Source organism: Bacillus sp. RE35 (genome assembly GCF_052146655.1).
GTDB classification, from domain to species: Bacteria; Bacillota; Bacilli; order Bacillales; family Bacillaceae_G; genus Bacillus_A; species Bacillus_A cereus.
Genome location: NZ_CP197377.1, coordinates 2,185,002 through 2,242,672, shown reverse-complemented (window position 1 = coordinate 2,242,672; position 57,671 = coordinate 2,185,002). Strand labels below are relative to the sequence as shown.

Below are 57,671 nucleotides of genomic sequence, written 5' to 3'. Positions count from 1 at the left end.
AAATACTTGCTAGACTGTACTTCTGTAAACTGTACATCCTCAACCCCTAATTGATCCGGAGAAAAATAAAATTCGATTTCTGTAAACCTTTCATTGATTTCTCCACATAATTCATCTAAAACCGGAAGTACTGGCGCAAATACTCCAAATAATTTCAACTTTTCATTTTCTACTTCATAAACGATTAGAGCATCTAGTTTCTCTGAATAATACAATTTCTCATTCCATTCCGAATCATACATATTCAAATAAAATGAAGGATGGAAGTTTAAAGTTGAAAAACTATTTGAAAGTCTTTGGCTACTATCAATAGTTTCATGTATTAACTGTCTATTCTCTATATTATAGTAATCTAACTTTTTAAGTAGTGAATCGTTATTATTAATATTTTTATCATATGGTATAGTCATCAAATATTCCTGCACAACTTTAAATCCAAATGCTGTATATAGTTCAGGGTTTTCCGTAAACAATAATGCACATTCACATTTCTTATCGATTTCTTCTATCATTTTACCCATTAATTGTGTCATTAACCCTTGTCTACGAAAATTAGGGTGTGTCATTACTGATTGAATACCCGCTGCATTTATTTTTTCACCATTAATTAATAATGGGAGTGAAAATGCCGCAACATTTGCAATCACTTTATCTTCTTGTAAAAATGATAAAGCTTTATATGTATCATCCCAATATCCTTTATCCGAAAAATCATTCAATGTTTGAATTGTAATTCCAAACACTTCTTCAAATAAAGGAAATAACTGCTCTCTTTTCGGTTCTTCTATTAGAAGACTTGCCAATTTTTCAACATTCCCCATGTTGTACCTCCAAATGTTAAATTCCATTAAATTAGATATACTTATATGACCTACTCTTAAAAATAGAGGTCTTACCAATCAATATACTATCACAAAACATAAAAAAAAAGTCTAATTAATTTTATGTTTTGACTATTTGAAAATAAGTCGAATAAAACGATATTAAGATTTCTGGATATTAATTAGTTTATTATACAAAAATAGCGCTTTCTAATTAGCTTTTACTAATAGAAATACACTATTTATAATAAAATATTTTTAGTCTTTTATTCCTTCAAGTCTTTCCTTCGTATTAATTTCTTCTCCACTTATACGCTTTTCAAAAGACTTTCTCCAACTACATGAAAGTGCATTTACTTCTAATATCCTTTTTACCCCTTCAATATTTTGTTTTTCCTTATGCATGATACGATTAGCAAACGCTACTGAAACACCTTTTGGATCAGACTGTAGTTTTTTTAAGGTATCGACTGATGATACCCATCCTTCTTTTAATACACGAAAATAAAATCCTGTATATCCTGTTTCTTGAAAATATAGTGGTAACTTTGGAATATTATATTTTTTTGCTAATTTAAAACAAGGTTGCCTTGGTTGTGTTACCTGTACGATTGCCTGTCCTAGCTCAAACGTATCACCAATACAAACATCCTCTTCGCGCATACCACTAACTGTTATATTTTCTCCGAAAGCCCCATATACAAAATCTTGATTCAATTCTTTTTCCCAATATGGATAGTGATCACCAGTATAAACACAAACTGCTTTATCTACTCCTCCATGATGAACTAAGTCAGCTTGTCCATCCCCATTAAATTTTACAAAGGATAAATATACCGGTTCCTTTACTTGTTTCTTATTTATGCCTGTATGAATTACTTTTCCGCCGTATGTAACCTCTTTTGGTAATCCTATATTTAAAGATAATAATTGATATTCATTAGCCATTCTATTTCCTCCTTTAAAGGTGTTACATGTATTTTCTCTCGATTAATTTTTACAACCCTCTCTGTTATATAAAGATGATTATAAAACCTCTAAAATCATTGTTCAATTCAATTATTTATATAATAATGATAGGTATAACCTATTATTATACTTGAGGTGATTCCAATCGAATTACGACAACTTGAATACTTTTTAGCTGTTTCAAAAGAATTACATTTCACAAAAGCAGCTGAGAAATTAAATATTTCACAGCCTTCACTAAGTCAACAAATACGTGCATTAGAGCATGAAGTAGGAATGCCACTTTTCGATCGAATTGGTAAAAAAATATCATTAACTGAAGCAGGGAAGATTTTATTATCACATAGTAAAACCATTTTTCATGAAGTCGAACAAGCTCGTTCAGCTATTCAAGACCTAAACGGATTACAGCAAGGTTCCTTAACAATAGGGGCTTTGTTAACCGTCGTAAATTATTTACTACCACCAGCTATTTTAAATTTTAACAATTTATATCCTAATATAGAGCTTTCTGTATTAGGGCTTCGTACAGGAGATATTCGTGAAAAATTATTACAAAACGAACTAGATATTGGAATTACATTTCTCCCGGTGCAAGATAAAGAGATTATCTCCATCCCTCTATACAAAAGCGATCTTACATTGGTCGTGCCCACTGGTCATCGATTAGCTGAACGTAATCATGTATCTATTGCTGAATTACAGAACTACCCTTTAATTCTTTTACCTAAAAATTTCTTTTTAACCGAACTAATTACATCTCATTGTCAAAAGTTAAACTTTAAACCAAGGCCAATTTTAGAAATTAGTACGATGGAATCTTTAATCCAAATGGTTTCCAAAGGAATGGGAATTACAGTGTTACCCAAACCATATATAGACTTTTTACAAAATAAAAACATTCAAGCTATTAAAATAGAAAACCCTACTCCAATAATTGAAATAGGGCTAATTTATAGAAAAGATAAATATATGTGTGCTGCAACTCGAGAATTTATTGAGCAACTAAAAATCACAGTACGTTCTTTCCAAAACTAAACAAAAGAGATTATCCTATGAAACCGTTTCACAACAATTTAGTAGAATAATCTCTTTTCAAAACAAAGTAAACATTATATTTAACTCTTATAAACTTTAATGTACCTTTTTAGATATTGGAATATATTTAGTAAAATATGCACCAACTAGCAATAATACAATTGAAAATAACCAAGTAAAAGCACCGCCAAAATGAAACCAATATGCAAACATATTTAAGATTGCAAGTGAAAAGAAGCAAATAGAAGTTACCGCACTTTTCAATCCTTTTATCCCAGACTTTTTTCTCTTTTGATAAGCAATATACATCGCAATAATAAGAAAAAAGATAAGAACAAATGGTAACATAACTTTTAGCATTTGTAATCCCTCCAGTATAAATGCACTCTTTACATCACCATCTTATCCCATTTATCTTTTAGGTATCAATTCATTCTTATCTTCCTTCCAAAAGTCAGTATAAGTTTTATTTTTAAAGTTCACGTTCACCTCAGAAAACGGCATACTTCCTCCAACTTTCAATGAATACCAGTCGTTTAAAAGTGGTGATCCGAAACAAATCTTCATTGTACGATCATGTAAATCGAATAATACAGAATGTAAAGTTCCAAACCATTCTTCATAGTTATGCACAGTAAGTCCAGCAGGATATTCTTCTTCTACTAACTTTTTTAAAGACTCTATGCTTACTTGTTCACATCTATTTAAATGCTCATGTAAAAGGTAATATCTCTTTGTTGATTGTTCTAATTTCCTATTATTTAATTTCTGAATTGATGAACTAACTGCATGGTTTGTTGATACAATAAAAGCTTGTTTTTCATCATCAATCATTATTGTGGATTTATGACCGTCAAATATTTCAATATATGCTGCATTTAAAGGATCAGCTATTATTAAATTAATATTACTAGCAATTGGGATTTCTTCTATTAGTAACTTAGCTTCCTGCACATTTTTACATTTCTCCAACAACAATCGAATTACCGCAAAACATTGTAAACCACTCACCATTGGCTTTCTTAAACCTGCAATATTTCCTACTGGTTGACCACATGCTGAAAATGTAACAGCTAATCCATGCTCGTTTATCCCTTCCGTTCGGCCAAAATATTGAGTAGAAAAGCCACTATGTGCATACGCACCTTCAACATGAGTTGAACAAAAACGCATATCATCTATTACTGGTGACAAATCATAATTCCTTAATACATATGTGTGCTCTAAATCGGTCTTTTTAGGTAATACTGCACAATGACTACAACCTGCTTTCAATAGTGTTTGATAGTAATACATCATATTTTTTGAAGGAATTTTTAACACTTCACAAAACCCCTCAATTTCTTCATTTATGCCTGGACAATGTTTGTTTAGTATATTTCTCGATTCTGTCCAATGGTTATTAGATATTACATTTTCTTCGTGTATAAATTGCGGGATGAGATACGGATTTTGTTTCACGAATTCCCCTTGTTGCTTTCCAATCTCATAATAACTTCCTTTTAATGATGAAAAATACCCCTTTACTTGATACATCAAACTCCCCCTCACATTGGATATATCCATATCGTACCAAATGGATTTCATTCATCCTTGATGTTTTTTACTATCTTTCTTTAACACCATCCCATTTTAATATCTCCACTAATAATTATTTACTAGACAATTAAAGTTTTGTTAATATTGCTGTAATAGCTTTATTTCAAAATAAAGTAGTTTGGATATCAAATGAGCAAAATACTTTGTTAAACCCACTTATAAGCAATCATCTAATTCATGAAATCAAAAAACTTATTTATCAAAATAAAAGGAGAATTTATGTATGATTAATTGCAAACCAATTGATGAATTAACTATTGAAGACCTAAAACAAAACCCCATATGGGAATGGGCAATAGATGAAGAGGAAAATGAAGAACATGACGAAACATGGGTAAAACCAGCAACAACTACTAATTTTACAGAAGAATTAAACGGTTCAATCGTACTAGGCGAATTATTCTTACATAATGGTGAAAAATTCCCTATGATGTGTGAAATTGATATTGAAGGTGACGAGGCCGTAATTCGTTCTGTTGTTTATTATAAGGAAGCAAAAAATGAGTATATTGCTATAGAAGATATTGTGAAAACGGTCGAAATGCCGTTATCGATTATTATTAATCTTACAATTCATGCAGAATCAAAAACCTTACGCTTCACTGCACATAAAGTAGACATTTATAAAAATTCAATAACGACTAATTTAAAGTAAAGTTGGTCGAAATATAGAAAACCATTATGAAATAAAAACTGGGAAATCATTAACGATTCCCCAGTTTTTTAAACTATATTAAAGTATCCCCTTTTCCACTAAAGTCTCTGCAATTTGAACTGAATTCCAAGCCGCACCTTTTAATAGGTTATCGGAAACAATCCAGAGGTGGAATCCGTTTGGCGTATCAGGATCTTTACGTATTCTTCCGACAAATGTATCTATTTTCCCTTCTGCATATAATGGCATTGGATACAGCTGTTCACTAGGGTTATCCTGCAAAATAACACCTGGTGCATCCATTAGTATTCCCTTGATTTCCGCAACGCTTGCTTCTTTTTCCAGTTCTATATAAACCGATTCTGAATGCCCCGATACAACTGGAACACGTACACAAGTAGCTGCCATTTTCAAGTTTTCATCTTCTAATATTTTCTTCGTTTCTTGAATCATTTTGACTTCTTCAAAAGTAAAATCATTGTCTGTAAATATATCTACTTGAGGCAGTACATTAAATGCTATTGGATAATGTTTTTTATCTTTTTTCACCGGTAATATATCACTCTTCACTTCTTCACCTGCAAGTATAGACTTAGCCTGCTCTCGTAATTCATGAATCGCATGAATGCCAGAACCCGATACAGCTTGATATGTTGAAACGATAATTCTTTCTAAACCAAATGATTTTCGAATCGGCTGAAGTGCTGTTACCATCTGTAATGCTGAACAATTTGGAACTGCAATGATACCTTTATGCTGTTTTAAAGTGTGCGCATTCACTTCCGGAACAACGAGCGGTACACCTTGTGCCATTCGGTACTCACTTGTGTTATCAATTACAATCGCACCACTAGAAACTGCATGAGTTACAAATTGTCTAGATACTTCTCCCCCAGCGCTAAAAAAGGCAATATCTACACCTTCAAAGCTAGTTGTTTTTGCCTCTTGTATAATTATCTCTCGTCCTTTGAATCTTACTTTCTTACCAGCGGATCGTTTTGACGAAAGCAATGTAACTTCAACTATATTAAACTTCATTTCATTCTCTAACAGTTCAATAATTTTTTGCCCTACCGCACCTGTAGCCCCAACAACAGCTACATGATAGCCCTTTTTGATCATCTTTTCTCCTCCAATATCACCTGAATGAATATTTCTACAATTTCATTTTATACAGAATTTAATCATTTGGAAAATTAAAATACATGATATAATCATTCACAAATTATGATAATAAAAGAGGGATCGCTTATGGAAATGAGACATGTTAAAACATTTTGCGCCATTGTGAAGTATGGTAATTTTTCTAAAGCTGCGCACGCGCTAGGTTATGCGCAATCTACTGTTACAGCACATATGAAAGCTTTAGAGAACGATTTACATATTCCTCTTTTCGATCGGTTAGGGAAAAAAGTGCTACTTACAAAAGCCGGTCATCAATTTCATCCTTATGCATTAGAATTACTTTCAATATATGAAAAAGCGCAAGAAATCCCCCAAAATACAGATTATTTAGAAGGTACATTAAGTATTACATCTAATGAATCATTAGCGGTATACCGATTACCACAATTATTACGTACTTACAAACAGAAAAATCCGAAAGTAAATATCGTACTTGAAACGAACACAAATGAACAAGCATTACAAAAATTACGTGAAGGAGAAACAGACGTTGTCTTCATAATTGGAGAAAGTATAGAACATAATGATTTTATTACGCGTACTTTTAGTAATGAAACATTTGGATGGATTTTACCAGCTTATTCCGCTGCACATACAAATCCATTCCAGTTATTACAGGAAACCCAGTTCATTTTTACAGAACAAAGCTGCGGCTATAGGACAATGGTAGATTGTTTTTTACGTCAAAGCGGAAATATTCCAGCTAAAACATTTGAAACTTCCAATGTTGAAGTCATTAAACAATCCGTCATGTGTGAGTTAGGCATTTCAATTCTTCCTTATATCGTTGTACAGGAAAGTTGTCAAAAAGAACAACTATGTTTTCAGCCTATCGAAACTCCATCCGTTATTCAAAGTCATGTAATCTATCATAAATCCAGATGGATTTCCCCGGTGTTACAGTCGTTTCTTTCCTTACTTGAACGAGATTAAGATATTAAGAAGTACATTTAAAAAGAGTAATTGCCTAATAAGCAATTACTCTCTTACATTAATTAGTATATTATTTATTAGTCTGTCCGCCACCTGCAATTAATTTACTACCTGAATATGTACCTTTGTTCATAAACACTTGATTAATTAATTCTTTTTGCTCAGCTTCCGACATTACTCCTTTTCCTTCTCCTAAATTCCCACTTTGTAATTTCCAAATCTTATTGTGATCCCCATCAACCTTTTCATATTTTCCTTGTTTCCATCGTTCTAAAATTTCTACATATGTACTTCCCTGCACAAGATCATTACTCTTTACAATATCAATTAAGCTTTCAATCCGCTCTTGTGTAATAAAAATATAGCCCCACTTTTGATCAGCTTTCGCTTTTTGATGTGCCATTTCATGTAATGCTGTCTGTATGTTCTCATCTGTCCATTTAAAATTTTTATTAAAACCACTATTTGGCAATGAATAATTGCCATTTTCTAAAAGCTTTGCATCTTCTGCTTTTACGTTACTATCAGCTAATACTTCTACTGCTGGAGCAGCTGGTGATGCCTTTTTCGCAGCTGGTTTACTATTATTTAAATAATGCAGCATACCATATGTTAAACCTACTCCGATTACCGCCATACCAGCTATAACACCTATTATTTTCAAAAATGTTTTCATCTCGCTTGTTTCCTCCCAAATATCTCTGTTCTGACTACCTAATTATTTCTTATATAAAAACTGTTACTTCATTCAAAATATCGCATCGCATCCCCTATCATATTATTTATATATACTTCCTCATATTGTATTTCTTTTTCTTTAAAATTGAAAGATTATTCTGTTAAATAATGAAAATATTCTACAAATTTTTCCTTTATATTTATAAAGAAACAAAAAAACAACGAGCGCGTTCTACAACACTCGTTGTTTTTACTTTATGCACGATTTTCTTTTAACCACTTCGTAATAGCATCTAACCTCGAAACATCAAAACGTCTTTCTTCACACACATTCAAATTTTTTGAGTTTCTCACTATTTCTAATTCATTATTTCTTACACTTTTCGCCTCAATTAATTTACAATACCCATCTGTAACAGTATTTAAATTTTCATAATAACGCTGAAACGATTTTGATATATGTAAATGTTTTTCAAAGTTTCTTCTTCTTTTCGTCTCATCAGATACTTTCCGCTTTCTAAGTTCTTCATCGTTCGTATATAAATAAAAATATTGATCCGGAAAACCAATTTCCCTATTTATCATCTTTTCTTTATAAAAATTTTCTATTAAAGATAATGGCTGATTAAATATATCAAAATGAAAGCACCAATTATAACTAAGTGGTTGATATATATCCCCATCGAGTATTACTAATTCATATTGCTCTGACTTCTGAACAGCTATATTCCAGCGCTCAACTTGTTTTTCAAAATACCATGTTCTATGTTCATTTTTTGGCCTTTCAAATAAAGAATTCACTTCAGGTATTATATAAGCACCATAATTCTTTTCTAATTCACGGCACGTGGTACTTTTACCAACAGCGCTTGCTCCCTCAAATGCTATTATCCCCATAGTTTCCCCCTCTTTCATTAACTAAAATTTCGTTGTTTCGCTTTTCTTCCCCATAACTTTCTCCATAAAACAATTGAAGCGATAGTGAGCATGATTGTTGTAATGATACTACCTTCAATTCCGAACGTGCCTCCATGCAATGTTTCTGGTCCATTTGTTATAGACTTAAAAATTGGAGTAGAATATACAGTTGTGCCACTAACTGCAAAGCCATATACATTATATTGAGCCCAGTTCCAAATTGAGTGCCATGCACATATTCCCCACAGACCATCTTCTTTCAATACGTATAAAGCTGCGAAAACACCCACTAATATTATATTCGATATAGATAATATTGTAATTCCCGGATTAAGTAGATGAAGAAATCCAAATAAAAATGAAGTTACAATTATTCCAACCCATATACGACTTCTAACAGAAAGAACCGGGAATAACCAACCTCGTACAATAATTTCTTCCGTTGCCCCTTGTATTAAAAATGCAACTAGAGATCCTACTATTCCTACTATTACTGTTGAGGTAATATGTTGTACTTGCAATTTCACACTCCCCATTAATAATAGTAGAATAACTGGCGTTGAAATAAATACAAACCCTATTAACGCACCTTTTAAATACTTTCTCATCCATTTCTCTTTCCAAAAGCCAATGGATGAAAAAGGTCTTTTTTCTACAAAACGAACCCATATAAATAAAATAAATATAGCTCCGCCAAACGTTAACACCATTCTAACATTGTCATAAATACCTTTCATGAATATCGTTTCAGCTTTTGGTAAAAATAACATAAATAACATAAAAAGTTCGCCTAAAGTCAAAAATATAATGGCTAATATTACAGCAAAGACTGGATGCACCTTTTTTCTCCCTGCTTTTGCTGCTTCAATTATTATAAATGAATTATTTTTCACTTTCTTTTCTCCTTTTATAATATTTAACTACTAACAGTTAACAACCATATTTTACCATAAAAAATGCAATATTAATATTTACTCTAAGTTTTTCTTACATGATTTTGCATAAATCCAAATTAGGAATAATATATAAATAAAAGAGGTGCCTTTGTGCCTTTACTATTATCACCCAGATTACTCAGTGGTATTACCAGCACTTGCTATTTCCAACCATTTGTTGTAAGATAGTAATTAAGGTCAATTTAACACTATATTTTCTTTGCATATTATCAAGTATCAATCAGGACATTTTGTATTCCTTATGGGTTTTTGATAATATGTGAACTTTTATTTTCATTCAAATAAGGCCGATCATATTGTAATTTTTCTACTTTTAGGAGGCATTACCATGACATTAACAGGTAAAGTAAAATGGTTTAACAGCGAAAAAGGTTTCGGTTTCATCGAAGTTGCAGACGGTAACGATGTATTCGTTCACTTCTCAGCTATCACTGGCGACGGCTTCAAGTCTCTTGACGAAGGTCAAGAAGTTAGTTTCGAAGTTGAAGAAGGTAACCGCGGACCTCAAGCTAAAAACGTTGTAAAGCTATAATTCAAACAATAAAAAGGTTGTTACCAGCAAGGTTAACAACCTTTTTAATATATAACTAAAATTTTTTACATAAAAGGAGTGGTTACATGTATCGCAATCGAAAGAACGATGTAGCAGAAGTACCACCAGAACAAACCCCTGTTTGGGAATGTGAATCAGAGGATTGTTTAGGATGGATGAGAAAGAACTTTTCATTTGAAGAAGAGCCTAAATGCCCTTTATGTAAAAGTAGCATGAAAAGCGGAGAACGTTTATTACCTAAATTAGGTTAATTTATAATAAAAAAACCTCTTTTAATTAAGAGGTTTTTTTTATTATAAATTTATGTTCTCAATATCAGTTCGTACTATAGAATACAATAATGCATCGTGTTGCTTATTTCCTTGATGAATATATCCACGCAATAGACCTTCCTTTTGGAAGCCAATTTTAGATAACATTCTACAAGAAGTATCATTTTCAGGATATGTAATAGCTCCAATTCTAAACAAACCTAAATCTTTAAATCCATAATCAATAATTTCTCGAGCTGCTTCCGAAGCGTAACCATTTCCCCAATAACGAGGATGCAGATCATATCCAATCTCAGATCGTTTACTCCATAATTGTAAATTGTTTAGTCCAATTGTTCCTATTAAAACGTTCGTTTCTTTTAACACAATTCCCCATCGTATTGCCTTTTTCTCAAAGTAATTTTTTGAAAAAGATTCGATCATACGTGAAGCTTGTCCAAACTCCGTAAAAGAATTCATACCGTAATAACACGTCACTTCATCCAATGAAAAGATTTCATATATTTTTTGACAATAAGATTGTTCTATTTCAACTAAACGTAAGCGTTCTGTTTCTAATATAGGAAATGCCATAGGATCACTCCTTTCTCTCTACTCATTCATTATATCAGAAAAAATATGTATAATTAGTAAAGTCCTTATTGTTCCATAAGTCAAACATTTCTAATGGCGCATTCCCTCTTTATTCTATATACACGAATTGGATACCTTCTGATTGCGACTCAAACATGACGCTATAATTTCCATAAATCAAATTTTAAATTATAAAGAACTGTAAAGAATTTGTTCCTTCATTTTTTCCTTCTAAACAACCACCCTAACCCATACATTTATGGTAAAATATAGTTAATCCATTTTACGCTATGGAGGTGTAAAAATCTATGTATATATTCATCGGCTTATCCCTCTTACTCATATTACTTATTTTTTTATTCGCAAAAAAATTCACACCAAACTCATTCATGATGACTAGCTTTAAAGGCAATAGCTTTAAGACATTTTCAATCGGTATTTTAATCGCTGCCATACTCTCACTTTCATATGGAACTTATCATGCAGTAACATATCAACCTAGTTATTTAGATATTAAATTAAAAAATCAAAACTATACTGTTTTCGGTAATGTAGGCGAATTCGGTTATTTCTCCGAAGAATTATTAAAAAAAGATACAGAAGTACAACTATATTTCGTCTCTTGGAAAAAAATGCAGTTAAAAAATCCGGTAATACTTATAGAATATCCTTCAGGAAAACAAGAAACATGGAAGCCAAATATCGTATCAATACCGGTAAATAAATTACAAGAAAAACTTGATATAAAAGATATTTATCAACTATCACCGTATTCATTTAAAGAGTCTGGAGAAATAATATTAACAATAAAAGAAAACAATGTAAAAAACAATACAATTTCCATTCAAATAAAATAAATAAAAACTGTTCCTCCATTTTGCTGAAGGGACAGTTTTTATTTATTCTACAGTATTATTTATTTAATGTATCCATTATTTCATTGGCTATATTCTTTCCATTTCCAATACACGCACCAATTCCAACACCATAATATGAGGCACCAGCTAAATATACATTTGGATAAAGATTCATCATTTTTTCTTGTAATGCTTGAACCGCTTCATTATGTTCTAAATGATATTTCGGCATTAAATCTTTCCAATTTGTAACTTCAACTACTTCTGGTTCACCTTTAATTCCGAGACTCTTTTCAATATCATATAAAGCGACTCGTACTAATTCTTCTTCATTGTAATCCTTGATTGTTTCATATACCGGATTGGTACTCTTATAAAACATTCTAACTAATAATTTTTGTTTACCCGATGTATGTTTCCACTTTCGACTTGTCCATGTACAAGCATCACAATGTAAATCACTGTTTTCCGTTACAATAAACCCCGTACCGTCAGCTGGTAGTTGTTCATCTAGTATGTCAAATCCTAAATAAATACTAATAAGAGATGAGTTTTTAAATGTATTAAACTGCTCATTTAACTCATTAGACTGTAATAAAGTTTGCGCTATATCATGTGGAGCTGCTAAAACAACATAATCTGCTTGTATTGTTTCATGATTTGCAAAAGAAATCTCATATCGATCTTCTTGTTTACTTACAGCCGTCGTTATAGCACCTTTTTTTACGACAGTTTCAGTCAGCACTTCTTCTAAGCGATTAATTATCGTAGATAGTCCACCCTTAAATGATACGAATTTTTTATTTCCTGCTGATTGAAATTGTTTTTTATTCTCTTCAAAACCTTTAATAATACTTCCATACTTATTTTTATAATCCAGTAAATACGGTAATGTAGATGCCATTGTAAGCTCATTCAATTTACCAGAATATACGCCTGAAAGCACAGGAGCAATTTGTCTTTCCACTAACTCTTTCCCTAAAAAGCTTTCTAAAAATAGAGCAAGTGATGTATCTTTCGTAAACTCTTTATTTTTCGTTATGAAATCTTTTAAAGCTACGATTTTCCCCTTCGTTGAGACTAGCGTACTGCTAAACAACGACTGGGCGCTCATCGGTATCCCAAATATAGTATCAGAAGGAATCGGATGTAACATGTTTTCAGAATATATGTAAGAAATACCCGTTTCATTATATACCATTTCATTTTCTAAATTTAAATCTTTTACAAGTGGCATAACGTGTTCATTACGAGCAACGATTGAATCCGCTCCTGACTCCATAATGAAATCCTTTTCTTCCACACTATGGATTTTACCACCTAAATACTCTTCTTTCTCAATAAGAATTAAATTTAAATCGATATTATAATCCTTTTTTAATTTTTCTAAATAAAACATAGTAGAAAGTCCCGTTATACCTCCACCGATAACAACAACTGTTTTCATATGTGCTGCGCTCCTAACCGATACAATTAATAATTCCTTTTTATTATAACCAAAAGTCCTTATATTCGACTAGCAAGTTGCGCATTCTGTAAGAAATTAGACAATATATTTTAATATATTTTCAAATTACCTAATAAAAAAGAACTATAACATTTACAAACCCCGTCATAGTTCTCTTTATTTTAAAAACATAAAGTAATTGATTAATTTGTCTAGTTCTTGACTCAATGCCAATACTTTTTCATGTTGAATTCCATAATCCGATACTAAATATAAAAGTTCTTCTTTTTTTATTTCAATTACTTTTTCCAATTTCGCTAGTTCCATGTCGTTTTACATCTCTCCAAAAATAAAATGTATGTATTTCAGTATAGCCTACTTACATAATTAGTAAAAGTAAAATACGCATGTAAAATCTTACATATTTGAAAAAATAATATACTACTAACAAAAAAAGAAACTAGATTAAACATCCTTTTACAGATCATTAACGTTCATTAAGAATGAATAACATAACGGAATTTTTCTAATGTGATATCTTTATAATTTGGAGCTCTCTGTATATGATTAAAATAACTATATGAGAATTTAAATACATGACCAAAATCCCAATCGAATTCACTATAGTCTTTTATCCAAAATATATTTTCAGTTGGTAAAATATTTGCACGTTTAGATTGAATTAAAGGTAATCGATCTATAGGTGAGTGTAAAGTTACTTCCGTATTCAGCTTGAGCTTTTGGCTAGCTCTTAGTACGTATACTAGTTTTAACAGCGGACGTATCCCTCGTTGAAATATATCTATATGTCCTAAATCGTACATTATATTAATTGCGTGGGAGTATGTAAGCAAATGCCCAATTAAATCATGATGTGATTCCGCTCGATAAATACTATTAAATTTCGATAACTCATTTAAAATGAACTGAGATACTTGTGTTGGATTACTCAATTCACTTTGTATCTCCTCTTCAAAACTTAATTGTTTTACTTCTTTCGTCGTATAACCAATCCACGATCTACCTGGAATTGTTTTTCGAAATGATAAAATAAGAGTAGTAATCCCTTCAATTGCTTGATTATCACCCCATTTTTGTAGCTCTTTCATAGCTAATAAACTTAATGACGCATAAATGACGTTATGCCCCACCCAATGAAGCTCATCAATCGTTTGTTCTAAAGATTTTATAATCATATTTTCCGCAATTTTAAAATCTATTTCTTTTTTATCATCAATCATCTCACCAATTTTTTTCTTGTTCAGCATCATCCTTGTTTGCGAATACATATTACGAGCTGTTTCTTCATCAATATTATTATCTTTCATAAAAAAATAACTAGCAATTGCAGCTGCTCCAAAATGTGCATGCCAAATATCATTTGTTTCTTTTTTACATTGAGAAATAATTGAAAGACCGCCTTTCAAAATACTTTTTTCCATTTTCTTTCTCCCCTATTAAAAATCACTATATTTTCATCCTAAAGATGGTGTCAGTACAAATAAAATGTGATTCGATTCATCACTTTTATTCAAAAATCGATGCTTCACATTCGGTGGAATACGTACAACATCGCCTTCTTCTAAATAATATTCTTTTCCCTCCAATTCCACATACACTTCCCCTTTCATAATAACAGCAATCTCTTCCTTATCTTCATGGGAATAATGGCTTTCTGTTGTGTTTGCTCGTTTATTTAAATCCATCATTAACATTTCAATACGTGCTTTCATAAAATCAGGTGTTAATACATCATATACAATGTGATCATTGTTTTCCCGATATACTTTTTTTCGATCTTTTTTCTTAGAAATGAGCGAATCTGTATCGATATCATTAATAAAAAGTGTAAACAGCGGTACATTTAATGCTTTTGCAATTAACTCCAAAACATTTAAAGAAGGATTAGCATGTCCTCTTTCAATTTGGCTAATTAGTGATGTACTAATTCCTGCATAATCAGCGAATTCACGAATTGTCATATTATTTTTCTTACGATAACTTAATACTGTTTGTCCAAGCCTATCATGTATCATAGTAAAACTTCCTTTCATCCATCATAATGCATATTTCATTGTCTTTGTGCTGACATACTAAACAAAGGCAAATAATCCTTTCCTATTATCTCCGGGACTTATATACTTACCTTTGTACATTATATCGTATTAAGTTTATTATAATAAACATTCTATAGGAGGGACAAACTTTGAAATCACCTATTCTTTCATATTTCATCTTATTTTTTGGTGTATTCGCCTTATCAACTTCAGCAATTTTTGTAAAATTGGCAGATGCTCCTGCGACAATCATTGCTTTTTACCGATTATTCTTTGCCACACTGATCCTGTTACCGTTATTACTATTTAATAAAAATAGTCGAAATGAGCTAAAAACTTTAACGAAAAAACAATGGACATTCGGATTCATATCTGGGCTATTTTTAGCTGCACATTATGTACTATGGTTTGAATCATTACAATATACTTCTGTAGCAAGCTCTACAGTTATCGTAACGTTACAACCTTTGTTCTCAATGATTGGTGGTTATTTTTTATTTAAGGAAAGATTTACGAAAGGAGCGGTTATTGGTTTCCTCATCGCTATTTCAGGTAGTATCATCATTGGCTGGAAAGATTTCCAAATTAGTGGAGAAGCTTTATATGGAGATATTTTAGCATTTATTGCTGCCGGTATCATTACTGCTTATTTTTTCATTAGCCAACACGTTCGTAAAGATTTGTCACTTATACCCTATTCAGTAATTAGTTATGGAAGTAGTGCTGGCTTTCTTGGCATATTTGCTTTCACGCAACAAGAATCTTTCATCCATTACTCTACACAAACTTGGTTGTGCTTTATTGGATTAGCTTTCATTGCTACAATTTTAGGACAAACCATTTTTAATTGGTTATTAAAATGGATGAGTGCTACTGTAATTTCAATGAGTATTTTAGGTGAAACAATTGGCACTTGTATACTAGCGTACTTTATATTACATGAGACCATTTCTTTACAACAAGGACTAGGAATTACCGTTATTTTTATTGGTTTAGCATTATTTTTATTGCAGCCAAGTTCTAATAAAAAAGCATGACAGTATACTGTCATGCTTTTAACTATTCATTATGTACAATTAAACCATTCGGTCTAAAACGACTCATCATAATTTCATTAATAAACTTTCCATGAGCTTTCAAATTCCCTATCTTTACTCCCTCTTCTACAAATCCAAATTTTTCATATAAAGCTTTTGCTTTTGGATTCGTTTCTAATACACCTAGTTCTACTCTCTCTAACATTAACCAATTATCAGCCAAATCAAGCATCTTCGTAAGAAGTGCTCTCCCAATTCCTTTATTATGATATTCACTGTCTACCCCAATGAATAAATCGCCTGAATGAGATCTTCGGCCCGGACTTTGTGTTAAACCTACAAACCCAACAACTTCTCCATCATATTCTGCAACAAATTCAAATTGATTTGGTGCTAAATTTCGAATTCTATTTTCCATAGCCTCTACACGCATGCTAGGTAAGAAAACCATATACGGTAAAACGTCATCCTGTATACATATACGATGAATTGCTCTAGCATCTTGTATTTCTACTGCTCTAACGTTGATTCCCATCTTTCTCTCCTCCATATAAATAACAATATATTTGTGTGTTATTCTAGAAACGTTCACGAATGACCTTCTCGCCCGGATTTCTTTATGTCATTTTTACATAATTATTTCGATATAATACTTAATTTCCAAAAAGATTAAAGACTATATGGATATGGATTTGATTAACTTTTCACCTTGTTATATAAATCAAGCAAATTTTCAATCAAAATACCATTTAGTTTCATGCCGACTATATCACAATTTTCTATTTCAATATTTTTCAGATTACTATTACTTATAGTGCTACATTCCAAATCACATTTATCGAATACAATAGGTTCCTTCTCATCTCCAAGACTTGTATTTTTAAATTGCACTCCACCTAAAGTCACCAAATTAAATTTACTACCAGAAAGATTTAAATCTGCATATGATGACCATCTAAAATTTATATTTCTAAACTTGGATTGACTTACATTACAATTACTCATATTCATATTCATTATATTGCTACCAACAAATGAACTGTTTTTTAAATTCACTTGATAATACTCTGTATTTGCTAAATTACAGTTTTCGTATTGACTATTTTTCATATCTTTATTTGTAACTACACTCGCTTTGTTTGAGCTTGTTTTTATTCTTTTCACGTAACAATACTCATCTTCCGATTCAAAAATCATTTGGTAACCCATCTTTTTATAAAAGTGATGATTGTTAATTTGTCTACTAGATGTTTCGAGATCCCAAATCTTTATGTTCGGATATTCCTTTTCTATTAATTTCATAACATGTGATCCAATTCCTTTTCCTTGATAAACAGGATCTACAAAAATACGATCAATTCGACCGTACGACTTACCAGAAATCGTAACTATTATCCCTCCGATTATTTCTTTATCCATTACAACTTTGAAAGAATCCAATTCTTCAATGGAATATTCCATCATTTCAACTGAAGAATATCCTGGCGGTTGAATGTTATAATCAATGACATCATCTTGGCCATATAGCCATTGTTTTGCTTCTGCATCAAATGTTCTTTTCATTATTTCTGTTAATTTCTCAGCATCTAAAATTGTAGCTTTTTCTATAGATATTTTCGTCATTTTCGTTTTCCCCTTCATTATTACAAACCAACCATTTTTGTGAATGGCATAATTATCAATTCACTTTATTACCCCCTATTAAAACATTTATATCCTTTTTTTTAAAAAAACAAAGAAAATTAACACTAATCACCCTCTTTACTATTAAACTACAAATCACCCTATATTTTCCACGATTACTTAATATTAATGAATAATAAAAAGAGACCATGTAATATAAACATGTTCTCTTCTTTTATTCATTTTCAATTTTATCCCGCTATTTGCCGGGCAGTAGGACCCCCACCTCAAAATTCAGCGAAAGCAAAGAAGTTAGGTGGGGGTCGGGCTAATAATCAGCGGGGGCTGACACCCCACTGATTAAAGTTTCACTTTATATAATTAAAAATTAGATATTACTTAAGCCACTCGTTGCAAGTATTACTTAACTGCTGTAAATCTTCTATAAATTGACTCGCATCATATCCATCACAAACCGAATGATGTACTTGTAATGAAACTGGTAGCATAACCTTGTTTCCATCGTTAAAATATTTCCCACAAGTTATAATTGGCAATAGAAAATTTTCATCATTATTAATATTAAGATTAAATCCAGTAAAACTAGTCCAAGGTATGCTAGAAATCGGAAATACATTAGGCGGAATATTTTCTTTCGTGAAAAGACCATGAACACTAGCATAGCATCTCATATCGTCTTCATAATTATTATAAAAAGTGCGGAAATCACTTGAATAATCCGTCCATATACTTGAAAAAGACTTATCATCTTTATGAAAGATTGTATAACTCGGTATCATTTCCTCCCAATAGCCTACAACTCCTTCATCGTTAAAACATGTTCGAAATTTTTTATGATTATTTACTACTCTAGAAATTAAATATATAAAAACGGGATAAAATTTTATTCCCTTTTGATATACTTCCCCTAATAACATCGTGATATCAACATTCACAGTCATACTAAATGTACATTTCAACTTAAAATAATGCTCAAAATACCGCTCTCTATTCCAATCTTCTCTATCAATTACATGAAACTTCATTCTAATAGCCTCCTAAAATTTTCTTTTTATTTTAGAAGGCTAATTCCCTTGCTCTTACCATACTTGTTCACTCCTAACAGTTTACAACTCACCCTAATTATTCATTTAATTATATAACATATGTAAGAATCAATTCACATATTTCTGGAAATCCATCCACATACTATAGATAAATCAAATGAAATTTGGAGGATACATACATGAATAACAAAAATATGAATAAAAAAGAAAATGTTACTGAAAACACTACATCTATTCAAAATAATAATACTGCAAATCTTACTATCGAAGAACAAGCAATGAACGGCTTATACGGGATGCCCGAAACAACAATTGAAGATGCTGATCACGCTGCAGCTGATGGTTTGACTTCAAAAAATTAATTAACTACATTGAAAAAAGCCAAGGAAAATATCCTTGGCTTTTTTAACTATGCATCCACCTTTTGTATTTCTTCACTCTTTCTTGAAAGTTTACCTGGCCAAAAAGCAAATCGGCCTAAAACTACTGTAATCGCGGGTACAAGTAACGGTCTTACGATAAACGTATCTAGTAATACGCCAATTGCAGTTACAATGCCAAATTGAACTAATACTTGAATTGGAAGTGTACCTAACACTGCAAAAGTTCCTGCTAAAATTAAACCTGCCGATGTAATAACACTACCTGTTTGTATTACACCATTTTTTACTGCATCCAAGTGATTTTGTGTCTTTCTGTTTTTCCATATTTCTGAAACCATAAAAATATTATAATCTTCACCTAAAGCAACTAAAAATACGAATGCGTACAACGGTATCGCACCTTGAATGGCCGGCGCTCCCATACCGTAATGAAGTAATACCCATCCTGCTCCTAACGCTGAGAAGAATGATAAGACAACAGTTACAATTAAATAAACCATTGCAACAACCGATCGTAAATAGACAAGTAATAGTAAAGCGATAATGCTAATCATTACTGGAATAATTACTGATTCATCACGTTCCGTAATTTGCTTTGTATCATATAATGAAGCTGTTTCTCCACCAATCCACAATTGCTCTTCAGCATTACTAATCCCAGCATCTTTTAATACTTTTTCCACACTGTTTTTCAATTTAGGAATTTGATCTAATGCTTCAATTGCGTATGGATTTTCCGCTAAAGAAACTTCATACATTTGTATTTGCTTATTTTCTTTTCCCTCTTTTGGCTCTTTCACTGTATTTACGAAAGAAAATTTCTCTAGTTCTTGTTTAATAGGAAGCTCTTTGCCTTTCGTATCAACAACAACTTTTATTGGTGCTAGTTCACCAGCTGAGAAATGATCACTAATTAACGTAAACCCTTCACGAGAAGGCATATCCTTTGGAAACGACTCTAATAAGTCATATGTGTATTGAATACGTGGTACGAATGAAGCCAATCCGCCTAATACAAATACAGTTAGCATAATTATTGTCCATGGTCTTCGTACTACAATATCTCCAAGTTTTTTACTAAAGGAGCCTTTTGATTTTTTAACTTTTACAGCCCTCTTTTTCTTTCTTGCAAACTCCTCATTCATTGAATTTGTTCTCGGTATAAACGGGAAAAATGCAATTCTACCGAAAATTAATAATAGTGCTGGTAAAATCGTTAAAGCCGCGATTCCCATTATAAATACAGCAACACTAAATGGTACTGCAAATCGATGAAAGGCACCATAATGAGCAAGTAGTAATGTTCCTAATCCAAGTACAACAGTTAACGCACTCATTATTATTGCACCGCCAGATGCTTTAATCGCAAGTTGCAATGCTTTATATTTACTTTCTTCTTCTAACAAGTACTCTCTATATCTCGAAATTAAAAATAGACAATAGTCCGTTCCAGCGCCAAACAATAATACTGTCATAATTGATATCGCTTGGGCATCTACTTTAATCCATCCGTGATCAGCTAAAAAACCGAGTGTAGGACTAATAATACCGTATGCAAAGCCAACAACAAGTATAGGTAAAATCGCTAAAATTGGTGAACGATACAGTAAAATTAACAAAACTAACACTAGTAGTACAGTAGCCACTAACAATTTCACATCTGCTTGACTAAATAAACTAACTGCATCCGTTTGAATACCTACAGGTCCTGATAATCGAACATGTAAACCAGATTCACTTATTTTTTGTTTAAATGGATCTTCATCCACCTTACTATTCACTATTTTTCTAAACTCTTCAAGATTTCCTTTTAATATATCCGTACCAGCAGATTTATTAAAAAATACCGGTGTAACAAATGATGTACCATCTTTTGACGCACTTTTTGATAATACTTGCTCTGGAATTGTATCAAATGGTGGTAACGTTGATTGTTCTTTTAAAGGACTAGATTTTAACTCTTTATAAACATCTTGTATGAGTTTATAATCCTGTGACTGTAATCCACCATCTCTATACCATACTACTAGCAAAGGATTCCCTGCATTATTCGGAAACTCTTTTTTCATAAGCGCTTCCGCTTGCTGTGACATAGCTGTTTCAGGTAAATTTTTCGGATTCGGTTCTTTCGTACTGTTTACTTGTGGTAACGTAAATGAAAGTAATAATGTAATAAGAACCCACACCGATAAAGTGATCCACTGCGTATTTCTCCCTGCTACAAGCCTCCCTAACATATGTAACGGGTGCTTTTTCATAAAAACCCACCTTCCTTTTTTCCTCCATTATTAATTATATATACTGGTCGGTTAATTAATCAAGAATGATTGAAAATTATGTTATAATTATCTCAATCATAAATGTCAGGAGCGAATGTATTTGGAACAAAAACAACGTCCTCTCGGAAGGCCGCGTCAAAATAAAAATACAAAATCTACAAAAGAAAACATTTTAGAAGTAGCAACCCGCTTATTTCTTACACAAAATTATCAAGTCGTTTCTATGGATGAGGTCGCAAAAGTTTGTGGTGTTACGAAAGCAACTGTCTACTATTACTATTCAACAAAAGCCGATTTATTTACCGCTACTATGATCGAAATGATGGTACGTATACGTGAGAATATGTCTCAAATACTCTCTACAAACAAAACTTTAGAAGAAAGATTATTAGACTTCGCTAAAGTTTACTTACACGCAACGATGGATATTGATATGAAAAATTTTATGAAAGATGCAAAACTGTCGTTATCTGAAGAACAATTGAAACAATTAAAAAATGCTGAAGATAATATGTATGAAGTACTAGAAAAAGCACTCGATAATGCTATGCACATCGGAGAAATTCCGAAAGGAAACGCTAAATTTGCGGCTCATGCTTTCGTATCTTTATTATCTATTGGGAATTTTAAAGATGAAAATCACAATCCTATTCTTGCAAATATAGATGAATTAGCACAAGAAATCGTTTCTTTTTATTGGAACGGATTAGGTCATTCATATTAAACAGATTTCCTTTAATAAAAAAGCATGTTTGAATTTTTTTCAAACATGTTTTTTTATAATTTAGCATCCATTATCTAAAAATTATTATCTTCGACTTTTATAAATTTTGAAGTTGAATCTTTATATTCCCCTTACTTAATCCCCCATGGTAACAAACTACAGATTCAATATCTAGATTTAAATACTTCTTCAAAGACTGCCGTGCTTCCATAATATTTAAAGTTGTTGGGGCATGAACTCCTCCTAACACTCCATTCACACTATACATCGAGTCTCCAGCGACAAGAATTTTACTTTGTTTCAAATATAAACTAATATGCCCCGGAGTATGCCCTGGAGTATGGAGAATTAGTATTCCACCGCAATACGGAAGTTCTTGCCCGTCAATCACAGTGTCACTCACTTTTCCTTTTGGTCGGTTCTCTATATTTCCGTCCTTCAATAAAGGTAAATCCCCCTCGATATATGGCTTATCTAGTTCGTGCGCATAAACTTTAATATTACTTCGACAGCGCTGCAACAATTCCGGAAGACTACCTATATGATCAATATCCTGATGCGTCAAAATCACGAATTTTAACTTATCAAATGATACCCTAACCTTTTCCATCTCTACTTGTATATCTTCAATTTGTCCTGGGAAACCCGTATCTATTAATACTGCCATTTCATCATCCCATAAAAGAATTGGATGAATAACAAATTCTTGAAATTCAAGTTGTAACATTTCTATCCCTTTAGCAATCTGCATACAGCCATTCTCCTTTATGTTGAAGTTTGAAAATATGTACGAGTAAACTGAAAATATAAAGTGAAACTTTAATCAGTGGGGGTTTTACTGCCCGGCAAATAGCGGGATAAAGCGCCTCTATCTTATAATATGTTTTGTCATACCAATAGAGAATGCCTCAAACCCTATAGATTCATAGTAAGATTGCAATTTTTCTACACACATAAGTTGTGGAATAACCTTGTTTTGTTCACAGTGTTGGATTAATCGTCCCACTATTTCTCTCCCAATACCAATGGACTGATATTTTGGCAATACACCAACTCCACAAATAATGCCTGTTATGACTCCATCTGATATGACACGCCCCATCCCTACCAACCTCTTATCATCAAAAACATAAATTGCATACCAACTTTGCTTACACATTCGTTCTAACTCGTTAACCGTTAATTTAAGAGAATTCCATCCTAAAGATTCGTATAAGGATAATAATCCATTAAAATCTGTAGGATGTTCACTTGTGTAGCGTATACTATTTTCCATGTAAATACTCCCTATTCTCTGGCTTGTTTATATTTCATAAAATTCCCTTTACACAAATCTGATCGATGTAAAAATAACTAGAACAAACTTCAATAAGAAAGATAGAATTCCTTCTCAATATAAAATAAAAAGAAGTTACCTCACTTAAGATAACTTCTTTTATATAAGACTCTCATTATATTATTAACCAAAAAATATACAACTGCATACGATTAGCACAAACAAAACTAATAAACCATTTGAGAAATAACCCATAGAATACTACCCCTTTATTTCATTATGTAAAAGATTTTATCATAAAATTATTTACAACATAATAACCGAAAAAGACATTGTATTCATTAGTTATATACGTTTAGTAATATTTTATTTTCGGTTATATTCTCGTTCCCTGAAAGTGCTTATCATACTCTTCTACTTCAGTTCATATAAGTTCAAAATATTAAATAATAAGTAAAAAAGACCTCCACCTTACGAGATCTTTTTTACTTATTTTCCAAATACACTAATTGATTCTTCCTCAATTACAAGTAAACAATTAGCATATTACATAATTTAATATCCCAATAGCCAATTCAACTCTATTAATTCGGTTCGACCTTAATATCCCCCTTTTATTCCAAAAACTCAATAATCGTTTCACATACTTTATCCATCTCCTCGATATCTGGGAAATGTCCACTATTTTCAAATATAACAAGTTTACCATTTTTCAATTGTCTCGTTATTCTATAACTCATTCCTACACCCGTGTTATAGTCATGCGCTCCAACTATGACACACGTATCAATTTCTAAACCTTTAATACGCTCAATAAGCGGTAAAGATGCTTTTGTTCCAAAAATAACTTTGCTCATCTTCCCTGTATTACTTAACTGACTTTCCTCCCAAAGACTCCGATTTAGCTTTGCAAATTCTTCATTTTTAAACAATAGTCGATCTACAGCTTTTGTATCAACTATACTCCAAACTTGATTATACCTTTCTTTTAAAGGAATTTCTGACTTACTTATTATCAATATTTGTTCTTTCATTTCCCCTTTCGTTACTTGTAGAAAACCTTCTATCTGCACAGTATACATATCATTAAAATCATCTAACGATGGTGCTTGTAATACCATTTGTTCAACATTTTTTGGATATTTCAAAGCATACTCTAAACAAATTTGTCCACCAAAAGAATATCCTAACAAATTTATCTTCTCTACATGTAATTGCTTTCTTAATTCCTCTAAATCTTCGACTAGAGTATTGATTGAGTACTCACCGTCATCTTGTGGTGCCTCACTTCGTCCGCAACCTCTTTGTTCGTAATAAACTACAGTCATATTTCCTTCTAACTTCAAACCAAGCGTTCTTTCGAATACATAATGATTACCACCTGGACCACCATGTACTATAATAAGAGGGACTGTATTATGAGCTGTCCCTGCAACTTTACACCAATGCATAATCCCATTGATTTTCAAATAGTGTATACCATCTTGCAACATTAACTGATTCATTTATCCTCTCTCCTCATCGCTCACTTATTACTATCTAAATGTATAAGTTCTGACCATTTACACTTTTCCCCTTTATATTCTTTAGACACTATCCTCATTTATATGAATAGCTTTCTTATTCAAAAATAGATTTTTAAAAATTCCTACTCCCACAATTAATAAACCTATACCAACTAATTTATTTACTTGTAATGGAACACTCTCCATTCCAAATAATCCGAATATATCAATGCATAACGCAACGACCAATTGAGTAATAAGACTAATTAGCACCGTATATGCTGGGCCTAAGCTCTTTATTGCACCCATTATACAAATAATTAACCCGATACCAAACAGTCCACTTACATAAAACAAATAATTTGTAGTATACACTTTAATGTTAATACTGTTTTCTGTAATGATATAAAATAGAATAGAACTAATGAGACCTATTCCAAGGACACATGTAGTTGTTAACCACTGTCCTACATTTTCATTTACTTTTGCATTAAAAACAGATTGTACGCTAATTAATATTCCTGCTAATATAGCTAAACTAAATCCAATCAAAATCTTCCTCTCCCTTTCATTGCTCATATATATTATTTTTAGCGACTTCCTTCATTCTAGAAAAATCTTTAATTACAATAACTCCATTACTCTTTTCAATTAGTTTTTCATTATAAAATCTTTGTAATACCCGAATTACGTGCCTATAACTTACCCCTATAAAATCTGCAATACTCGTTACTGAAGTTGCATCCAAATCCCCTTTATACATATTCCCGTTACTATCTGTTGAAATTGAAAGCAAATAACTAGCTACACGTACTTCTACAGGATAAAGTAAATTAAGAGCAGTAAAACGAGTCGATATTTTTAACGTGTTGGCAATATTTTCAAGCAAGAACTTCATAAATATAGGATCATGTAATAACTTGTTTCTAATAACCGTATTAGAAATAGAGATTGCTACAACATCTGAACAAGCCTCAACGACATTATGTGCTTTGCTATTTTGAATTAATTCAATATCACCAACAATGGCCAATGGATTGATAAAGCGAAGGATTAGTTTCTTCCCTTCAGGTGTAATCGTGTAAACTTTTACTTTACCTTTAACAACAAAATATAAACGATCCATTTCGTCATCTATATTGCAAATAAGCTCGCCTTTTTCAAAGTGATTTAATTGAAAATAAGCTGTATCTATTTCTGAAAAAATCTCGAGCGTTTTATTGGTTCTCAAATAATGCGTAATTAAACCTGATTTATCCTCCATATTCATTTCTCCTTTCATTTACATATTAAATACAACAATACCTATAATCATTACTATTGTTCCCACAATATGATATCTCTCCATCTGTATCTTTTTTATATGAAACAGTCCTTTCATTTCAATAACTGTTGCCGCTAACAATTGAGCAACCATTAGTGTGCCAGCTGTCAATGTAACTCCTAGTGAATATATCGCCATCGTTTCTGCACAAATAATGAATCCACCAAATGCACCCGCTGCTAAATATACTTTTTTCACACTCTTTAAATCTGTTACTTTCTCTTCTTTCTTTAACAAAAATACAGTTGTTGCAATAAGGAATCCAATTAAATGGGTTATAATACTTGTCGACCATATACCGATATGTGAACTAAGTTTCGCATTAAAGGTTCCTTGAAGTGTTATAAATATCCCCGCAAAAACAGCAAATATAATACCTTTCAAAAAATCATCTCCTCATCTTTTATTTCTGACTTAATTAAAAGCTATAATCCTATAATGGCAAAAGGACAAATGTCACATCACTATGAAAATAACTTGGAATGAAAAAAAACACACCTCAAAAATGCGAGATGTGTTTTTGGTTATTTATATATAATGTTTTTCGAATAAAAATTACGCTACATTAAAAGATTTCTTTTTCATAACAAACTTTGCAAATAAGAAACGTACAAGCGGTCCCATAATAATTAATTGTAATGGATATGCCATTATGAAATTTTTAATAAAAATCGAAAAATAAATTGAAACAAATGAATCTCCTTGTAGTCCACCATGTAAATGCATCATAGCCATACCAAAAAATGACATAAAGAACACCATTCCAATTACCATAGTTGTCGCCATTGCAACGATAATATTTATTTTCTTAGATTTATCAAATGGCAACATGAATACAATTTTTTTCGCACAAGGTCCAACTATACACATTTCAATTAATAGCGCAATAATAAAGCCAATTAATAGTTCTAATGCAATCTCTTTAATATAAATTGATCCTCCTGTTTCATTCATTAGTAAATTGTAAAACGTCATTACGATAACCATTCCAAGGCACATCATCATGCCAAATTGGAGGTTTTCCTTTCTTGTTGTTGGCAAATTTCATCATCCTCTCTCTTTGAGTCTTTGTCATTATATCGACATTGGAACCCCCTTCGTAAGTGAACATTTTGTGAACAAATTTAAAACGTTTTCATGTATTTTCTTTACTTTCAACTCAAATTCTCACTTTTACTTATAAAGGTTTTATATATTTCAATGTTGAATTACTAAATTTAACATTGCATTACATTATTACTAGGAGGATAACCATGAATGAAGCAGAATTTTACGCATATCACATCGTAACAAGGAAAAAAATGCATATCGGACAAATGATTCCTTTTAACAAAAATCAACACAATACTCTATATCACTTCTTTTTTGAAAGAGAACAATTAAATGCTAATGGTGAAGATGGCATACAAATTTTAAATAATCACTATAAAAATGACGAATTACATATAAATAATGAAAATGCTAAAGTAGTTATGAGTTATATGGATCAAACAATTAGAGCAGTTAGAGAAACAATAGTAGAAATGGTTAGACTACAAGAATTCCCTGAATACCCTTCCAGGTTATCTTGTTTATACGCTGCTAAAAGCTATGAGGATGCTTTGAAATGGAGAGCGCTATTTGATTCTTACAATCGAGAAGTCTTACAGATTGTTAAACTACGAGTAATCGGAAGTTCTTTTGAAGGTGACGGTAATCTTTTACTGAAAGAAGATGGCATTCCTTTTTCTCAAAAAATCGAACAAGCTAGAGAGTATTGGAAAGGAAATATTAGAAATGAGCTTCCTGAGCTACTGATTAATGGCGAAATTGAAGTTGTGGAAATTATTGATGACTTCTCCTCAATTCATATTTAATTTCTAACTAAATCATATAGGATGGAGATTACAATGAAGAAAAAAGTGTACTTCAATCATGATGGCGGCGTAGATGATTTAATTTCATTATTTTTATTACTTCAAATGGAAAACGTTGAACTTACCGGTGTATCTGTTATCCCAGCAGACTGCTATTTAGAACCCGCAATGTCTGCCAGTCGTAAAATTATCGATCGTTTCGGCAAAGGTAATATTGCCGTAGCCGCTTCAAACTCTCGCGGGCAAAACCCGTTTCCGAAAGACTGGCGGATGCATGCATTTTATGTAGATGCTTTACCAATTTTAAATGAGTCTGGAAAAGTTGTAACACCCGTGGTGGCAAAGCCTGCACATCACCATTTAATAGAAACACTCCTACAAACGGAAGGAAAAACAACTTTATTATTTACCGGGCCCCTAACTGACCTTGCTCGTGCATTATATGAAACTCCCATCATCGAAGATAAAATTGAACGTCTCGTTTGGATGGGTGGTACATTTCTTACAGCAGGCAATGTACATGAACCAGAGCATGATGGAACAGCTGAGTGGAATTCGTTTTGGGACCCTGAAGCAGTGGCTCGTGTATGGGATGCAAAAATTAAAATCGACTTAGTGACACTAGAAAGTACAAACCAAGTTCCGTTAACTATAAACATACGTGAACAATGGGCAAAAGAACGAAAGTATATTGGTATGGATTTCCTTGGTCAATGCTATGCAATGGTTCCCCCTCTCGTTCACTTCTCAACGAACTCTACCTACTATTTATGGGATGTACTAACTACCGCGCTTGTCGGAAACACTAACCTTGCAAAAACTGAAACAATTAATAGTATTGTTCATACATACGGACCAAGCCAAGGACGTACAGAGGAAACTGCTGATGGACGACCTGTAAATGTCGTTTACGATGTAAAACACGATGTTTTCTTTGAATATATTACTAAATTAGCTAAAAAAGCTGCTACTTGAAACCTCAATAACACGAAAAAAATTTATTAAGAATGATATACTTTAATTAATATAACATGAGGTGATAAGATGGATTATGAGTTACTAAAAGAACGAATAGAAATTATAACTTCTAGAATTAAATACATAGGTGGTGAAGTTCAAGAAGTTTGTATAGATGAACCATCTTCCCTTGAACAAATAATCCAAGTAGAAGAAAAATTGGATATTAAACTACCAAATAGCTTCAAAAAAGTACTTTTAGAGTTCTCAGGAAATTTTAGCTTACGCTGGTTTTTACCTGACGATGTAGAGCTACCAAATGAATTTACTGATATTTTTTGCGGAACACCCCACTGGAGTTTAGAAAGTCTTTCTAAATTCGAAAAAGAACGTAAAGACTTGGTTGACGAGTTTTTTTCAAATCTAGATGATGAATATGATGTAGTTTGGCACAACAAATTAGCATTTTGTGAAGTGGGAAATGGAGATTATTTAGCATTTGATATGAAAGATGATATAGATGCTCCAATAATTTACCTAAGCCACGACGATGGAGAAGGACATGGGTATAAGATTGCGAATAATTTCATTGAATTCATTGAGAATTGGTCAAGAGTAGCTTTTGTAGGATGCGAAGATTGGCAGTGGTTACCTTTCACTACCAGTTTTGAAAGTGGTATAAATCCAGATGATGAACCAGCCAAAAAATTTAGAAATTGCTTGGGACTTAATATTTAAAAGAGTATTGAATTAAATTTCAATACTCTTTTTGTGCAATTTAATTATATTTGATTAATGTAGTGTCTTACAGATTATTCATTTCATAACCATTGACAAAATACGTTATTTTTTCTAACTCATCTTCATTTAATTCTCTATCTAGTTCTTGTTTGTACGCTGCCTTTATCTTCTCTTCATCGCCCTTATGAGCTTCTGTATAAGTTCCTACTGCTTTTAACATGCGAATCTCTTGTAAAAACTCCTCTCGATTTATCGCTTCCCCATGAGAAAGAATATATGTCTCAGCATCAAATTTTTCTAATTCATCTATTAATGCAAACGTTCTTTTCGTCGTATAGTTCCACTTCGAGGAAAAAATATCTGCATATATACAGTCCCCTAAAAACAATATCTTTTCTTCTTTTATGTACATAACAACTGAATCATGTGCATGATCTCCGCCCACATGTTTTAACACGCATGTCACCTCACCAAGATCTAATTCCATTTGATCCTGGAACGTTAAGGCCGGAGGAATAATGTTAATATTTCTCGCTTTTTCTTCAAACTCTTTCTTGATGCAATCCGCACAAAATTCAATTTCAGTACCCTCTTTTACGCGTGCATCCAACGCTTCATCTGTCCATTCATAAGATACTATTGTCTGCATTTCTTTTTTCGTTTCAGCGTGCGAAATAGTTAATGCATTCCGTAATACAGATAATCCAAAAATATGATCCCAATGCCAATGCGTTAGTGCTACAAAATCAGGATTTGATACATTTTGTTCTTTTAACATTTCTAAAAATAATTGTGCATGTTCTTCTGAATTCCCTGCATCGATCATTAACGTTTTTTCTTTTCCAACAACCATTCCTAATATAGGTCTATCTGTTTCAGAAACAGGTGTCATATACCAAAATGAGTTTCCTATTTTTTTAATTTGTTGCATAACCAATTCCCCTTTTCATTTCCTCACTTAAGTTTAATATATAGATTATAACGAATCACTACTTTTTTCTCTATACTCAAACACAATTACTTGGACTAATCTAACTTTTCTTTTCGTAAGCTAAAAATAAGGGAATAGAATCGGAGTGTGATACTATGGAACGTTTATGGATCCCAATGATTGTAACATTTTTTTCGTTCGGTGGATTACTATTAGGCGGTGCTGTTGGAGTAGCAACACGCCAACTCATTGAAGAAAAGATGCATCGTTTATACGCATTATGTGGCGGTATTTTGTTTGGGTTATTGTCACTTGAAATTATTCCTGAAACATTTTCAAGCTATGAAATGATTGGACCTATACTTGGTATAGCTATCGGTATTTTAGTTATGGGCTTATTAGATAACTATTGTCACCATCCAATGATACATAAAAAAGATCAACAAGCATGGCAAACCTTTCTTTTTCTCTCTTTCGCTATATTTATTCATAATATACCGAGTGGATTTGCGTTAGGTACAGCTTTTATAAATCATAATGACTCTGCCATTCCCTTTTTAATAGCAATCGTCGTTCACCATATTCCAGAAGGATTAGCTTTAATTATTCCATTTCTTTTTACAAAACATAAATATATTTCCTTTTTATTAACGACTTTATTACTTTCTCTTATTCTCGGTACTGGCACAGTTTTTGGCATTTTGATGGAAGGAAAAGCTCTTCACCTGCAAGGCCTCATTATGGGAAGTGCTATTGGTTCACTTGGATATGTCACAATTCATGAAATGCTTTGGAAAGCTAAGAAACAGCTCTCTTTCCTTACATTTCTAATGTGGGCAACTAGTGGTTTTTTACTAATAACAGTGTTCACTTTATTCGCTGGTCATCATTAAAGTTGCTAAAGTGAAACTTTTGTTCCTCCCACACTGATTCTTGGATTACAAATAACCAGATAAATTTTCTTATTTGTATATTTTTCCTATTTTTCCAAAACATAATGTTATCTACCTATTATAAGGAGGAACAATTATGTTTGGGAAAACAGCCGGTGAAGCATTAGTTGATTTATTAATTGACTGGGGAGTAGAACACATATACGGCATGCCTGGAGATTCCATTAATTCTATCATTGAAGCTTTAAGAAAAAAACAAGATAAAATTAAATTCATTCAAGTTCGCCATGAAGAAGCTGGTGCATTAGCAGCGGCTGCCTATGCGAAATTAACAGGAAAACTTGGCGTTTGTATGGCAATTGCAGGACCTGGTGCTATTCATTTATTAAATGGTTTATATGATGCGAAACTCGATAAAGCCCCTGTTCTAGCAATTTCAGGTCAAGTAGAAACCGATTTACTTGGAACGGACTTTTTCCAAGAAGTAAATTTAGAAAGAATGTTTGATGATGTTGCGGTTTATAACCAGCGTATTATGTCAGCAGAGCAACTACCTGCCGTAGTGAATCAAGCAATTCGAATGGCTTATACGAAAAAAGGTGTATCCGTTCTTACAATTCCAGATGATGTCCCTAAATTCGAAGTAAAAAATGGTGCCCGTGTTACAAATACTTCTTTTACTTTGCCTGAGTTGTTTCCACAAAAAAACGATTTAGATGCAGCGAAACTCGCAATAAATGAAGCGAAAAGGCCTGTGATTTTAGCTGGAAAAGGAACAAAACATGCGAGAGAATCTTTACTTGCATTGGCAGAACATATTGGTGCTCCAATCGTACTTACATTACCAGCTAAAGGAATTATTCCTGATGAACACCCTCTTTGTATTGGTGGATTAGGATTAATTGGAACGAAACCTTCTTATGAAGCAATGAAGCATGCAGATACTTTAATTATGGTCGGTACTTCTTATCCGTTCACCGGCTTCTTACCTGAAAAAGCAAAAACAATTCATATCGATACAGATCCTGCCCAAATCGGGAAACGTTATGCGACAGATATTGGTTTAGCTGGTGATGCTGATAAAACATTACGATGGTTAATTGAAAATGTTGAAGAACACACAGACCATTCCTTCTTAGAACATCACCAAGAAATGATGAAAAAGTGGGAAGAAAAATTACACGATCAAGAAGAAGACTCTTCCATTCCAATTAAACCACAACGCGTTATGCATGCTCTGCAGCAAGTAGCACATGATGACGCAATTCTATCAGTCGATGTCGGAAATGTAACAGTATGGACCGCAAGACACTTCCGTATGACAAACCAGCAATTTGTCATTTCTAGCTGGCTCGCAACACTTGGTTGCGGTTTACCTGGTGCTCTTGCTGGAAAAATTGCATTCCCGGATAAACAAGTATTTGCAGTTTGTGGTGATGGCGGATTTGGAATGACGATGAATGACTTCGTAACAGCTGTAAAATATAAATTGCCAATCGTTGTCGTCGTATTAAACAATAATAAAATTGCGATGATTAAATTCGAGCAAGAAGTTATGGGTAATATCGAATTCGAAACAGATTTAACGAACCCTGATTTTGCAAAATATGCAGAGGCGTGTGGAGGTATTGGATACCGTGTTGAGAATTTAGATGAACTCCTTCCCGCTTTCGAAAATGCAGTAAAACAAAATAAACCGTGTATTATTGATGTAGTTGTAGATGCTAACGAAGCACCAATGCCAGCAAAAATCACATTTGGTCAAGCCGCTGGTTATACGAAGCATATGATAAAAGAATTATTTGAAGAAGGTAAGATTGATTTACCTCCACTTTAATCGAAAAAAGATAGCTGAAAACAATTTGTCTTCAGCTATCTTTTTTATTTTTGTATCTCTCTATAAAAAGAAAAGTCATTCATAGTTGGTTGTACTTGTTTCTCTACTTGTAATTCTTTACTTTCCCTCTCTAGCTTTCTCACATTTCCTAACTTAATCGCATCTTGCATGCCATTACTAATTAGATTTCCAGCTAAAATTGTCATACTATAAAAAGCAATCGGTATAAGTACAATCCATGTATGAGTAGTTAAATGACGGAAGTTTTGACCAATTAGGCCGGTCCATTCTTTTGTTACACTATCTGCCTCTGTACCAAAGATAATTGTTCCACCAAAAAATAACTCTAACAAGCCAAGATGCAAGAGAAGTAATAAAGTACTCACAAATTGTTGAGCAACAAGTAAAAAAAATGATGGTAATACGTGTGGCCATACGTGATTTTTCACTCTATGCCATTTACTGCCCCCAAGCACAGTTGCTGCCATCATAAATTCTTCTCTTTTTATCCGACGGACTTCCTGCGCTGTATATAACATAATTGTTGGTACCGCTAAACATGTAAGGATAACCATTTGAAATATTACCCTTAAATGAAACGGCTCTGGTACTGTCCCATTTTCAAACACTAAAACTTCCTTTAACACAAAAAAAGAAATCATAACCATAGGTACAATGCTGAACGGATCAAAAAAAGATGCTATAACTGGAAAAGAACGTTTGCTATACATACCAAGAAGCAAACCAATACCTCCTCCAACTATAACTCGTAGAATCGCTATAATTACGCTCGCACCAACTGTCCATTTCGCTCCTTCTATTATTAGCTGGAAAAGATCGCGTCCTTTCTCATCACTACCGAACCAAAATTTATTCGACGGTGAAAACGGAGCAGCCTCTAGTTCTCCTTTTTCGTTATACATCATCGTAAGTTCACGGATATTCCCATCGAAAAATAAAGTATTTCCAATACTAATAATCATAAGTACGCTTAAAAAAGTAACACCAAACCAAAATCTCACATCTCTTTTTACAACTTGCCACATGCTAAACACGCTCCTTTATTACATTTTGTAAAAACGTATGTAATAAACGAAATAGTATAAAAAGCGGTACGTATAATATAATTAAACTTACTGTAAATATTTCTAATTTTGAATTTTCTTTTACAAAAACAAACATACCGTACGTATTAAATATCCATTCAATAATATATAAATTTGATAACATAAATAAAATATTTGTTTTTGCATAATAGATTGTTGTTAACAAAACATTTCTTGAAATATGATTTGTTAAAATATGTCGTAAACTAAGCCCTTTACTTTTAGCAAATATACTATAATCTTTCTCTAATTCTTCTCTGAAACGTAATAGTAGTAGCTTAATAAATAATAGTGTTGTAGGCAAAGTTAGACATATTATTGGCAATAGGTGAGCCCTTTCCTCCCCAATCCCCGCTAGTTTCACTGGCATAAAGCCTGTCTTTTGAAAGATTATTACGACTAGAAGTTGCGATAATAAAATTATTAAAATATCTGGGATGCTTTCAAGTACGACAAAAATCCCATTCCACATTCGTTGCTTTGATTGAGACCGTTGTAATACCCACACAACGAGAACATACGCAATAAGTAATGACAGTAAAAATGCCGAAATAAATACAAACATTGTCTCTAAATAATGAATCCATATTTGCGGAAATAATTTCCTCGAATCTCGAAATCCATATGTAATTTCCCAAGGTTGGAGTAACTTTCCTCCAATAAACACAATCGTGTTCCAAAAACCAATTAAATCAATTTGTAATCCCTTAAATAATCGAGGAAGCGCACCTAAACAGATTATACATAGAATTGCAGCGAATAATTGTAAACAAGTAATCCCACACCACTTAGCAGTTCGCATCAACATAACTATTACCCCCTTTAAAAAGAATATTCAGAAAAAATAAACCTCTTTAACCACACCTTGAATTCTCTTTTTCCCACTTAGTAAAATAGCTTGGAATAAACACGTAACAAAAAATAATCAACCAAACACGATAAATCCCAAAAGTAATTTTTTTAAAGTTTCATTTTGGTATATATACCTAATCCCTTCTTTAAACTCTGTTATTAACATCTTCAAATTAACTTCTTTCCATTTTGTTCTACCATTTGGTAAACGAACTTTTTCTGGAATGGAGATCGTTTGAATCAAAATACCACTCGTAATAAAAGTAAGTATATTTACTAAAATGCTCCCGTAAATTCCAAAAGTCCAGTACACCATCGTTGCAATTCCTACACCAAACAAAGCATACAAACTATTTACCATTTGATTAATACCCGCTGCTGCACCATATTGGTCTGATTCAACTACTCCCTGTATCATCGATTGTTCTGATGGAGAGAAAAATTGTATACATGCATTTTCCAAAAATAAAAATATAAAGACAAGTATAATCATCCCGTAATAAAGCGAAATTAGGATTCCAATATTACAGAGCGAACAACATATGTTACTTACTGTACAAATACGTTGTCTATCAAATCGATCCACTACTGTCCCTACTAATAGAAAAAAGATTAATGCAGGTAATGCAATCATAATTTTTGTCATCGTTGCGTAAACTGGTTGTTTTCCGTATTGATCTAACAAGTAAAACATTAAAGAAATTCCAGCAATCATAGAACCGAGTCGCTCTAAAATATTTGCTAGAAAAAACGTGCATACACTTTGTTGCGAAATAACTGTAGCATTTCTTTCATACTTCGTATCCTTCCTCTCGACAAAATAGTATTATTTTAGTCATTTCTTGGAAGTTACATTATATTTTTCGACCATTATCCAATCTTTTCCTTCTTTATGAAAAACATAAAAAAGAGCCCCTATTTTCAAAACAAGGACTCTTTTCATAAAATAAAACTTTAATCAGCCCTCACCAATCGGGCTGCCTGGCAAATAGCGGGATAAACTATTTAGCTACCTCTTCTTTCGGCATTACCATACCTTTATAAAGTTGAACAGTTATCCAGTAATAGATGAAATAAATGACTAAGAATATCCCAATTGGCACCCACACTTTTACAAACGGGTCAACTAATATAAAGCTGAATAAGTTAAGCCCTACTAAAACGTGAGAAATGCCAATGATTGCTGGGAAGATAAATAAATATGAAATTTCTTTATATATACTTTTCGTTAACATACTGCGTCTCACACCAATTTTTCGTAACATTTCATAACGGCGTATGTCGCGAGAAGCACCTGTTAATATCTTGAACATAAGGGAACTTGCCATCATTGCTAAAAAGGCAATTCCGAGGAAAAATCCCATAAACATTGTTCCGCTCATGAAGCTGTTCATAAACTGATAAATTGTCATTTTCGTAAATAAGTCTACCTTTTCACCTGTTGCTTTTTCAATTTGTGCTTTTTGTCTCTTGTCTATTTCGATCAATAACGGTTTATATTTTTTCATATCATCTACTTTTGCTAATGTTACAGTGTGTTCTGTTCCTTGAATTCCTTTATAATGCTCTTCGTCTGCAATTCTTACTGGTTTTCCGTTAAATTGATTATGCGTAATTTGTATCTCTCTTACAACTGCGTCTTCCCAATCCTTTGGCATACGAGGGAATTTTGCTAATTCAGGAGCCTCTAAAGCTGAATATACAGGTTCTGTTAAAGGTTCAGTCACACGTTTACGAACAGGCTCTTTTAACGTTTTTGTATCAAAATGGTCTGAAACAAGTGGTGGTTTCGCAGTTAAGTCGTTACGTAAATAATAAACCGCTTCTCCATCTACTTTATATTTGTACTTGCTTTCTTCAACAATTTCCATTTCTTTTAAGGCAGCTTTGTCTTGATCATTCGGATCATGAATTACAACATCATATACACGAGAAAAGTCTGTCATAATACCTACATTTTTTTGGAAAGCCATACCTGCCGTCATCGCACCTGCGCCTAATGCAATTAACATCGCTACAGTACCTAATACTCTCGATAAACTATTTACTCGAAAGCGTAGCTGTGCATATGTAAAACTATTTAGACCAGTTTCATTTCGTTTTTTATTCCCCTTAATTTTCATCACAAAAAATGGGAGTAATGAACTAAAGATAAAATATGTTCCAAGTGTTGTAACGATGGTTGCTATAATAAAACCTAATTCAGCATATATTTTTACATTGATCATAAAATAGTACCCTATACTTACTAGTAATACACCAAGTACTGTCATTATAATAATGCGAGTTTTACTTTTCTTTACTTCATCTAGTGTTTCATCTTCACGAATTAACTCTAGTTCAGTTTTACGTAACAATCGGACACTGTTCATTAAGCCAGTAATGAAAAATAGTATTAAGAAGAAAATAGCTGTAACTAAAATTGCTGGTGTGTATACAGATGCATAACTACCTTTTGCTGAAATTTCCATTCCATTCATTAAAAAGTTTCCTGCTACACTTGCAAGTAACATCCCTACTAAAATACCGATAATAATACTGACAATACCCATACCGAATGTTTCAATAAATAATAACTGTGCTACTTTTTTCTTTTTTGCACCAAGCATCATGTACATACCGAGTTCTTTTCTTCTTAACGTGAGTAAGAAAGAGTTGGCATATATAATATAAAATACAGTAATGAAAGATAATAGTATTGCACCTACCCAAAAGACGAGTCTAATACTACTAATTAGGCTATTATCTTTCGTAAATTCGCTATTCATCGCCATCGTTTGGAACATATAGAAAATACTAATACTAATAACGAGGCCAATAAGTAAAACCATATAATCTTTTAACATTTTTTTCATACTATGACGTGATAATTTAAATAACATAGTTTCGCCCCCTACTTAGACTCAGCAGCTGAGCCCATATGAGCGAGCACACCTAAAATGTCTTGATAGAAATTCTCTCTAGTGCCTTGACGATTTAATTCTTTATAAAGAAGACCATCTTGAATAAATAAAATACGCTCACAATAACTTGCACTAAATGCATCATGTGTAACCATCAAAATACTTACATTGTGATTTTCATGTAAATCTTGCATTGCTTCTAATAAACTTTTTGCGTTTTTACTATCAAGCGCACCTGTCGGTTCATCTGCTAATACAATTGCTGGATTATGTACTAAAGCTCTTGCCGCCGCTGTTCTTTGCTTTTGTCCACCAGAAACAGCAGTTGGATATTTTGTTAAAATTTCAGTAATTCCTAATTTCTTCGCAACGTCATTTACCTTTCCAGTAATCTCACTTGATGGTACGCCTTGCAGAGAAAGTGGTAAAGCTATATTTTCATAAATTGATAAGTTTTCTAGTAGATTAAAATCTTGAAAAATGAAACCTAATTTTTGAGAGCGAAAATCAGATAACGCATTGCCCTTCATAGAAGTAATATTTGTACCAGCTATCGTCACACTACCACCTGTCGCTTGGTCAAGTGTACTTATCACATTAAGTAAAGTCGTTTTTCCAGACCCAGAAGGACCCATAATCCCGACAAATTCTCCTTCTTTAATACTTAACGATACACCCCTTAATGCTTTTGACTGATTCTCATTTCTTTTTCCATACGTTTTTTCTACACTTTCTACAGTAACTACATTTGTTGACATCTCTTTCACTCCATCCCTTTTGTATAAAATTAATTTCTCACATATTTCTTATTATTTTGTCATGTAAATCCTTAAGATTTTTTTAATTATTCATTCAATAAGAGTTACACCTGTAACATGAACCTATTTCCTACTTCATATTCTCATTTTTCTACAACTCGTTCCCTCGATTTCGCTTACATTTACCTTACATTTTTGTAAGATAAAAAAGAAAACACACTAATTTCTAATAGTGTGTTTTCTTTACAATCAATATTTTCTATTCTTTATTTCTTCTTCAATAGTTGCCACAAATACATCTAGTGCAATAACTTCTGACTTCTCTTCCCCATATTTACGTACATTTACAGCTCCGTTTTCCATTTCCTTATCTCCAATAACAAGAACATACGGTACTTTTTGCATTTGTGCTTCTCTTATTTTATATCCTAATTTTTCATCTCGTGCATCTTGTTCAACACGAACTCCAGCTTGTGCTAATTTAAGTGCAATCTCATTGGCATATTGTTCATGTACTGCATTTGAAACTGGAATTACTTTCACTTGAACTGGTGCCACCCATGCCGGGAACGCACCTCCAAAGTGCTCAATTAATATTGCTAAGAAGCGATCTAATGACCCTAAAACTGCCCTGTGAATAACAACTGGTCTTTTCTTTTCATTATTTTCATCTATATAATTTAAATCAAATTTCTCTGGCATTTGGAAATCAAGCTGGATTGTTCCGCACTGGTGACTTCTATTTAAAGCATCTTTAATATGAAAATCAATTTTCGGCCCGTAAAATGCACCGTCACCTTCATTTAGTCTATATTTATAATTTAGCGATTGTAATACATTTTCTAATGCTGCTTCTGCTTGCTCCCATAATTTATCATCACCCATTGAGTCTTCTGGACGAGTAGAAAGCTCTACTTCATATTCGAATCCAAAAGTTTTATATACGTAATCAATTTGCGCCATTACGGATTTGATTTCATTTTCAATTTGTTTTGGAGTTACAAATAAATGTGCATCATCTTGGCAGAAAGTACGTACTCTTAATAATCCGTTTAACGCACCACTAAATTCATGGCGATGTACTTGACCAAATTCACACATACGAATCGGTAATTCACGATAAGAATGCAATTTATTTTTAAACATAAGCATGTGCCCTGGGCAGTTCATCGGTTTTAATGCAAAACTTTTATTATCTACTTCAGAGAAATACATATTATCTTTATAATGTCCCCAGTGCCCTGATCTCTCCCATACTTCTTGGTTCATCATGAACGGAGTGCGTACTTCTTGATAATTGTACTCTTTTTGAATTTCTCTTAAAAATGCTTCCAATTCGTTACGAATCATTTGTCCTTTCGGTAAATAAAACGGCATTCCCGGAGCCTCTTCAGAAAACATAAATAACTCAAGCTCATTGCCTAACTTACGATGATTTCTTTTTGTTGCTTCTTCAACGAAATGTAAATACTCTTCTAATTCTTTTTGAGAAGAGAATGCAACACCATATATGCGCTGAAGCACTTGGTTATTACTATCACCTCGCCAATATGCACCGGAAACGTGAGTTAATTGAAATGCTTTCAAATAACCTGTTGATGGTAAATGTGGCCCTCTACATAAATCCACAAATTCACCTTGTTTATATAGTGTTACACTTTCCCCACTAGGAATTGCTTCTAAAAGTTCTAATTTCAAGCGATCGTTCATTTCTTGAAACAGTTTTGCTGCTTCTTCTCGAGAAACCTCAACTCGTTCTATCTTTATATTTTCATTTATAATCTTTTTCATTTCTTTTTCTATTTTCCGTAAATCTTCTACGTTTACACTACTTGGAAGATCCATATCATAATAAAATCCATTTTCAATAACAGGCCCTACTCCAAGATTTATATCACCATACATTCTTTGTACAGCTTGCGCTAAAATATGTGCCGCAGAGTGTCTTGCAATTTCTACACCTTCATTTGAATCTATAGTAATGATTTCTACTTCCGCATTTTCTTCAATCTTTCGGCGTAAATCATATAATCCATCATTTACTTTCCCCGCGACTGCTTTCTTTTTCAAACTACTGCTAATGGATCCCGCAATTTCTTCTAAAGTAATTCCTTTTACAAATTCTTTCACGCTACCATCTGGAAATTTAATTTCAATCATTTGTTCTTTCATTTTTCATCTCTCCATTTCATAATAAAAAGCACACTCATCCCTAACATAGGGACGAGCGTGCTTTTACCCGTGGTTCCACCCAGATTCCCATCACAAAATGCAATGGCTTCTTTTACGGTAACGTCGTTTATACGGCACTAGATACTTAATTTCCCCAGTGCAGCTCTAAGGTGGTAAGTTATTTTTCTGCGTTAGGAAGTTCTCAGCTTTCCTTCCTTCTCTGTATAACCGGGTAAAATAACTCGTGTCCTTTTCTTCGCTTATTATGAAATTGAATGCAAAAAAGCATATTCATCCCTAAATATAGGGACGAATATGCTTATATCCGTGGTTCCACCCAGATTCCCATCACAAAAAACATAATGGCTTCTTTTGCGATAACGTCGCATACACGGCACTAGATACTTAATTTCCCTAGTGCAGCTCTAAGGTGGTAAGTTATTTTTCTGCGTTAGGAAGTTCTCAGCTTTCCTTCCTTCTCTGTATAACCGGGTAAAATAACTCGTGTCCTTTTCTTTGCTTTTTGTAAAACATCCATTTATTGTTATTTAATATATCTTATTCATTTTATTTTTGCAAGTGTTTAAAAAAATTATTTATTTAATTAAAAAAGTGAAACCAAATTTTTTTGGTTTCACTTCACAATTTTACCAATCTTGTGGTTCGTAATTTAAGTCTGCAAATAGACGTCTTTTCTCTTTCTTTGTTAAATCTCTCCACTGCCCAACCGGTAAATTATTCAATTCAATATTCATAATTCTCGTACGTTTTAACGTGTATACTTGATAACCTAAAGCTTCACACATACGGCGAATTTGACGATTTAGCCCTTGTGTTAAAATAATTTGGAACTCATATTTTGATAACTGTGTAACCTCACAAGGAAGCGTTTTTGTTCCTAAAATTTTAACACCCGCTGCCATTTTCTCTAAGAAATCAGGTGTAATTGGCTTATCTACTGAAACGATATATTCTTTCTCATGTTTGTTTTCAGCACGTAAAATTTCATTAACAATATCACCATCATTCGTTAACAAAATTAAACCGTCTGAGTCTTTATCAAGACGTCCAATGTGACTAATTCGTAAAGGATGGTTCACTAAATCGATAATATTACCTTTTACAGCTTTTTCACTCGTACATGTAATACCTACTGGTTTATTTAAAGCGATATATACGTGATCTCGAGCAATTCGAAGCTGCTCTCCATTTACTCGTACATCATCACCTGGGTTCACTTGGTCACCAATTTTTGCAACCTTACCGTTAATAATTACTCTTCTCTCATTAATTAGTTTATCCGCTCCACGTCGAGACGCTTTTCCAGCTTCACTAATAAATTTATTGATACGCAAATTAGGCACATCCTTTTCTAAAAAAATTTCAAGCTCACACTGCTTCTACCGTACAATACAAAAGGGTAAGCCTCCTATTATAACTTAAATATATTAACATGAAAGGGTATATAACGTCTTCTATTAATTACTTGTTTATAAGAAAATATCTTTATTATACATTCATTTATACACTTTTTCAGCGTTTAATATACAAGCCATTCTTCCTTACATACAGCTTGTTTTCCTTTTATCTCTTCTATATCTTCATGAATATTAGCTAATTTATATAAATCTAGGAAAATCTCTTCCACATAATGTTGATGCGTCTGTTCATCTTTCCAATACGTTAACACTATGTAACGATTTTCATTTTTTAAAGACTTCCCAACTACTCCACCTAACATTCCTTTTGCTTTTTCCATTCCTTTATTCCAAATTGTTTCTTGCTTCTGTAAAAAATACTTTTCCTTTTCCACCTTTACATCACATATAGCAACTCTTACGAATGATCCTTCTGTAACAACGTCTTTCAAATGCGTATCAGTTATATCATACAACGTTTGAAATAATTCAATTTCACACGAAAGAAACGTATCCTCTTGATTACTATTTAAATAAATTGTATCGTGAGCACCATTCATAAATGATTGATATGTACTTCTATCTTCCCATAAAGTAAATACACATGCCTCATCTTCATACCATCCACCAAATTGTCCATGAAAACCATCTAGATGCCGTATATCACTCCATTTTTCTTGCGCATTTGAAAACAATTTCTTTTTCTCTTCTTCCACCTTACAGTAGATTGTTTTTAGTAACATTTTTAATTCCCCCTTTAGCATATAATTTATCTTCTTCTCACAATAATTAGTTCACATAATATTTTTATAATCACCCTAATACTCTTTATAGACATATAGAACTAATCATATTTATCACTACATCTATCAAAACATCTATCGAATTTAATTTCAAATGATTCAGAATAAAAAAAGATGTAACTCTTAATGAATTACATCTTTAGCTAATCTCCCTTATTCATCTTTTTCTCAAATAAATAATACGTAATTTCTCCCGGATAATGTACTACTGCTACCTTCCTTTCCCCTTTTTTAAAACTAACAGTATGCCCGTTTTCCCCTAAGTTCTCCCATCCATTTGCCTTTGTAATAGGCATTACACTTATATATTGATAGTCCTCTTCATTATCATCGTTAATATGGATTGCTGACATTGGCACTGGAAAATCTTTAATTTTAGATTCTTTGTCTACATATATGAGTGCAAATAAACCAACTAATAACATAGCCATTGAAATACTTAAAACCAGTTTTCTTCTATTCATTTTCACTAAAAACCCTCTTTTCTCGCATATAGCTTTCATCATTTTACTAAATTTAATTATTCATGTATAGAAAATATATAATTTAAATTATTTCTAACCTATTTTCTCTACTTTAAACAACATTATTGTTATATATTATAATTATAAGTTTTTAAATTTTGGAGGCGTTACATATTGCAGAAATTACTTTTTACTAAATGGACAGTTGTTATTTCTATTTTCATCATTTTCGGTACGATTTTCTATGTTACTAATGTTAAAAATAACAACGAAAAAGCAACTGTAGAAACAGCGGAGACAAAAACTTTCAAAACGAAATTACAACCTAAAATTCATGAATTGACTACTCATTATAATGACATCATCGAAAAAGATTGGTTACCTGCCTGGGAAGAGATTAACACGAATGGAGATTCAGTAGATCGAAATAAACTATTAGTTACAATGAGTGCTGTTTCCAAACAGTACGAAACAATTATGAACGAAATAGACACGCTTAAAATTGAAGAAAACATAACAGATATAGATATACAAAAACAACTACTTCAATTCACAACTCAGTTTAAATCCGCATCAAATTTCATGAAAAATGCAGCAAATTTGATTATAGACGGAGCAAATAACTCTACTCCAACCAATGAAACTATTGAAAAAACAAAACAAGCTTTAGGACTTGCAGATCAACATATTGTCATCGCTTTATCTACTTTAAATGAAGTTGAAGATAAATTAGGACTTACAAAAAAATAAAACTATTTACTATTTTAAAATAAAAAATGATTGCAATTCACAATTTGTATGTCTATAATGTTTTTATTGATTTACAATCAATGTGTTTATAAATTTTATAATTCGGATGAACCATTCAGGAGAAGGTCTATTGATCTACCGACGGGGCAAAAAGTTGTTATACCAACTTTGAAACTCTCAGGTCTTGGTTACAAGTAGAACTGCATGGGGACGAATCTCTGGAGAGACTCCCTCTCGCTTTCATAGAGCGCGGAGGAAAACGAGCACCGAAGGAGCAAATCCGCTACTTTAGCGGATAATCTCTCAGGTAAAAGGACAGAGACAAGCGAAAGAAAAAGCCGATTGTATCGGTTTATTTTTCTATCCCTTGTTTCTCCAGAGACCATTTCATTTACTTGAAGTGGTTTTTATTTTTTCTAAAAAAGGAGAATAAAGATGGAGACAGTAAGTAAAGTATTAGAACAACTAAATCAATACGTGTGGGGATTACCAACTTTGTTGCTACTCGTTGGAACAGGTATCATTCTCACAGTGCGTTTGAAAGGTTTACAGTTTAGTAAACTATTATACGCTCACAAACTAGCGTTTAAAAAATCAGAAGATACTTCTTCTTCTGGAGATATTAGTCACTTCCAAGCACTCATGACAGCTATGGCCGCAACGATTGGTATGGGTAATATAGCCGGTGTTGCAACAGCGGTTACAATTGGTGGTCCTGGTGCAATATTTTGGATGTGGATTACCGCTTTATTCGGTATGGCAACAAAATATGCAGAGGCAATACTTGCAGTGAAATATCGTGTTAGTAATGAAAATGGTGAATATTCAGGTGGACCAATGTATTATTTAGAGCGTGGTTTAGGTAAGAAATGGCTTGCTATATTATTCGCTATATTTGGTACAACTGCTTCTTTCGGTATTGGTAATATGGTGCAATCTAACTCAGTTGCAGAGGCAATGCGAATTAATTTCTCTTTCCCTCCTGCTTTAACTGGTATAGTAATGTCATTTTTAATCGCAATTGTTATTTTAGGCGGTGTAAAAAAAATCGGGAAAGTGACGGGATATGTCGTTCCTATTAAAGCTTTCTTTTATATAATTGCTGGTCTTATAATTATTTTCTATCACTACGACCAAATTCCAGAAGCATTTTCACTTATTTTTTCTGGTGCATTTAATGGTACAGCAGCTGCTGGTGGTTTTATTGGGGCAACAGTTGCATCAGCTATCCAAATCGGAATGGCGCGTGGTGTATTTGCGAACGAAGCTGGTTTAGGGAGTGCACCAATTGCGGCGGCGGCGGCAAAAACCGATTCGCCTGCAAAACAAGCTTTAGTTTCAATGACTGGTACTTTTCTAGATACGTTTATTGTATGTACAATTACAGGACTAGTATTAATTACTACAGGCGCTTGGAAATCAGGTAAAACTGGTGTTGAAGCTACAACACTTGCATTCCAATCTGTATTCGGTACTGCTGGTAGTATGATTCTCGGTATCGCAATTATTTTATTTGCCTACTCTACTATTTTAGGCTGGTCGTATTATGGAGAAAAATGTGTAGCTTATTTATTCGGAGAAAGTGCAGTTAAATATTATAAAGCAATCTTTATTTTCATGATTGCAATTGGTGCTAATTTAAAGCTAGGAATCGTATGGACATTTGCTGATATTGCAAATGGACTTATGGCAATTCCAAACTTGATTGGTCTGATTGGATTAAGTAGTATTGTTGTTGCTGAAACGAATCGCTTTTTACAAGCAGAGAAATTGAAAGAAAATAATAAAAAACAGGCAAGTTAATCTATGAAAAAAGGAATGACTCATACATGATGAGCATTCCTTTTTTCATCCCCTCTTTTACTTAATTACTATCATTAAAAATATATTTATATCAATATTTACTCCTTTTTATTCCTCCAAAAGTTTTTCACATAAATGTCATAAATCGTATGGTCTAACTATATAGTTGAAAAGGAATGCGACATTAAAGTGTCGCTGAAAAACTCATCCAAGAAAAGGGAGGAAAAATCTTTTGAAAAACAAAATCATTGTTTTCCTATCTGTTTTGTCATTTATTATTGGTGGTTTCTTCTTTAACACGAATACTTCAAGTGCTGAAACATCATCTACTGATTACGTTCCTAACCAATTAATCGTTAAGTTCAAACAAAATACATCTTTAAGTAATGTGCAATCTTTTCATAAATCTGTCGGAGCTAATGTCTTATCTAAAGATGATAAGTTAGGTTTTGAAGTCGTACAATTTTCAAAAGGTACTGTAAAAGAAAAAATAAAGAGTTATAAAAATAATCCAGATGTGGAATATGCAGAACCAAATTATTACGTTCACGCCTTTTGGACTCCAAACGACCCATATTTTAATAATCAATATGGATTACAAAAGATTCAAGCTCCACAAGCTTGGGATAGCCAACGAAGTGATCCTGGTGTAAAAGTAGCTATTATTGATACAGGAGTTCAAGGCTCACACCCTGATCTGGCTTCGAAAGTAATTTACGGGCATGATTATGTTGATAACGACAATACATCTGATGATGGTAATGGTCATGGTACACATTGCGCTGGAATTACTGGAGCACTTACGAATAACAGCGTCGGAATTGCTGGTGTTGCCCCACAAACTTCAATTTATGCTGTCCGCGTATTAGATAATCAAGGAAGTGGTACTCTTGATGCTGTAGCGCAAGGTATTCGAGAAGCTGCTGATTCGGGTGCAAAAGTAATTAGTTTAAGTTTAGGAGCTCCAAATGGTGGTACTGCATTACAACAAGCCGTTCAATATGCATGGAATAAAGGCTCTGTTATAGTTGCAGCTGCTGGAAATGCTGGAAATACAAAAGCTAATTACCCTGCTTATTACAGCGAAGTAATTGCAGTTGGTTCTACAGATCAATCAGATAGAAAATCTTCATTCTCTACTTATGGTAGCTGGGTAGATGTTGCAGCACCAGGTTCAAATATATATTCAACATATAAAGGAAGCACGTATCAATCATTAAGTGGTACATCTATGGCAACACCTCATGTTGCAGGAGTCGCTGCTCTTTTAGCAAATCAAGGATATAGTAATACACAAATTCGCCAAATTATTGAGTCAACTTCTGATAAAATTAGTGGTACAGGTACGTACTGGAAAAACGGTAGAGTCAATGCATATAAGGCTGTACAATACGCTAAGCAATTACAAGAAAATAAAGCTTCTTAAGAAAACTTTAATCAGTCGATCTACCATGAATGCGGAATAAAATAGAAGGAGAGACTTCTATAATTAAAGCCTCTCCTTCTTACAAACTATATTACTCTCCCTGCTTTTTAACCATATGTAAATACAGTACAAAATCCATCATTGTCGACGAATGACCAAGTTGACGGATCATCGCTGTTATATTTCCTCTATGATATGTACCATGATTTACGACATGTTGCACTAATTCTAAAATCGAAGTTTCTAATTTCCCTACATATGGATTCTCAATAACAAATACAGCATTCACATCTTGTATTGTAATTAAAAAATCTTTATATTGATTTGCCATGTTTTCAAACATTTTTTCTAATTCATGTAACGATTTAGTTTCAATTTGTTTTCGTAAATCTTCTCGGTCTTGTATTGCTTCATTCATACTTTTACCATGCAATATATGTAACCACACTTGATCTGTAATATAAATATGCACAAAAGTATCCTTAATGGATGGGAATACACTCTGTATCTGCTCATTAAAAATCGTCTCATAGTTTGGTAACTCTTTTAATCGATTGAATAATCTTGTATTGGCCCAAGCATGATAATCACACTGTTTTAATATATAATCTTTCAATTTATATTACCTCCTTATTGTATGAAACGAATGGTTTGTTTCTTCATTTCTGATTCTCTATCAGCCTTTGCAATCCCTTTTTCTTTCATTTCATGCTTATTTATCGTTTTATATTTTACATACGTATAAAATTCCGTTTGAAATGGAAATGGTGTAATCCGAATTGTTTCCTCGTCCACCCATTCAGCTTGAATAAGTTTCTCCTCTTCACTATTAAACATTTCTGTTCCTTCAAAACCATCTTTAAATAAATCAATTTCATCTTTCTTTTTGACACCAGGCTTATTCATACATACGTATAAAGAAATTTCATCACAAAACTTTAATAATTTATAATGTTTATCGAACATCGCAAACTGTTCTTTTGTTAACGTTTTCAAGATTCTTTTTTGTCGTTCTAATTCATGTTTATAAAATGACATCATCTCTTCATCTTCCTCGTTTAGTGGAAATGATAAAAAATGTTTACTACAAAGCAATGCCCCGTATGGATTAGAATTCTCAATTTCATTCAAACCAATCGTATAAAAAACAAAACGTAATGGGCTTGGACAATCCATAAATGTATATGGAATATTTTTAGCATCATTCAAAATTGGTACTTTATCAAGCTCTATCCATCCTCTGTCATGCTCATATATTGCATCAACTGTTTCTTTTAAATATGTTTTACTTTCAAAAAAGTCTTCTTTTATATGTTTTGCAATCTCTCCAGCTAAAAAACCATGGTCATGTTGACGAATTAATATACTTTCCTTTTCATTTTTTTCACGAAAAATCATTCATATACTCCCCCTCATCCTCATACTAAAGCTTTTTATATGCATCGATTCTTAATTAATCCCTAAATAATAGAAGGGATTCAGTCTCTTGCAACGAAATTAACATAATTATATAGTATTCTATCTAATCATAGTGATAGCTTTATCTTTACTATCTATTATACTAAAACATTCATTCCAAAAATTTTTTTATGAGGTGAAAACATGAACAAAACAGAATTAATTAAAAACGTAGCTCAATCAGCTGATATTTCTCAAAAGGACGCTTCTGCAGCTGTACAATCCGTATTTGACACAATTGCTAATGCATTACAATCTGGAGATAAAGTTCAACTAATCGGTTTTGGAACTTTTGAAGTGCGCGAAAGATCTGCTCGTACAGGACGTAATCCGCAAACTGGCGAAGAAATTCAAATCGCCGCTGGTAAAGTTCCTGCATTTAAAGCAGGTAAAGAATTAAAAGAAGCTGTTAAATAAACAAGAAACCAGCCATTTTATAGGCTGGTTTCTTGTTTTTATTTAAGCAATTGCTTTATATTCTCTGCATGATACACTTCACAAATATAAAATACACATTTGCATTTACTTACAATTTGATACTTTCTAGTTGGATACACATTCGCTGTAACAGAACATCCATCAAACAATTCGATAATATTTCCAGATGGCTGATATCCTTCATATAATACATTTCTTCTTACTTCCATCTTTTCTATAAGCTTTTCAACAGGAATATTTCCACTCTCTAATTCACTCTTTATTGCGTCCGGTAAAAACGAAGTGTCTGCAAAAATTAGATTTTCAGATAACACCTTGCCTTTATAACTAACATTAGATACACGGTAAAGAAATGTTCCATCTTTATCAAAGAAATTCTTTGCTTCTTTCGGAATGTACTGTCTACCAAGTGCCTCTTGTTCAAGAACATCAAACTGAACTGTATCATTTAAAAGCTTTTCTAAAGCATGAATGGATGATGTATCTCCAGAAAATAAAATATTTTTAATTGCTTGTACGTTATAAGTGAATTCATTCTTTCTATTTTCCGCTACTAACATGAGGAACACCTCTTCTATAATTTTTTTATTTAAGATTTAAAAGTGCTGCCGCATCTAATTGCGTAATTTCAGTTACTTCCTTACTGAATATTGCAACAGAGGCCCTATAATCTAAACTAGGCTTTACATCTTCCATCATTGTATTATTTAATAACTCTTGTCTATCCTTAAAAACCAACAAGTTTGGAGGATCATTTGGAGCTGATACTGTAATATGTACTGGCGGAATCATTAGTCCTTCACCTGTCGCTTTCAGCACCGCTTCTTTTCGAGTCCAATATGTTAAAAATCCTTCTATTTTCTGTTCATTTGGCAGTTTCATAACTTGCGCTATTTCAATGTCTGTTAATACACCTTCTGCCATTTTCATAACATCTACATTTGGATTCATTTGTTCTACATCTATGCCAACAGGTGCAGATTTTGTAAAAGCAACGACAACCCACTCACCTGAATGCGAAACGGATAATTGCGGCATACCTTCTGGTAATTGTGGTCTTCCATGCTGCACTTTACATACTGAGCACATTCGATCAATTGGTACTTGGACTGGTGACATAGAAAGTATCTTACCGAGAACTAATCTACTTATTACGCAACCTATTATAAAACGAGCTCGATCTGCCGAATGATGATACGAATTTGCTTTCTCTCGCTCTATATCATTTAGTAAATTGTAATGCCATGATTGTAAATCCGAAATTCTTGCCCACCATATTTGACAATCATTCTCATTCAAAGTTGGAATAGAATCTACAACTTTACTTTCTATCATGTAAACTCTCCTTTATTCAACGAATATCAATTTTCATAAGAAAGCATGCGTATATTGTTATTCATTGACAAGTACTTTCTCTTTTTCTGATACAGATAATGTTTTTTCTTTCTTCTTTGACATTACCTCTTTATCGGAAATACGTAAAGAAAATAGTAGTGCTATGAGCAAAAATATTGCTGATCCAATTAATGCTGCTTGATATGGTAAAAAATCGGATTGAGCGTTATTACTTCCAAAACCAGCTAGTATACTAGCTAAAACAGCTACTCCTATTGCTGAACCTAATCGATTTTGCACATTGAATATAGTAGTAGCTCTCCCCATAGAAGGCGGCGTGATATTGTTAAAGGCAGAAAATTGAACCGCACCGACAGATTGACCTAAGAAAATACCTATACCAAACAATAATGCGCGGATTTGCCACGGATTCGTATCGTGATTTACAAAACTTAATAAAACAAAGATAACCACGGTACAAATTAATCCAATAGAAATTACCTTTCGCGCTCCTAATTTTTTATATGACCATGGCACAATTTGTGAAGAAATCATTAATCCAATCGCCTCTGGAAATGTCGTAAGTCCTGATTCCAGCGCGGAAACTCCTATCACATTTTGATACATAAGTGGAAAAACAAATAACATTCCTAGTAAACCAGCTGATGAAAATAATGATATAAGACTCATCTTTCTAAACACTGGTTCTTTTAATAAACGTAAATCTAACATCGGTTGCTTTACTTTCAGTTCTACGATTATAAACAATGTAATGAATACACCCCCAGCTATCCCAGTACTCATAATTTCTGGAGAAATCCACCCTTTTGATGGTCCCTGGCTGAGCGCATATATGAGCATCGCAAATCCTGGTGCTGATAAAATAAAGCCGAGCGAATCAAAGCGACCAGCTGATTTTTCAACATGCTCTGCTAAAAATAGAAGTCCAAATAGCAATGCAACGATTCCAAACGGTAGATTAATATAAAATGCCCAACGCCAAGACATTTGATCTACAAAGAAACCACCGATGATAGGACCAATTGCTGGTGCTACAGCAATTGGAAGTATAATGAACCGAGAAATCTTCGGTCTTTCCTCTGGTGAAAATGTTCGAAATAACATTGCCATTCCAACTGGTGTTAAAAGCCCTCCACCAGCACCTTGAATAATACGGAAAATATTCAATGAAGTAATATCGTTAGCCATTCCGCATAAAGCAGAGGCAATTGTAAATACGAAAAGAGCAATTAAAAATACTCTTTTCGTACCAAATCTATCTCCTAACCAACCAGAAATCGGAAGGAAAACAGCTAAACTAACTAAATACCCAACATTAACCGTCCCCATTGCAGATGCAGGTACTTGTAGTTCTCTACTTATCGTTTGCAGTGCTACATTTACAATCGTTGCGTCCATCGCAGCCATAAACATCGCAGTTATATAAACGATACTTACAACTACTTTTGGATTTAGTTTTTCTTTCATTATCGTTTTCCTGCTAATGTTTTTTCGCGAACTTGATTACTTTTTGGATTCAAATCTTTCCAGTTATATTCAACATATTCTAAGCAGCTCTGCCTACTAGCTTCTTCATATACGATATTCCAGCCAATAGGTACATCGAGAAAAGCAGGCCAGAGAGAATACTGGCCCTCCTCATTTATTAATACTTTATATGTGTAATTATCATTTTCAAATGGATTCGTCATACTCTACTTACCCCTTTCTTATTCTGCAAATATTTCGCTAATACTTGTCCAATTTCCGTAAGCGGACCTGGCTGACATAGATCTTTATGTCTACAATCAATATCGTGCTGCACAATTTGCCCGTCTAAATAATTTAGCCACGTATTTGGAGAAATAGGATCAAACCAGTCTGGTATAACAGTAGATCTAAAGAACAGGATATCTCCGTTATAAACTTTCGGTACATATTTCCCTAACAACCCTACTGAATTTACATATGTTTCTTTCAAGTTCAATATAGTCTCTTCTTCAAGACTTGCTAATGCACTTCCATCTTTACGAAGGATTTCAACTACACTTTCCATTGTAAGTGGTTTACCATCCATGTTATCTGGGTCATATCCGCCTAAAGCAAGTAATGCGATTAACGCTTCCTCTTCAGTAGGCGCTTCCGTATTCGGTAAGAAGTGTCCAGGATAAGAGTCAAGCATAACGAGTAATTCTACTTCTTCCCCTTCATTTTGTAATTGCGCCGCCATTGCATGCACAACATTTCCTCCAAGCGACCAACCTAATAAACGATATGGTCCATGAGGCTGTACTTCACGAACGTGTTTCAAGTAATCCGCCGCCATCTCCTCTAAACTTTTTGGAAGTTCTTCATTTTTAGCAATACCACGTGCTTGCACACCATAAATTGGATAATCTGTTCCTAAAGATTTCATAAGTCCTGCATAGCACCAACTTAATCCACCTGCTGGATGTACACAAAATAGTGGTAATTGATCCCCGCTTGCTCGTAATGGAAGCAACACATCAAGTGCACTTTGACCATTCCCCATCTCAAGTCTTTCAGCTAACCCTGCAACAGTCGGTGCTGCAAATAAAGTACCAATGTTTAGTTCCACTCCAAGCGCCTCTTTCATGCGGCTCATAAGCTGCACTGCAAGGAGTGAATGACCACCAAGATCAAAGAATCCGTCATCAATTCCAATTTGAGGTACACTTAGCACTTCTGTAAACAAGTCACATAACATTTCTTCTTGCGGTGTTCTTGGACCACGACTAGAAGATGATGCGATAAATGCTGGAGCTGGCAATGCCTTTCTATCTAATTTACCGTTTGGAGTTAAAGGTAACTCATTTACTACTACAAAAGCGTATGGAACCATATAATCTGGTAAACTACCACTAGCAAACTGACGCATTTCATTCGTATCAATTGCTTCATTATTTGATGCAACGATATAAGAAACTAACCGTTTATCCCCTGGTTGATCTTCACGTACAATAACGGCTACTTGCTCAGCTTTAGGGTGCTTCATTATGACTGCTTCTATTTCTCCTAATTCAATTCGGAATCCACGAATTTTGATTTGATGATCTGCACGTCCTATATAATCTAGCGTCCCATCATTACGCCAGCGAGCTAAGTCTCCTGTACGATACATTCTTGTACCTGGCTTGCCAAATGGATCTGCGATAAAGCGTTCAGCCGTTAATCCTGCTCTTCCTAAATATCCACGCGCAAGTCCTGCACCTGCAACATACATTTCTCCAACTACTCCAGGTGGGACTGGTTGTAAATAGTTGTCTAACACATACACTTTAAGGTCAGGTATACTGCACCCAATTAAACTATTTGCCCGTAAAGAGACGATAGTTTCATCTAATTCAATATAACTAACATGTACTGTCGTCTCTGTAATACCATACATATTAATAAGCTTTGGTGCGTTATGAGGATGTCGACTATACCAATCTTCTAAGCGACTTAGCTCAAGTGCTTCTCCTCCAAAAACAACATATCGTAAAGATAATTTTTGGCCAATCTCTTCATTTTCACGATCTGCTTGCATCAATTGGTAGAACGCTGATGGAGTTTGGTTTAAAACCGTAACCTTTTCTTTAACAAGAAGCTGTAAAAATTCTTTCGGCGAGCGACTTACAGTATGTGGGACTACAACTAAACGCCCTCCGTATAATAAAGGTCCCCAAATTTCCCAAACCGAGAAATCAAAAGCATATGAATGGAACATCGTCCAAACATCGTTTCCGTCAAACTGGAACCAATGATCAGTTGCTCCTAAAAGTCTCACTACATTTTGATGAGGTATCATAACGCCTTTCGGTCTGCCCGTTGACCCTGACGTATAAATAACGTAAGCAATATGTGATGGAGATAATGGCTTAATTCGTTCCACTTCATCAATATTGTCTTCACTATATTTCTCAACCTCTGCTATTACTTTCACATCATCAACTAAAACTTTTAGTGCCTCATTACATTCAATTTCCACTTCTGAATTCGTTAAAACACATGATGGTTTCGCATCGTGTAGCATAAATGAAATACGGTCTGCTGGGTAATCTGGATCTAACGGAAGGTATCCAGCACCAGCTTTAAGAACAGCTAATAAGCTTACAACCATGTTTAATGATCTTGGCATCGCTAAAGCAACGAGTTGATCAGGACCAATCCCTTTTGCTATTAGGAATCGAGCTATTTTATTTGCTTTTCTATTTAACTCTTCATAAGTTAATTTCTTATCTTCAAAGACAACAGCAATAGAATTTGGATTTATATGAGCCTGCTTTTCAAACAATTGTGGCAATGTCATTTCTGGTGCAATTTGAAAACCACCATTCCACTTTTCTAACACTGTATTTTTCTCTGCTAAAGTTAATATTTCTAATCTGCCAATGGATTGATCTGGATTTGTAGTTGCATCATCTAATAACAAAATGAATCGTTCTATTAGTTTTTGAACCGTTTCACGTTTATATAAATCGGTACTAAACTCTAGTAATCCATGTAAACCGTTCGGAGTACCGTCACCCCCGTTACTCTCACTAATTTCAAATGTTAAATCAAATTTTGCAGAACCGACGCTTTGAATTTCAAGGCTCGCTTCTAAATCTGGTACATGAAACGTTGCTTCTGGTGTATTTTGAAAAGCTAACATAACTTGAAACAACGGGTGGCTGTTTCGAGTACGTACTGGATTTAATACTTCAACAAGTCTTTCAAATGGAACATCTTGATTTTCATAAGCTGCAAGATTTACCTGCTTCACTCTATTTAATAATTCTTTAAAACTTGGATCTCCTGAAGTATTTGTACGTAACACTAATGTATTTACAAATAAACCAACAATATCTGAAAGTACATCATCATTTCTTCCAGCAATCGGACTTCCAATTGGTATATCAGTGCCTGCACCTAATCTTGTAAATAGTGCACTAAGCCCTGCTTGCAATACCATAAACAAACTAACTCCATTTTTACGTGCAAGCTCTACTAACCTACTATGCATACCTTCATCTATATGAAAATGAATTGTTTCCCCGCGGTAACTCGTCTCAATTGGACGCTGGAAATCTGTAGGTAACTCCATTTGGTCTGGTAAACCTTTAAGTTCTTCTTTCCAAAAATCTAATTGTGCTGAAATAAGACTCTCTTGTGTCGTTTCATCACCTAGCAATTGCTGTTGCCAAAGTGCATAATCTGCGTATTGAACTGGAAGTGACTCCAGCTGAACTCTGTCACCTTGACATCGCGCTTTATACGCCGCTGTAAAATCTCTCGTTAACGGCTGTAATGACCAGCCATCACCTACAATATGATGTAATAGAATTAATAATACATGTTCATTTTCACTCACTGCAAAAAGTTGCAAACGAACTGCCGGCTCAAAATCGAGGTTAAAGCTATATCTTACCGCCTCTGAAAGTACACTTTCTAATTCATCTTTACATGTATTAGTTATAACCATTTCTAGATTTAAATTTTCCATATCTAAAATTTTCTGATAGGAACTACCTAATACGTTAGGGAAAATTGTTCTAAGTGTTTCATGTTTCTCAACTACATCATAAAAAGCACCTTGTAATGCTTCCCGATTCAATATTCCATTCATACGAATGACTAGCGGAATATTATAAGTAGGACTTGGACCTTCTAAACAATTTAAGAACCATAACCTGCGCTGTGCAAATGAAAGTGGAACTTCATTTGGCCTACTTGCTTTCTGAATAGCTGGTCTTGCGCTTTTTGCATGGTTTAATTGTTTCGCCAGTTCGGCAACAGTTGGTGATTCAAATAGTTTCCCGATTCCTAATTCCACACTTAACGTTTCACGAATTCTTGCCATTAAACGAGATGCGAGAAGTGAATGTCCACCCATTTCAAAGAAATTATCATCAATGCTAATTCGAGAAACACCAAGTACTTCTGCAAATAAATCACATAATATTTCTTCTTTCGGATTTCTAGCAACTCTCTCATTGTTCATTCCATTAAAATCAGGAGCAGGTAATTTCTTTCTGTCAACCTTACCATTTGGCGTT

General features: G+C 33.3%; 58 protein-coding genes, 1 pseudogene, 1 riboswitch and 2 other annotated features (2 of these 62 cut by a window edge). Of the genes and pseudogenes, 18 read left to right on the top strand and 41 right to left on the bottom strand.

Features of this window, described 5'->3' with window-relative positions:
* Positions 1-821: the 5' portion of a GNAT family N-acetyltransferase gene (locus ACTL4X_RS11670; protein ID WP_075676997.1), read on the bottom strand. It extends 67 nt beyond the left edge of the window; 821 of the gene's 888 nt are visible here — the first part of the coding sequence; it begins with the start codon at positions 819-821; its stop codon lies off the left edge, out of view.
* A gap of 258 nt (positions 822-1,079) precedes the next feature.
* Complete coding sequence (locus ACTL4X_RS11665) at positions 1,080-1,769, bottom strand: MOSC domain-containing protein (protein ID WP_001262990.1); 690 nt, start codon at positions 1,767-1,769, stop codon at positions 1,080-1,082.
* A 156-nt stretch (positions 1,770-1,925) separates the two neighbouring features.
* On the opposite strand from ACTL4X_RS11665, the gene ACTL4X_RS11660 reads away from it, so the two are divergent.
* Positions 1,926-2,828 carry a LysR family transcriptional regulator gene (locus ACTL4X_RS11660; RefSeq protein ID WP_000612238.1) on the top strand — a complete coding sequence of 301 codons (903 nt, stop codon included), beginning with the start codon at positions 1,926-1,928 and terminating at the stop codon, positions 2,826-2,828.
* Positions 2,829-2,924: 96 nt separating this feature from the next.
* Here the strand turns inward: ACTL4X_RS11660 and ACTL4X_RS11655 are convergent, their stop codons facing one another.
* Together ACTL4X_RS11655 and ACTL4X_RS11650 are read right to left on the bottom strand one after the other, a co-directional pair.
* Entirely contained in the window at positions 2,925-3,188 is a 264-nt protein-coding gene (locus tag ACTL4X_RS11655) for a hypothetical protein (RefSeq protein ID WP_061457180.1), read from the bottom strand.
* Positions 3,189-3,239: 51 nt separating this feature from the next.
* Positions 3,240-4,364 (bottom strand): C45 family autoproteolytic acyltransferase/hydolase, encoded by a 1,125-nt coding sequence (locus ACTL4X_RS11650; RefSeq protein ID WP_000285228.1) that lies wholly within the window; start codon positions 4,362-4,364, stop codon positions 3,240-3,242.
* 286 nt (positions 4,365-4,650) lie between these two features.
* Between ACTL4X_RS11650 and ACTL4X_RS11645 the strand changes: the two genes are divergently transcribed.
* Complete coding sequence (locus ACTL4X_RS11645; protein ID WP_441395041.1) at positions 4,651-5,082, top strand: hypothetical protein; 432 nt, start codon at positions 4,651-4,653, stop codon at positions 5,080-5,082.
* Positions 5,083-5,160: 78 nt separating this feature from the next.
* Here the strand turns inward: ACTL4X_RS11645 and ACTL4X_RS11640 are convergent, their stop codons facing one another.
* On the bottom strand, positions 5,161-6,204 hold the full coding sequence (locus ACTL4X_RS11640; protein ID WP_000591709.1) for an aspartate-semialdehyde dehydrogenase: 1,044 nt from the start codon (positions 6,202-6,204) through the stop codon (positions 5,161-5,163).
* 129 nt (positions 6,205-6,333) lie between these two features.
* On the opposite strand from ACTL4X_RS11640, the gene ACTL4X_RS11635 reads away from it, so the two are divergent.
* Positions 6,334-7,200: a LysR family transcriptional regulator gene (locus ACTL4X_RS11635; protein WP_000425895.1), complete on the top strand. Its 867-nt coding sequence runs from the start codon at positions 6,334-6,336 to the stop codon at positions 7,198-7,200.
* A 70-nt stretch (positions 7,201-7,270) separates the two neighbouring features.
* On the opposite strand, the gene ACTL4X_RS11630 is transcribed toward ACTL4X_RS11635, so the two are convergent.
* The 3 genes from ACTL4X_RS11630 to ACTL4X_RS11620 all read right to left on the bottom strand — a co-directional run bounded on the left by ACTL4X_RS11630 (position 7,271) and on the right by ACTL4X_RS11620 (position 9,689).
* Positions 7,271-7,876, bottom strand: coding sequence for a PRK06770 family protein (locus tag ACTL4X_RS11630; RefSeq protein WP_000846982.1), 606 nt, complete (start codon positions 7,874-7,876; stop codon positions 7,271-7,273).
* A 257-nt stretch (positions 7,877-8,133) separates the two neighbouring features.
* Positions 8,134-8,793, bottom strand: coding sequence for an AAA family ATPase (locus ACTL4X_RS11625; protein ID WP_119683340.1), 660 nt, complete (start codon positions 8,791-8,793; stop codon positions 8,134-8,136).
* Positions 8,793-9,689: a CPBP family intramembrane glutamic endopeptidase gene (locus tag ACTL4X_RS11620; protein WP_000794822.1), complete on the bottom strand. Its 897-nt coding sequence runs from the start codon at positions 9,687-9,689 to the stop codon at positions 8,793-8,795. The genes ACTL4X_RS11625 and ACTL4X_RS11620 overlap by 1 nt, the downstream gene beginning before the upstream one ends.
* 391 nt (positions 9,690-10,080) lie before the next feature.
* Between ACTL4X_RS11620 and cspD the strand changes: the two genes are divergently transcribed.
* Both cspD and ACTL4X_RS11610 read left to right on the top strand, forming a co-directional pair.
* A complete protein-coding gene (gene cspD, locus ACTL4X_RS11615; protein WP_000176366.1) occupies positions 10,081-10,284 on the top strand; it encodes a cold-shock protein CspD in 204 nt (67 codons plus the stop codon).
* 86 nt (positions 10,285-10,370) lie between these two features.
* Complete coding sequence (locus tag ACTL4X_RS11610) at positions 10,371-10,556, top strand: cold-shock protein (protein ID WP_000286203.1); 186 nt, start codon at positions 10,371-10,373, stop codon at positions 10,554-10,556.
* A gap of 42 nt (positions 10,557-10,598) precedes the next feature.
* Here the strand turns inward: ACTL4X_RS11610 and ACTL4X_RS11605 are convergent, their stop codons facing one another.
* A complete protein-coding gene (locus ACTL4X_RS11605) occupies positions 10,599-11,150 on the bottom strand; it encodes a GNAT family N-acetyltransferase (RefSeq protein ID WP_000885397.1) in 552 nt (183 codons plus the stop codon).
* Between the two features lie 308 nt (positions 11,151-11,458).
* On the opposite strand from ACTL4X_RS11605, the gene ACTL4X_RS11600 reads away from it, so the two are divergent.
* Complete coding sequence (locus ACTL4X_RS11600; protein ID WP_000275236.1) at positions 11,459-12,007, top strand: hypothetical protein; 549 nt, start codon at positions 11,459-11,461, stop codon at positions 12,005-12,007.
* A gap of 55 nt (positions 12,008-12,062) precedes the next feature.
* Here the strand turns inward: ACTL4X_RS11600 and ACTL4X_RS11595 are convergent, their stop codons facing one another.
* From ACTL4X_RS11595 to ACTL4X_RS11580, 4 genes are all read right to left on the bottom strand, one after another.
* Positions 12,063-13,454, bottom strand: a complete 1,392-nt coding sequence (locus ACTL4X_RS11595) for a protoporphyrinogen oxidase (RefSeq protein ID WP_441395040.1) — start codon at positions 13,452-13,454, stop codon at positions 12,063-12,065.
* A gap of 177 nt (positions 13,455-13,631) precedes the next feature.
* Positions 13,632-13,781, bottom strand: coding sequence for an aspartyl-phosphate phosphatase Spo0E family protein (locus tag ACTL4X_RS11590; RefSeq protein ID WP_000417698.1), 150 nt, complete (start codon positions 13,779-13,781; stop codon positions 13,632-13,634).
* A gap of 170 nt (positions 13,782-13,951) precedes the next feature.
* Entirely contained in the window at positions 13,952-14,896 is a 945-nt protein-coding gene (locus ACTL4X_RS11585) for a hypothetical protein (RefSeq protein ID WP_000415695.1), read from the bottom strand.
* Between the two features lie 33 nt (positions 14,897-14,929).
* The gene (locus ACTL4X_RS11580; RefSeq protein ID WP_000581032.1) at positions 14,930-15,490 is read right to left on the bottom strand and encodes a helix-turn-helix domain-containing protein; all 561 of its coding nucleotides are present in this window, start codon (positions 15,488-15,490) and stop codon (positions 14,930-14,932) included.
* A 170-nt stretch (positions 15,491-15,660) separates the two neighbouring features.
* Here ACTL4X_RS11580 and ACTL4X_RS11575 point away from each other — a divergent pair, with 170 nt between their 5' ends.
* Entirely contained in the window at positions 15,661-16,548 is an 888-nt protein-coding gene (locus ACTL4X_RS11575; RefSeq protein WP_441395039.1) for a DMT family transporter, read from the top strand.
* 22 nt (positions 16,549-16,570) lie between these two features.
* Here the strand turns inward: ACTL4X_RS11575 and ACTL4X_RS11570 are convergent, their stop codons facing one another.
* The 3 genes from ACTL4X_RS11570 to catA form a co-directional block, all read right to left on the bottom strand.
* The gene (locus ACTL4X_RS11570) at positions 16,571-17,083 is read right to left on the bottom strand and encodes a GNAT family N-acetyltransferase (protein WP_000512619.1); all 513 of its coding nucleotides are present in this window, start codon (positions 17,081-17,083) and stop codon (positions 16,571-16,573) included.
* Between the two features lie 161 nt (positions 17,084-17,244).
* The gene (locus ACTL4X_RS11565) at positions 17,245-18,189 is read right to left on the bottom strand and encodes a GNAT family N-acetyltransferase (protein WP_002025165.1); all 945 of its coding nucleotides are present in this window, start codon (positions 18,187-18,189) and stop codon (positions 17,245-17,247) included.
* 377 nt (positions 18,190-18,566) lie between these two features.
* Positions 18,567-19,217 carry a type A chloramphenicol O-acetyltransferase gene (gene catA / locus ACTL4X_RS11560; RefSeq protein ID WP_441395038.1) on the bottom strand — a complete coding sequence of 217 codons (651 nt, stop codon included), beginning with the start codon at positions 19,215-19,217 and terminating at the stop codon, positions 18,567-18,569.
* 200 nt (positions 19,218-19,417) lie between these two features.
* Here catA and ACTL4X_RS11555 point away from each other — a divergent pair, with 200 nt between their 5' ends.
* Entirely contained in the window at positions 19,418-19,600 is a 183-nt protein-coding gene (locus ACTL4X_RS11555; protein WP_001060658.1) for a DUF4021 domain-containing protein, read from the top strand.
* Positions 19,601-19,647: 47 nt separating this feature from the next.
* Here the strand turns inward: ACTL4X_RS11555 and ACTL4X_RS11550 are convergent, their stop codons facing one another.
* Positions 19,648-21,879 (bottom strand): MMPL family transporter, encoded by a 2,232-nt coding sequence (locus tag ACTL4X_RS11550; protein ID WP_098771715.1) that lies wholly within the window; start codon positions 21,877-21,879, stop codon positions 19,648-19,650.
* A 121-nt stretch (positions 21,880-22,000) separates the two neighbouring features.
* On the opposite strand from ACTL4X_RS11550, the gene ACTL4X_RS11545 reads away from it, so the two are divergent.
* Entirely contained in the window at positions 22,001-22,624 is a 624-nt protein-coding gene (locus tag ACTL4X_RS11545; protein ID WP_000436013.1) for a TetR/AcrR family transcriptional regulator, read from the top strand.
* 97 nt (positions 22,625-22,721) lie between these two features.
* Here the strand turns inward: ACTL4X_RS11545 and ACTL4X_RS11540 are convergent, their stop codons facing one another.
* The 7 genes from ACTL4X_RS11540 to ACTL4X_RS11510 form a co-directional block, all read right to left on the bottom strand.
* Positions 22,722-23,375, bottom strand: a complete 654-nt coding sequence (locus tag ACTL4X_RS11540) for an MBL fold metallo-hydrolase (protein WP_441395037.1) — start codon at positions 23,373-23,375, stop codon at positions 22,722-22,724.
* Between the two features lie 117 nt (positions 23,376-23,492).
* Entirely contained in the window at positions 23,493-23,900 is a 408-nt protein-coding gene (locus ACTL4X_RS11535) for a GNAT family N-acetyltransferase (protein WP_078386653.1), read from the bottom strand.
* 614 nt (positions 23,901-24,514) lie between these two features.
* On the bottom strand, positions 24,515-25,405 hold the full coding sequence (locus ACTL4X_RS11530; protein ID WP_016122472.1) for an alpha/beta fold hydrolase: 891 nt from the start codon (positions 25,403-25,405) through the stop codon (positions 24,515-24,517).
* A gap of 81 nt (positions 25,406-25,486) precedes the next feature.
* Positions 25,487-25,957: a DMT family transporter gene (locus ACTL4X_RS11525; protein ID WP_414209085.1), complete on the bottom strand. Its 471-nt coding sequence runs from the start codon at positions 25,955-25,957 to the stop codon at positions 25,487-25,489.
* Positions 25,958-25,973: 16 nt separating this feature from the next.
* Positions 25,974-26,669: a Crp/Fnr family transcriptional regulator gene (locus ACTL4X_RS11520; RefSeq protein WP_141551381.1), complete on the bottom strand. Its 696-nt coding sequence runs from the start codon at positions 26,667-26,669 to the stop codon at positions 25,974-25,976.
* Positions 26,670-26,687: 18 nt separating this feature from the next.
* Positions 26,688-27,113, bottom strand: coding sequence for a DMT family transporter (locus ACTL4X_RS11515; protein ID WP_017657649.1), 426 nt, complete (start codon positions 27,111-27,113; stop codon positions 26,688-26,690).
* Positions 27,114-27,284: 171 nt separating this feature from the next.
* On the bottom strand, positions 27,285-27,770 hold the full coding sequence (locus ACTL4X_RS11510; protein ID WP_006918614.1) for a hypothetical protein: 486 nt from the start codon (positions 27,768-27,770) through the stop codon (positions 27,285-27,287).
* 212 nt (positions 27,771-27,982) lie between these two features.
* Between ACTL4X_RS11510 and ACTL4X_RS11505 the strand changes: the two genes are divergently transcribed.
* The 3 genes from ACTL4X_RS11505 (at position 27,983) to ACTL4X_RS11495 (ending at position 30,280) form a co-directional block, all read left to right on the top strand.
* Complete coding sequence (locus tag ACTL4X_RS11505) at positions 27,983-28,585, top strand: DUF2441 domain-containing protein (protein ID WP_441395036.1); 603 nt, start codon at positions 27,983-27,985, stop codon at positions 28,583-28,585.
* Positions 28,586-28,606: 21 nt separating this feature from the next.
* The gene (locus tag ACTL4X_RS11500) at positions 28,607-29,560 is read left to right on the top strand and encodes a nucleoside hydrolase (RefSeq protein WP_085964407.1); all 954 of its coding nucleotides are present in this window, start codon (positions 28,607-28,609) and stop codon (positions 29,558-29,560) included.
* A 69-nt stretch (positions 29,561-29,629) separates the two neighbouring features.
* Positions 29,630-30,280, top strand: a complete 651-nt coding sequence (locus ACTL4X_RS11495) for an SMI1/KNR4 family protein (protein WP_006918611.1) — start codon at positions 29,630-29,632, stop codon at positions 30,278-30,280.
* A 67-nt stretch (positions 30,281-30,347) separates the two neighbouring features.
* Here the strand turns inward: ACTL4X_RS11495 and ACTL4X_RS11490 are convergent, their stop codons facing one another.
* A complete protein-coding gene (locus ACTL4X_RS11490; protein WP_001184098.1) occupies positions 30,348-31,214 on the bottom strand; it encodes an MBL fold metallo-hydrolase in 867 nt (288 codons plus the stop codon).
* 155 nt (positions 31,215-31,369) lie between these two features.
* Between ACTL4X_RS11490 and ACTL4X_RS11485 the strand changes: the two genes are divergently transcribed.
* Both ACTL4X_RS11485 and ACTL4X_RS11480 read left to right on the top strand, forming a co-directional pair.
* The gene (locus ACTL4X_RS11485) at positions 31,370-32,107 is read left to right on the top strand and encodes a ZIP family metal transporter (RefSeq protein WP_000440615.1); all 738 of its coding nucleotides are present in this window, start codon (positions 31,370-31,372) and stop codon (positions 32,105-32,107) included.
* A 136-nt stretch (positions 32,108-32,243) separates the two neighbouring features.
* Complete coding sequence (locus tag ACTL4X_RS11480) at positions 32,244-33,944, top strand: pyruvate oxidase (RefSeq protein ID WP_000467241.1); 1,701 nt, start codon at positions 32,244-32,246, stop codon at positions 33,942-33,944.
* Between the two features lie 44 nt (positions 33,945-33,988).
* On the opposite strand, the gene ACTL4X_RS11475 is transcribed toward ACTL4X_RS11480, so the two are convergent.
* From ACTL4X_RS11475 to ACTL4X_RS11435, 9 genes and pseudogenes are all read right to left on the bottom strand, one after another.
* Positions 33,989-34,990 (bottom strand): ABC transporter permease subunit, encoded by a 1,002-nt coding sequence (locus ACTL4X_RS11475; RefSeq protein WP_414209089.1) that lies wholly within the window; start codon positions 34,988-34,990, stop codon positions 33,989-33,991.
* A 1-nt stretch (position 34,991) separates the two neighbouring features.
* Positions 34,992-35,858, bottom strand: coding sequence for an ABC transporter permease subunit (locus ACTL4X_RS11470; protein WP_000929103.1), 867 nt, complete (start codon positions 35,856-35,858; stop codon positions 34,992-34,994).
* Between the two features lie 120 nt (positions 35,859-35,978).
* Positions 35,979-36,697, bottom strand: a pseudogene (locus tag ACTL4X_RS11465) (MFS transporter); the annotation flags it as partial.
* 206 nt (positions 36,698-36,903) lie between these two features.
* On the bottom strand, positions 36,904-38,784 hold the full coding sequence (locus ACTL4X_RS11460) for an FtsX-like permease family protein (RefSeq protein WP_000897854.1): 1,881 nt from the start codon (positions 38,782-38,784) through the stop codon (positions 36,904-36,906).
* Positions 38,785-38,795: 11 nt separating this feature from the next.
* Entirely contained in the window at positions 38,796-39,563 is a 768-nt protein-coding gene (locus ACTL4X_RS11455) for an ABC transporter ATP-binding protein (protein ID WP_000106426.1), read from the bottom strand.
* Between the two features lie 249 nt (positions 39,564-39,812).
* Positions 39,813-41,735 (bottom strand): threonine--tRNA ligase, encoded by a 1,923-nt coding sequence (gene thrS / locus ACTL4X_RS11450; RefSeq protein WP_441395035.1) that lies wholly within the window; start codon positions 41,733-41,735, stop codon positions 39,813-39,815.
* Between the two features lie 44 nt (positions 41,736-41,779).
* Positions 41,780-42,001, bottom strand: a binding site (T-box leader).
* 36 nt (positions 42,002-42,037) lie between these two features.
* Positions 42,038-42,261: a binding site (T-box leader), on the bottom strand.
* Between the two features lie 121 nt (positions 42,262-42,382).
* Entirely contained in the window at positions 42,383-43,090 is a 708-nt protein-coding gene (rluF, locus tag ACTL4X_RS11445; protein WP_001222162.1) for a 23S rRNA pseudouridine(2604) synthase RluF, read from the bottom strand.
* A gap of 185 nt (positions 43,091-43,275) precedes the next feature.
* On the bottom strand, positions 43,276-43,896 hold the full coding sequence (locus tag ACTL4X_RS11440; RefSeq protein WP_134208055.1) for a YdbC family protein: 621 nt from the start codon (positions 43,894-43,896) through the stop codon (positions 43,276-43,278).
* A 203-nt stretch (positions 43,897-44,099) separates the two neighbouring features.
* A complete protein-coding gene (locus ACTL4X_RS11435; RefSeq protein ID WP_002197739.1) occupies positions 44,100-44,462 on the bottom strand; it encodes a hypothetical protein in 363 nt (120 codons plus the stop codon).
* 132 nt (positions 44,463-44,594) lie between these two features.
* Between ACTL4X_RS11435 and ACTL4X_RS11430 the strand changes: the two genes are divergently transcribed.
* From ACTL4X_RS11430 to ACTL4X_RS11420, 3 genes are all read left to right on the top strand, one after another.
* Positions 44,595-45,170 (top strand): hypothetical protein, encoded by a 576-nt coding sequence (locus ACTL4X_RS11430; RefSeq protein ID WP_001170889.1) that lies wholly within the window; start codon positions 44,595-44,597, stop codon positions 45,168-45,170.
* A gap of 208 nt (positions 45,171-45,378) precedes the next feature.
* Positions 45,379-45,499: riboswitch (glycine riboswitch) on the top strand.
* Positions 45,500-45,605: 106 nt separating this feature from the next.
* A complete protein-coding gene (locus ACTL4X_RS11425; RefSeq protein WP_000451037.1) occupies positions 45,606-46,973 on the top strand; it encodes an alanine/glycine:cation symporter family protein in 1,368 nt (455 codons plus the stop codon).
* 232 nt (positions 46,974-47,205) lie between these two features.
* A complete protein-coding gene (locus tag ACTL4X_RS11420; protein WP_098818849.1) occupies positions 47,206-48,399 on the top strand; it encodes a S8 family peptidase in 1,194 nt (397 codons plus the stop codon).
* Between the two features lie 91 nt (positions 48,400-48,490).
* Here ACTL4X_RS11420 and ACTL4X_RS11415 read toward each other — a convergent pair whose 3' ends face one another.
* Both ACTL4X_RS11415 and ACTL4X_RS11410 read right to left on the bottom strand, forming a co-directional pair.
* Positions 48,491-49,015, bottom strand: a complete 525-nt coding sequence (locus ACTL4X_RS11415; protein WP_000656267.1) for a DinB family protein — start codon at positions 49,013-49,015, stop codon at positions 48,491-48,493.
* A 14-nt stretch (positions 49,016-49,029) separates the two neighbouring features.
* Complete coding sequence (locus ACTL4X_RS11410; protein ID WP_000577295.1) at positions 49,030-49,797, bottom strand: DUF3891 family protein; 768 nt, start codon at positions 49,795-49,797, stop codon at positions 49,030-49,032.
* A 204-nt stretch (positions 49,798-50,001) separates the two neighbouring features.
* Here ACTL4X_RS11410 and ACTL4X_RS11405 point away from each other — a divergent pair, with 204 nt between their 5' ends.
* Positions 50,002-50,274, top strand: coding sequence for an HU family DNA-binding protein (locus ACTL4X_RS11405; protein WP_001043905.1), 273 nt, complete (start codon positions 50,002-50,004; stop codon positions 50,272-50,274).
* Between the two features lie 38 nt (positions 50,275-50,312).
* Here the strand turns inward: ACTL4X_RS11405 and ACTL4X_RS11400 are convergent, their stop codons facing one another.
* The 5 genes in view from ACTL4X_RS11400 to ACTL4X_RS11380 are tightly spaced (at most 57 nt apart) and all read right to left on the bottom strand, a layout consistent with a single transcriptional unit that may run on beyond the window.
* Complete coding sequence (locus tag ACTL4X_RS11400) at positions 50,313-50,855, bottom strand: hypothetical protein (protein WP_000959125.1); 543 nt, start codon at positions 50,853-50,855, stop codon at positions 50,313-50,315.
* A 25-nt stretch (positions 50,856-50,880) separates the two neighbouring features.
* Positions 50,881-51,630 carry a 4'-phosphopantetheinyl transferase Sfp gene (gene sfp, locus ACTL4X_RS11395; RefSeq protein WP_000573004.1) on the bottom strand — a complete coding sequence of 250 codons (750 nt, stop codon included), beginning with the start codon at positions 51,628-51,630 and terminating at the stop codon, positions 50,881-50,883.
* A 57-nt stretch (positions 51,631-51,687) separates the two neighbouring features.
* The gene (locus ACTL4X_RS11390) at positions 51,688-53,118 is read right to left on the bottom strand and encodes an MDR family MFS transporter (protein WP_000660191.1); all 1,431 of its coding nucleotides are present in this window, start codon (positions 53,116-53,118) and stop codon (positions 51,688-51,690) included.
* Positions 53,118-53,342, bottom strand: coding sequence for an MbtH family protein (locus ACTL4X_RS11385; RefSeq protein ID WP_000184055.1), 225 nt, complete (start codon positions 53,340-53,342; stop codon positions 53,118-53,120). Before ACTL4X_RS11385 ends, ACTL4X_RS11390 begins: the two co-directional genes overlap by 1 nt.
* Positions 53,339-57,671 carry the 3' portion of an amino acid adenylation domain-containing protein gene (locus ACTL4X_RS11380; protein ID WP_441395034.1) on the bottom strand. 2,825 nt of this gene lie beyond the right edge of the window, so the window shows 4,333 of its 7,158 coding nt (coding positions 2,826-7,158); its start codon lies off the right edge, out of view; it ends in the stop codon at positions 53,339-53,341. Before ACTL4X_RS11380 ends, ACTL4X_RS11385 begins: the two co-directional genes overlap by 4 nt.

What these genes read in the sequence shown, in the direction of transcription:
- ACTL4X_RS11580 (WP_000581032.1), bottom strand. Translation starts at nt 15,490, where the DNA reads ATGATACATGATAGGCTTGGACAAACAGTATTAAGTTATCGTAAGAAA.
- ACTL4X_RS11600 (WP_000275236.1), top strand. Translation starts at nt 11,459, where the DNA reads ATGTATATATTCATCGGCTTATCCCTCTTACTCATATTACTTATTTTT.
- ACTL4X_RS11550 (WP_098771715.1), bottom strand. Translation starts at nt 21,879, where the DNA reads ATGAAAAAGCACCCGTTACATATGTTAGGGAGGCTTGTAGCAGGGAGA.
- ACTL4X_RS11645 (WP_441395041.1), top strand. Translation starts at nt 4,651, where the DNA reads ATGATTAATTGCAAACCAATTGATGAATTAACTATTGAAGACCTAAAA.
- ACTL4X_RS11470 (WP_000929103.1), bottom strand. Translation starts at nt 35,858, where the DNA reads ATGTTGATGCGAACTGCTAAGTGGTGTGGGATTACTTGTTTACAATTA.
- ACTL4X_RS11570 (WP_000512619.1), bottom strand. Translation starts at nt 17,083, where the DNA reads ATGGGAATCAACGTTAGAGCAGTAGAAATACAAGATGCTAGAGCAATT.
- catA (WP_441395038.1), bottom strand. Translation starts at nt 19,217, where the DNA reads ATGAAGTTTCATGTAATTGATAGAGAAGATTGGAATAGAGAGCGGTAT.
- ACTL4X_RS11590 (WP_000417698.1), bottom strand. Translation starts at nt 13,781, where the DNA reads ATGGAACTAGCGAAATTGGAAAAAGTAATTGAAATAAAAAAAGAAGAA.
- ACTL4X_RS11650 (WP_000285228.1), bottom strand. Translation starts at nt 4,364, where the DNA reads ATGTATCAAGTAAAGGGGTATTTTTCATCATTAAAAGGAAGTTATTAT.
- ACTL4X_RS11385 (WP_000184055.1), bottom strand. Translation starts at nt 53,342, where the DNA reads ATGACGAATCCATTTGAAAATGATAATTACACATATAAAGTATTAATA.
- sfp (WP_000573004.1), bottom strand. Translation starts at nt 51,630, where the DNA reads ATGATAGAAAGTAAAGTTGTAGATTCTATTCCAACTTTGAATGAGAAT.
- thrS (WP_441395035.1), bottom strand. Translation starts at nt 41,735, where the DNA reads ATGAAAGAACAAATGATTGAAATTAAATTTCCAGATGGTAGCGTGAAA.
- cspD (WP_000176366.1), top strand. Translation starts at nt 10,081, where the DNA reads ATGACATTAACAGGTAAAGTAAAATGGTTTAACAGCGAAAAAGGTTTC.
- ACTL4X_RS11610 (WP_000286203.1), top strand. Translation starts at nt 10,371, where the DNA reads ATGTATCGCAATCGAAAGAACGATGTAGCAGAAGTACCACCAGAACAA.
- ACTL4X_RS11425 (WP_000451037.1), top strand. Translation starts at nt 45,606, where the DNA reads ATGGAGACAGTAAGTAAAGTATTAGAACAACTAAATCAATACGTGTGG.
- ACTL4X_RS11405 (WP_001043905.1), top strand. Translation starts at nt 50,002, where the DNA reads ATGAACAAAACAGAATTAATTAAAAACGTAGCTCAATCAGCTGATATT.
- ACTL4X_RS11440 (WP_134208055.1), bottom strand. Translation starts at nt 43,896, where the DNA reads ATGTTACTAAAAACAATCTACTGTAAGGTGGAAGAAGAGAAAAAGAAA.
- ACTL4X_RS11490 (WP_001184098.1), bottom strand. Translation starts at nt 31,214, where the DNA reads ATGCAACAAATTAAAAAAATAGGAAACTCATTTTGGTATATGACACCT.
- ACTL4X_RS11535 (WP_078386653.1), bottom strand. Translation starts at nt 23,900, where the DNA reads ATGGAAAATAGTATACGCTACACAAGTGAACATCCTACAGATTTTAAT.
- ACTL4X_RS11480 (WP_000467241.1), top strand. Translation starts at nt 32,244, where the DNA reads ATGTTTGGGAAAACAGCCGGTGAAGCATTAGTTGATTTATTAATTGAC.
- ACTL4X_RS11585 (WP_000415695.1), bottom strand. Translation starts at nt 14,896, where the DNA reads ATGGAAAAAAGTATTTTGAAAGGCGGTCTTTCAATTATTTCTCAATGT.
- ACTL4X_RS11665 (WP_001262990.1), bottom strand. Translation starts at nt 1,769, where the DNA reads ATGGCTAATGAATATCAATTATTATCTTTAAATATAGGATTACCAAAA.
- ACTL4X_RS11630 (WP_000846982.1), bottom strand. Translation starts at nt 7,876, where the DNA reads ATGAAAACATTTTTGAAAATAATAGGTGTTATAGCTGGTATGGCGGTA.
- ACTL4X_RS11495 (WP_006918611.1), top strand. Translation starts at nt 29,630, where the DNA reads ATGGATTATGAGTTACTAAAAGAACGAATAGAAATTATAACTTCTAGA.
- ACTL4X_RS11505 (WP_441395036.1), top strand. Translation starts at nt 27,983, where the DNA reads ATGAATGAAGCAGAATTTTACGCATATCACATCGTAACAAGGAAAAAA.
- ACTL4X_RS11500 (WP_085964407.1), top strand. Translation starts at nt 28,607, where the DNA reads ATGGAGATTACAATGAAGAAAAAAGTGTACTTCAATCATGATGGCGGC.
- ACTL4X_RS11565 (WP_002025165.1), bottom strand. Translation starts at nt 18,189, where the DNA reads ATGAAGGGGAAAACGAAAATGACGAAAATATCTATAGAAAAAGCTACA.
- ACTL4X_RS11655 (WP_061457180.1), bottom strand. Translation starts at nt 3,188, where the DNA reads ATGCTAAAAGTTATGTTACCATTTGTTCTTATCTTTTTTCTTATTATT.
- ACTL4X_RS11410 (WP_000577295.1), bottom strand. Translation starts at nt 49,797, where the DNA reads ATGATTTTTCGTGAAAAAAATGAAAAGGAAAGTATATTAATTCGTCAA.
- ACTL4X_RS11400 (WP_000959125.1), bottom strand. Translation starts at nt 50,855, where the DNA reads ATGTTAGTAGCGGAAAATAGAAAGAATGAATTCACTTATAACGTACAA.
- ACTL4X_RS11460 (WP_000897854.1), bottom strand. Translation starts at nt 38,784, where the DNA reads ATGTTATTTAAATTATCACGTCATAGTATGAAAAAAATGTTAAAAGAT.
- ACTL4X_RS11485 (WP_000440615.1), top strand. Translation starts at nt 31,370, where the DNA reads ATGGAACGTTTATGGATCCCAATGATTGTAACATTTTTTTCGTTCGGT.
- ACTL4X_RS11390 (WP_000660191.1), bottom strand. Translation starts at nt 53,118, where the DNA reads ATGAAAGAAAAACTAAATCCAAAAGTAGTTGTAAGTATCGTTTATATA.
- ACTL4X_RS11540 (WP_441395037.1), bottom strand. Translation starts at nt 23,375, where the DNA reads ATGCAGATTGCTAAAGGGATAGAAATGTTACAACTTGAATTTCAAGAA.
- ACTL4X_RS11605 (WP_000885397.1), bottom strand. Translation starts at nt 11,150, where the DNA reads ATGGCATTTCCTATATTAGAAACAGAACGCTTACGTTTAGTTGAAATA.
- ACTL4X_RS11530 (WP_016122472.1), bottom strand. Translation starts at nt 25,405, where the DNA reads ATGAATCAGTTAATGTTGCAAGATGGTATACACTATTTGAAAATCAAT.
- ACTL4X_RS11640 (WP_000591709.1), bottom strand. Translation starts at nt 6,204, where the DNA reads ATGATCAAAAAGGGCTATCATGTAGCTGTTGTTGGGGCTACAGGTGCG.
- ACTL4X_RS11595 (WP_441395040.1), bottom strand. Translation starts at nt 13,454, where the DNA reads ATGAAAACAGTTGTTGTTATCGGTGGAGGTATAACGGGACTTTCTACT.
- ACTL4X_RS11520 (WP_141551381.1), bottom strand. Translation starts at nt 26,669, where the DNA reads ATGGAGGATAAATCAGGTTTAATTACGCATTATTTGAGAACCAATAAA.
- ACTL4X_RS11475 (WP_414209089.1), bottom strand. Translation starts at nt 34,990, where the DNA reads ATGTGGCAAGTTGTAAAAAGAGATGTGAGATTTTGGTTTGGTGTTACT.
- ACTL4X_RS11635 (WP_000425895.1), top strand. Translation starts at nt 6,334, where the DNA reads ATGGAAATGAGACATGTTAAAACATTTTGCGCCATTGTGAAGTATGGT.
- ACTL4X_RS11555 (WP_001060658.1), top strand. Translation starts at nt 19,418, where the DNA reads ATGAATAACAAAAATATGAATAAAAAAGAAAATGTTACTGAAAACACT.
- ACTL4X_RS11435 (WP_002197739.1), bottom strand. Translation starts at nt 44,462, where the DNA reads ATGATGAAAGCTATATGCGAGAAAAGAGGGTTTTTAGTGAAAATGAAT.
- ACTL4X_RS11455 (WP_000106426.1), bottom strand. Translation starts at nt 39,563, where the DNA reads ATGTCAACAAATGTAGTTACTGTAGAAAGTGTAGAAAAAACGTATGGA.
- ACTL4X_RS11625 (WP_119683340.1), bottom strand. Translation starts at nt 8,793, where the DNA reads ATGAAAGAGGGGGAAACTATGGGGATAATAGCATTTGAGGGAGCAAGC.